Genomic DNA, 56,463 nt, shown 5'->3' with positions numbered 1-56,463 from the left:
AGTACTCGCACTGAATGGGGATGAGCACTTCTCGAGCGGCGACGAACGCGTTGACGGTAAGCAGCCCCAAGCTTGGGGGACAATCCACAAAAACGTAATCCAGCCGGGGCAGGTCGTTTTCTTCGCGGTACTTGGCGTACTGGTCCAGGGCGCGCCGCAACCGCTGCTCGCGGGCAACGAGTGAAACCAACTCGATCTCCGCGCCTGCCAAATGGATGGTGGCCGGCGCAACGACCAAGTTGTCAACGTCCGGACAAGCCGCCACTACTTCGGCTAGGGGAACGTCGTTGATGAGCACATCGTAGATGCTGTCGACCTCGGCGTGGTGTTCGATCCCCAACGCGGTTGACGCATTGCCCTGCGGGTCGATATCAACGACGAGAACATTCAGACCAGCGGAGGCAAGGGCCGCGGCGATGTTCACCGTGGTGGTTGTTTTGCCGACCCCGCCCTTCTGGTTACTGACCGTGAAGTAGCGTGTTTCATCCGGGCTGGGCAGCGTACGGCCGCTCAGGCGTTCGCGTCGCTTGTTTTCGCTAGCCAGTTCACTGGCCAGCGGTGTGCTGTCGTCAATGGTGTCCATAACGTTCTGAACCGGTGCCTCTGCTCGAGCCTGAACTGCTTCTTGCGACCGTACGGGGTCTTCGTGCGCGACGACTGTCGCCGACTGCGTGGTCTCCTGACCAGTCGTTTCACGTGAAACGGTGTCTTCACCAGCATTTGCAACCTTTTCGGGTTGTACCGAAGTCCTGACGGTCGTCGACGAACGAAAGAGTGCTGCAAACGGCGGGATCTTGCTTCCCGAGCTCTTCACTACTCCTCCTCCTCGACGCACTGCATGGCGCATCGGCCACCAGTACAGACTATCGGTTCGACGTCAACCGACGCGGATGCGGACAACCGTCGTTGGTTCCTCGAGCACGTTCTCGCCGACAGTCACCACCTCGGTTCCCCGTCCGCCGAGCTTCCGAATGGCTTTCGATGCCTTGTCGATTTCCTCGGCCGCGCTGCGACCCTTGATCGCTAAGACCTCGCCGGAACCGCCCAACAACGGGATCGTCAGTCCGGCGAGATTGCCCAGGGCGGAAACGGCTCGTGCGGTCACCACATCGGCAACGACGTGCCCCACGGCCTGTTCGGCACGGGACCGGTAAACGGTCACGTTGTCCAACCCAAGATCTTCCGTCACCTCGCTGAGCCAAATGCATCGACGCTCCAACGGCTCGATCAACGTCACCGAAAGATCCGGCCGCGCAATGGCGAACGTGAGCCCCGGCAGCCCCGCCCCGCTGCCCACGTCCGCGACCTCGGAGCCCTGGGCGATCAGGTCCGCCACGACAGCACAGTTAAGAACGTGACGGCCCCAGAGCCGGGGAACCTCGCGTGGACCCAACAGCCCGCGTTCCATACCGGATGTTGCCAGGTGCTCGACGTACCTTTCGGCTAGGGGGAGTCGATCTCCAAAAACAAGCTCGGCGGCGCGGCGTTCCTCCGCCGTAGGTTCATGCTCCATGCTCACGTGGTTCCGCTCTCCTCTGGTGCCTGTCCTAGGCCTCGTTGGCCGAGACGACGATGTGCCGGCGCGGTCCTTCGCCATCGGACTCGCTGTGAGATCCAAGGGCGGCAACGGCGTCGTGCACGAGCTTGCGCTCGTAGGCGCTCATGGGAGGCAGTGCCACTGGCTCTCCAGACTCACGTGCCTTGGCGACGGCGTCCTCCGCGATGCCCTGCAATTCGCTGGCACGACCCTCCCGGTAGCCGACGATGTCCAACACCAGCCTCGACCGGTTCCCCGTGGACGACAGGACGGCCAGTCGGGTGAGCTCCTGAAGGGCCTCCAGCGTCTCGCCCTCATGCCCGACCAGGCCGCGCAACTGCTCGTCGCCCCCTTCCTCGTTGACGATCGAGATGTACGTCCGTCCGCTACGGATCTCGATGTCGATGTCCCCATCGATGTCGGCGATGTCCAAAAGTTCCTCGAGATAGTCCGCGGCGACGTCGCCCTCTTCCTCCAACCTGCTCGGCGAGGACTCGTCGTCGGCGTCCTGCGTGGCGGGGTCAAGCGGCGTAGAGGTCTCGTCAACGTTGCTCATGGACTACTTCTTCTTCCTGTTCTTGCGCTGCGGCTGCGTCCGCTGCACCTTGGGTTCAACGACCTCGGGAACGGTGTCCTCAATCTTCTTCTGTCCCCGCGGCGGAAGTCCCTTCGCAGCCCGACGCTCGTTGAGCTCGCGCTCCGCCTGGGAACCGGGAGTGGGATTGTTGTGAATGACGTAGAACTGCTGTCCAAGGGTCCAGACGTTGGAAGCGGTCCAGTAGATCAGAACACCGATCGGGAAGTTGATGCCGCCGATCCCAAACACCAGGGGAAGGATGTAGAGCATCATCTTCTGCTGCTGCATGAACGGGCCCTCGAGGGCCTCCTTGGTCATGTTCTTGGACATGATCTGCTTCTGCGTGATGAACTGCGACGCCGTCATCGCGATGATCATGACGAGGGCGGTGACGATCACGGACATGCTGGGGGAGCCGGAATTCAAGGTGCCGAGGAAGGTGTCGGAGAGCTTGGCGCCGAAAATCGACGACTGGTCGAAACTCCGGATATGCGCGGCCGACAGCGCACCGATGGGATCGCCCGAAGCGCTCGCCTTCGCCGCGTTGTTCAGCACGGTGAACAGCGCGAAGAAGAACGGCATCTGCACGAGGATCGGAAGGCACGAAGACAGCGGATTGGTCTTGTGCTTCTTGAATAGCTCCCGCTGTTCGGCGATCATCGCCTGCTGCGAGAGCTGGTCCTTCTTGCCCTTGTACTTGGCCTGCAGCTTGCGCAGGTCCGGTTGCAGCGCCTGCATGGCGCGTTGCGCCTTGATCTGCTTGACGAAGACGGGAATCAGGGCGGTCCGGATAAGAAGCACCAGGAAAACGATGGAAAGCGTCCAGGTCCAACCTGAATCCGGGTCCATGCCCACCCAGGTGAACAATTCATGGAACGCCCAAAGGATCCACGAAACCACCTGGCGGAACGGCCACAGCAGCGTGTCAAAGAATTCCATTAAAGGTCATGCTCCTCGAGCCGCGTCTGCGGCATCATCGTCGGCGGGAATCGGCGGATGATTCAACACCATGATCTTTGGGGTGTGGCCGTTCGGCCAAATCCTGCGGCCGGCTGGCACGTGGTCGATGCCACCGTGGCTCCACGGATTACAGCGAAGAACCCTGTAGGCGGCCAATCCGGAGCCCTTAACCGCGCCGTGGACTGTGACGGATTCCAGCGCGTAGGCGGAACAACTCGGGAAGTAGCGGCAGACATCGCCATAGAGCGGGGAAACGACCACGCGGTATCCCTTGAGCAACGCCACGGCAATCTGACGGGGCACATCGACAAGACGGCGAATGACGCCGGTTGCCGGGTTTTCCTCAGGCAATGCCATGGTTGTCCCTCCCCGACCTCTGGGTCGTCGCCTTACGGTCCGCCGCGCGGCAGGCGGCCGTGATCGCCTCGAATACCTCGACTGAAAGTTCGGCCCAGGTCGCCTGAGCGGCGGATGGCAGGGCACGCACGACGACGTCGTAGGTGTGGCCCTGATTAGCCAAGGCCTCGGCGGCAACCGCCCTTAACCTCCTCTTAACGAGGTTCCGGGCAACAGCGTTCCCCACCGCTTTAGACACAATAAACCCGAACCGCGAACGCGCCTCGGCGCCCTCGTCGATTCGGGAACGTGCGTATAGCACTACGTTCCGGCGCCCAGAGCGGGCGCCGGAACGTACGGTGTTCGAGAATTCCCCGGCGGTCCGCATCCGGTGCTCCTTCGGCAGCACGGCGTCAGACGCCGATGCCGCGGGAGAAGGCACTCATGGAAGAATGCGGCCGATCCGTGCGGATCCGCTCGATGCTATGCGGAGAGTTCGGTGCGGCCCTTGCCGCGGCGCGCAGCCAGGATGGCACGACCCGCACGGGTGCGCATACGAAGACGGAAGCCGTGCTTCTTGGCACGACGGCGGTTATTCGGCTGAAAAGTCCGCTTGCTCACAGTAGTAACTCCAAGACGATCATTTGATGCGCCTTAACCCGTTGCTACAAGGTGGGAAGAACAGGCTGACGCTCGAATCAAAAAGTGGCGGTTCCGCAGGTGCCCTGTCCTCTGTCTGGCTCGACCAAGGACGTAAGGCATCACTGAAAACACACACACAGGACTAAATAACGGTAGGGGAAAGAAGCCCTCCCCGTCAAACCGGGGATGGGGCTTCCTGGGGCCACCTGTGGCCACCGTCTACTTCTCCCAACCCTACAGCGAGTTCCCACACCCTGTGTGTAGCGAATCCACAGTTGTGGACAAGCTGGATCCGGGGCGGTCAGCCGGCGGCGAAGGATTTCGTCGGCTTCCCCGTCATTCCGGGAGCGGAGGCATCTGCGTGTCCGCTAGCGGGAGGTTCGCGCCAACGATCGAGTTATCCACCGTCTGTGAACAACATTGTGGATGACGGCTAGAATCGGAACTCCCGTCGCCGTCCGGTGCACTCGGCCGGGCCGGGAACCTCCGCCTTTCGAGCGGCAACACCTTTGAGGGGACTGCGATAGTGAGCACGGAAGAATCGAACACGGTAGGCAGCGCGTGGCGTCAGGTGGTGCGCAACCTGGAGCAGGACGATCGCGTCACCCCGCGTCAGCGCGGCTTCGTGGTGCTTGCCCAGCCGCAGGGGCTGATCGGCACCACACTCCTGTTGGCCGTCCCAAACGAACTCACCCGGGAAGTCCTGCAGACCCAGCTCAAGGGGCCCCTTGACGTCGCCCTCCGCCAAGTATTCCAGGACGACATCCTCTGTGCCTTCAGTATCGACTCCGATCTGGTGCCCGAAGCTAGCCCGGAGCCGGCCGAATCCGAGCAGCCGCCCGTCCCCAAGGAACGGATCAGCGATAACCGCCCGCAGCCGTCCCCCCCCTCGACGTCCCAGGAATTCGGCCGACTCAATCCCAAGTACATTTTCGACACCTTCGTGATCGGATCGTCCAACCGCTTCGCGCATGCCGCAGCGGTGGCCGTGGCCGAGGCACCCGCCAAGGCATATAACCCGTTGTTCATATACGGAGATTCCGGTCTGGGTAAGACCCACTTGCTGCACGCCATCGGCCACTATGCGCGCCATCTCTACAACGGCATCCGGGTCAGGTATGTGAACTCCGAGGAATTCACGAACGACTTCATCAACTCGATCCGCGACGACGAGGGGGCCAGCTTCAAGCAGACCTACCGCAACGTGGACATCCTCCTGATCGACGACATCCAGTTCCTGGCCAACAAGGACGCCACGCAGGAGGAGTTCTTCCACACCTTCAACGCGCTTCACAACCACAACAAGCAGGTCGTCATCACGTCCGATCTGCCGCCGAAGCAGCTGGCCGGCTTCGAGGACCGCATGAGATCGCGCTTCGAGTGGGGCCTGCTGACGGACATCCAACCGCCGGAACTCGAAACCAGGATCGCCATCCTGCGCAAGAAGGCGACCGCGGAAGGACTCTCGGCGCCGGACGACGTCATGGAGTACATCGCCTCGAAGATCTCCACCAACATCCGCGAGTTGGAGGGTGCCCTCATCCGCGTCACCGCGTTCGCGTCCCTCAACAGCCAGGGCGTCGACATGGCCCTCGCCGAAACCGTGTTGAAGGACCTCATCACCGACGAGGGGGCCCAGGAGATCACGCCGGCGGCGATCGTCGCCCAGACAGCCGAGTACTTCAACCTCAGCATCGAGGAACTCAACAGCAAGTCCCGGACCCGGACGCTCGTGACCGCCCGACAGATCGCCATGTATCTGCTACGGGAGCTCACCGACATGTCCCTCCCCAAGATCGGGCAGGAAATGGGTGGGCGCGACCACACAACCGTGATCCACGCCGACCGAAAGATCCGCGAACTGATGGCCGAACGCCGTGCGATCTTCAATCAGGTGACGGAACTGACCAACCGGATCAAGCAACAACAGCGCGAAGGCTGACCGGCCCCGATCCCTGCCAATGCGGCGAAAACCACAGCTGTGGATAAACCTGTGGATGGTTAAGTGGACGAAGCCGCTTACCTGCGCATAACTCCGCCCTCCCCTGTGGATCCCTTAAACGGCGCGGATCTTTGTCCACCGCCGACCGGCACTTAGCCATGGCGAACCAACATGTTGTGCACATGCATAATCGGCCTTGCCGTACGGTCTGCGCCTGTTATCCACAGAATCCACAGGACTTATTAACACTACGAATCCCACCTTTTATGAGATTCCAGATAACAAGTTCCCATTCCATCCGCTGGTTCCCACGACCAGTCCACCGCTCCCTGCGCTGGTATTCCCCGTTCGGGCCTTCCGGCTAAGCTTGCAACGGAAAGTTGTCACCCCATGTGCTGTGAAAGGCGGAATACGTGAAGTTCAGTGTCGAAAGGGACGTCCTGGCGGAAGCCGTGTCCTGGACTGCCCGCTCACTGTCCCAGCGCCCGCCATCGCCGGTTTTATCGGGGATCCTCATCACAGCGGAAAACAGCGTCGTTTCCCTCGCCGGTTTCGACTACGAGATTTCGGCGCACCTGGAGATTCCCGCGGAAACACCCCAGGAGGGGACGATCCTGGTCTCCGGAAAGCTTCTTGCCGAGATCTGCCGGAGCCTCCCGCAGGCGAAGGTCACGATCGAGACGGAAGGTAACAAAGTCACAGTCACCTGTGGACGCAGCCGCTTCCATCTGGCCACCATGCCGGTCGCTGACTACCCGGCACTGCCGGCACTTCCGGACATCGCCGGCGTCGTTGATGGAGAGGCTTTTGCCCAGGCCATCAGCCAAGTCATCGTTGCGGCGTCGAAGGACGACACGCTCCCCATCCTCACCGGCGTCAAGATGGAGATCGAAGACGACCTCATCACATTCCTGGCGACCGACCGCTATCGACTGGCTCTCCGCGAGGTTTCCTGGCGTCCCGCTAACCCGGGCATCTCGACATCCGCGCTCGTCAAAGCCCGCACACTGAATGAGGTCGCCAAAACCCTTGGAGGGGCGGGCGACATCAAGATCGCACTCGGCCAGAGCAACGACCTCATTGGGTTCGAGAGCGGCAGCCGCCGCACCACGTCCCTCCTCGTGGACGGCGACTATCCGAAGATCCGTTCACTCTTCCCGGAAAACACGCCCATCCATGCGACCGTGCGCACCACCGATCTCGTCGAGGCCGTCCGTCGCGTGGCCGTGGTTGCCGAGCGGAACACGCCCGTGCGGCTGGCCTTCACCGAAGGACAGCTTTCCCTCGACGCCGGAACCGGCGAGGACGCGCAGGCCGAGGAAGCCATCGAGGCACAGCTCGACGGCGAGGACATCACCGTGGCGTTCAACCCCGCCTACCTCGGCGAGGGACTAAACGCCTTCAACAACGAGTTCGTCCGCTTCTCCTTCACCACCGCGCCGAAGCCGGCCATGATGACGGCACAGAAGTCGCTCGACGGAGACGATGAGGACGACTACCGGTACCTGGTCATGCCCGTGAGGCTTCCCAGCTAGAGCGGGGCCGTCCGGGTCCACATCGACGACAAGGAGAAACCCATGCACATAGGTTTGATCGGTCTCGGGAAGATGGGCTTCAACATGCGCGCCCGCCTGCGCCAGGGCGGCGTCGAAGTCACCGGATACGACCGCGATGCGGAGCTCACTGACGTGGACACCGTCGAGGCAATGCTGGAAGCGTTGCCGACGCCCCGCATCGTGTGGCTGATGGTTCCCTCGGGAGCGATCACCGACTCCGTCATCGCGGATCTCAAGGACCGGCTTTCCCCGGACGACCTGGTGATCGACGGCGGCAACACCCGCTTCAGCGACGACAGGCGCCACGCCGCCGAACTCGCGGAGAAACAGATCCGTTTCGTCGACTGCGGCGTCTCCGGCGGAGTATGGGGGTTGGAAAACGGCTACGGCCTGATGGCCGGCGGATCCGACGCGGACATCGCCGAAATCATGCCGGTCTTTGATGCGCTCCGCCCGGAAGGCGATGCCGCCAGAAGCTTCGTGCACGTCGGGGAGGTCGGCGCCGGCCATTACGCCAAGATGGTCCACAACGGCATCGAGTACGGCATCATGCAGTCCTATGCGGAGGGATATGAACTCCTTGCCGCGAAGGACATCATCAAGGATGTTCCGGGCACCTTCGCCGCCTGGCAGGAGGGAACGGTTATCCGCTCCTGGCTGCTGGATCTGCTGGTCGTGGCCCTGCGCGAAGATCCGGAGCTCGCCAACGTTGTCGGCTACGTCGAGGACTCGGGCGAGGGACGCTGGACCGTGGAGGAGGCAATCTCCAACGCGGTCCCGGCACCTGCGATCACCGCTTCCGTCTTCGCCCGGTTCGCGTCGCGCCAGGACGACGCACCAGCAATGAAGATGGTGGCGGCGCTGCGCAACCAGTTCGGCGGCCACGCGGTCAAGCGCCCCGGCGAATAGGGACATACCCCCGGGTGTTCGTTTCTCACATATCCCTGACCGATTTCCGCAGTTACGCCCAGGTGGACATCCAGTTGGCGGCAGGCACCAGCGTCCTGGTCGGACCCAACGGAGTCGGGAAGACCAATGTCGCCGAGGCTTTGGGCTACCTGGCCACGCTGTCATCGCACCGCGTCTCAGGAGACACGGCGCTCATCCGGTTCGGCACTGACCGGGCGCTGGTTCGGGCCCGCATCCAACGCGGTGCCCAGGCGACGTCGATCGAACTGGAGATCACCGCCGGCAAGGCCAACCGTGCGCGGATCAACCGGGCCAACCCGGTACGCGCCCGTGACGTCCTCGGCATTGTCCGAACCGTCCTTTTCGCCCCGGAGGACCTCGCGCTGGTGAAGGGAGACCCCTCCAACCGGCGTCGGTTCTTGGATGATCTGCTGGTGACGCTGCAGCCGCACCATGCCGCCACCCGTGGCGACTACGAACGTGTCCTGAGGCAACGCAATGCCCTCCTCAAATCCGGGCGCGCGGCCGGGAGGTTCACTTCCTCCCACGAGGCGACGCTGGACGTCTGGGACCAGCACCTCGCCCAAGCGGGCGCCCGGCTCCTCCGCGGTAGGCTGGATGTTCTGGCGCTCTTGACGCCGCACCTCGAAGCGTCCTATGCGGGGCTCACGGATGGATCGAAGGCGGCGACCGCGGTCTATCGGTCGACCGTGGTGGAGGAACTCGACGACGACGGCACACCCGGACCGTCGCCGGGAGCGGAGGAGAACGCTCTTGCCGACGCCGGCACGGAGGAGTTGGAAAAGCTCCTGTTGACGGCACTGGCTGCCCGGCGGAAGAAGGAACTCGAGCGCGGGCTCACGCTGGTGGGCCCGCACCGCGACGAGTTGCTCCTGGGTCTCGGGGCCGTGCCGGCGAAGGGGTACGCGTCCCACGGCGAGACCTGGTCGCTGGCGCTTTCCCTGCGGCTGGCCGCCTACCGGGCCATGTGTGAGGACGATCCGCGCGAGGGTGCCCGGCCGATCCTCATCCTCGACGACGTGTTCGCCGAGTTGGACACCGGGCGCCGGCGGAAACTCGCGGCCGTGGTGGCGGACGCCGAACAGGTCATCGTCACCGCCGCGGTGCCGGAGGATGTCCCGGAGGAGTTGGGCGGGACGGTCCTGCGTGTTGGCCCCGGAATGGTGGAGTCGTGACCGATCGGCGGGAACCCGCCCCGACGGGCAAACAGCCCGTCGAATTCGACGCGGCGCGGGCCATGCTGAACAGGATGCGCGAGTCCGCGGCGGCGCGCGGGGAAATCCGCGTCAACGCGGCCCAGGCGCAGCGGGCCGGGGAGCGCGCCGCGGAGGTGCGCGCCAAGCGGCGCAAGTCGCCGGCGGGAATCCAATACGACGACGGACGCGACCCCCAGGGCATCGGGAACGTGTTCTCGCGCATGGTGCGGGACCGGGGCTGGACCTCTCCCGTCGCCGTCGGATCGGTGATTTCCCGATGGGCGGAGCTCGTGGGCCCCCAAATCTCCGCGCACTGCACGCCGGAGAGTTTCGAGGAGACGACGGTGGTCGTCAGGTGCGATTCCACCGCTTGGGCCACCCAGCTGCGGCTCCTGAGCCACAGCCTGCTGAAGACCTTCGACGAGAAGCTCGGTCCCGGCGTCGTGATCGTCATCCGGGTGATCGGTCCTTCGGCGCCAAGCTGGCGCAAGGGGATGCGCCGCGTACAGGGCAGGGGCCCCCGAGACACCTACGGATAGCGGTGTGGGGGCCATTCGGGGAACGGGGCCGAGTCGCCTGCGTTGCCTTGCCTGCTCACGCCCCGCAAGCCCGGGAGCCATACAGGCCCACATGCGAGGGTCCATCAGTGGCTTCTATGGCACTTTTTTGGCCAATGGGGGCCTATTGGCCGTGGATCGGCGCGATTCCAGAGACGATTCGCGGTAGAATTTAGGGCGTGGCGTCCCCCAGCTTTGTGGGACGCCGGTTCATGAGTGGCGGCCTGACGGGCGCCGCCCGCCGGAATTGCACAAGGAGTCTGTAGCGCCTGTGGATATAGAGAACACCGCACCCGAGGAAAACCCGGACGAGGAACCCCGGGATTCCGGCGTCGGGGAAGACCGGCAGGAGACGGCGGAAGCCTCTTCCGAAGGCGCTCAGGACCTCTCGAACGGCGGGCGCGTGACGCACGAATACGGCGCAAGCGACATCACGGTCCTCGAGGGACTCGAGGCCGTGCGCAAGCGGCCCGGCATGTACATCGGTTCCACGGGTCCCCGCGGCTTGCACCACCTCGTCTACGAGGTCGTCGACAACTCCGTCGACGAGGCCCTGGCCGGCTACTGCGACCACATCAAGATCACCCTCCAGGCCGACGGCGGAGTGCGGGTCGTGGACAACGGCCGCGGCATCCCGGTGGACATCCACCCCACCGAGGGCAAGCCGACCGTCGAGGTCGTGATGACCATCCTGCACGCGGGAGGAAAGTTCGGCGGCGGCGGCTACGCGGTATCGGGGGGTCTGCACGGCGTCGGAATCTCCGTTGTCAACGCCCTCTCGCGGCGTGTCGACACGGAGGTCCGCCGCCAGGGCAGCGTCTGGCGCATGTCCTTCGCGGAAGGCGGCAAGCCACAGGGCGAACTCGTCAAGGGCGAGGACGCGAACGGCACGGGAACGACCCAGACCTTCTACGCGGACCCGGACATTTTCGACACCGTCGAGTTCGATTTCGAGACCCTGCGGGCGCGGCTGCAGCAGATGGCGTTCCTGAACAAGGGCCTGCGCATCACGATGACCGACGAGCGCGCACTCGAGGACTCCGCCGACGAAATCGCGGAGGAGGACGACGAGCGCGCCGCCGAGGCCGCCGAGCCGAAGCACCGTAGCGTCGACTATCTCTACAAGGACGGGCTGCTGGACTACGTCAAGCACCTCAACGCGTCCAAGAAGGTGGAGCTGGTCCACGACGACGTCATCGCGTTCGAGAGCGAGGACAAGGACAAGCAGATCTCCGTTGAGATCGCGATGCAGTGGACCACCGCCTACTCGGAATCCGTCCACACCTACGCGAACACGATCAACACCCACGAGGGCGGCACCCACGAGGAGGGTTTCCGGGCGGCGATGACCTCGCTCATCAACCGGTACGCCAGGGAAAAGACCCTGCTCAAGGGCAACGACGAGAACCTCACGGGCGACGACATCCGCGAGGGACTGACCGCCGTCGTCTCCGTGAAGCTCGGCGAGCCGCAGTTCGAGGGCCAGACCAAGACGAAGCTGGGCAACTCGATCGCCAAGGGCTACGTCCAGGGCGTCGTGAACGAGGAGCTGGGCGACTGGCTGGAGCGCAATCCGAACACCGCCAGGGACATCATCCGCAAGTCCCTCTTCGCGGCCCAGGCCCGCCTGGCGGCCCGCAAGGCGCGCGACAACGCGCGCCGCAAGAGCCCGCTGGAGACATTCGGCATGCCGGGCAAGCTGTCCGACTGCTCGTCCAAGAACCCGGTCGAGTGCGAGGTCTACATCGTGGAGGGAGACTCCGCCGGCGGCTCGGCCAAGCGTGGGCGCGATCCGCGCACCCAGGCGATCCTCCCGCTGCGCGGAAAGATCCTGAACGTGGAGCGCGCCCGGCTGGACAAGGCCCTGGGCAACTCCGAGGTCCAGTCCATGATCACGGCCTTCGGCACGGGCATCGGCGAGGAGTTCGACGCCACCAAACTCAGGTACCACAAGGTCGTTTTGATGGCCGACGCCGACGTCGACGGGCAGCACATCACGACGCTGCTGTTGACGCTGCTGTTCCGCTACATGCGTCCGCTGATCGAACAGGGCTACGTCTACCTGGCCATGCCGCCGCTGTACCGAATCAAGTGGTCCAACTCGGCTCACGACTACGTGTTCACGGACAAGGAGCGCGACGACGCCCTCAAGGCCGGAGCGGCGTCGAACAAGCGCCTCCCCAAGGAGAACGGCATCCAGCGCTACAAGGGCCTCGGCGAGATGGACTACACCGAGCTGTGGGACACCACCATGGACCCCGACCACCGGACGCTGCGCCAGATCACCATGGACGACGCCGCTGCCGCCGACCAGATCTTCTCCGTGCTCATGGGCGAGGACGTCGAATCGCGACGCAACTTCATCCAGCAGAACGCCAAGGACGTGCGCTTCCTGGACATCTAGTCCCGCGCACCTCCCCACACGTTCCCCAGATGTGACTAAAGGAAGAATCCGATGAGCGACGAGACGCCCGAAAACCCCGACGGACCCGAGATCGAGGGCCGGATCATGCCGGAGACACAGACCTTCGTGGACCGCATCGACCAGATCGACCTGCAGACCGAGATGCAGCGGTCCTACCTCGACTACGCGATGGCCGTCATCGTCGGCCGCGCCCTCCCGGACGTGCGCGACGGGCTGAAGCCCGTCCACCGCCGCGTGCTCTACGCGATGTTCGACGGCGGCTACCGTCCCGAGCGCTCGTACAACAAGTGCGCCCGCGTGGTCGGCGAAGTCATGGGCCAGTACCACCCGCACGGCGACTCCGCGATCTACGACGCCCTCGTCCGCCTCATCCAGGATTGGACCATGCGCTACCCCCTGGCGCTGGGCCAGGGCAACTTCGGATCGCCGGGCAACGACGGCGCAGCCGCCCCGCGTTACACCGAGACCAAGATGGCCCCGCTGGCCATGGAAATGGTCCGCGACATCGACGAGGAAACCGTCGACTTCCAGGACAACTACGACGGAAAGAACCAGGAGCCGACCATCCTGCCGGCCAGGTTCCCCAACCTGCTCGTCAACGGGTCCTCCGGAATCGCCGTCGGCATGGCCACCAACATCCCGCCGCACAACCTGCGCGAGGTCGCCGACGGCGTGCAGTGGTATCTGGAGAACCACGACGCGACCAAGGATGAGCTCCTCGAGGAGCTCCTGAAGCGCATCAAGGGACCCGACTTCCCCACCGGCGCGACCATCCTCGGCCACAAGGGGATCGAGGACGCCTACCGCACGGGTCGCGGTTCGATCACCATGCGCGCCGTCGTCAGTGTCGAGGAGCTCCAGGGCCGCACGTGCCTGGTGGTCACGGAACTGCCGTACCAGGCCAACCCGGACAACCTCTCCATCAAGATCGCCGACCTGGTCAAGGACGGCAAGGTGCAGGGCATCGCCGACCTGCGCGACGAAACCTCCGGACGCACCGGCCAGCGCCTGGTGATCGTGCTCAAGCGCGACGCCGTCGCCAAGGTGGTCCTCAACAACCTCTACAAGCACACGCAGCTGCAGGACAACTTCTCCGCCAACATGCTGGCCATCGTTGACGGCGTCCCGCGGACGCTTTCGCTCGACGCGTTCATCCGGCACTGGGTGACGCACCAGATCGACGTCATCGTGCGCCGCACGCAGTTCCGCCTGCGCAAGGCCGAAGAGGCGGCCCACATCCTGCGCGGCCTGCTCAAGGCGCTCGACGCGCTGGACGAGGTCATCGCGCTGATCCGCCGTTCCCCCACGGTCGACGACGCGCGCCAGGGCCTCAAGTCCCTGTTGGACATCGACGACCTGCAGGCCCAGGCCATCCTGGATATGCAGCTGCGCCGACTCGCCGCGCTGGAGCGCCAGAAGATCCAGGACCAGCACGCCAAGCTGGAAATCGAGATCGCGGAGTACAAGGTGATCCTCGGGGATCCAGAACGCCAGCGCACCATCATCTCCGAGGAGCTCAAGGAGATCGTCGACAAGCACGGCGACGATCGTCGCACCGCGGTCCTGATGGGCTACGACGGGGACATGTCCATCGAGGACCTGATCCCCGAGGAGGAGATGGTCGTCACCATCACGCGCGGGGGCTACGTCAAGCGCACGCGCAGCGATAACTACCGCCAGCAGAACCGTGGTGGCAAGGGCATCCGGGGCGCTCAACTGCGCGGGGACGACGTTGTCCAGCACTTCTTCGTGACCACCACCCACAACTGGCTGCTCTTCTTCACGAACCACGGTCGCGTCTACCGGGCCAAGTGCTACGAGCTCGCCGAGGCCGGGCGCGACGCCAAGGGCCAGCACGTGGCCAATCTCATGGCGTTCCAGCCCGACGAGCGGATCGCGCAGGTGTTGGACCTCCGCGACTACGCGCAGGCCCCGTATCTGGTGCTGGCCACCAGGAACGGCCTCGTCAAGAAGACTCGGCTGGTCGACTACGACACCAACCGGTCCGCCGGCGTGATCGCCATCAACCTGCGCGACGGGGACGAGTTGGTCTCCGCGCGGTTGGTGTCCGAGACCGACGATCTCATGCTGGTATCGCGGAAGGGGCAGTCGGTGCGCTTCACCGCCACGGATGAGGCGCTGCGGCCGATGGGGCGCAACACCTCGGGCGTGACCGGGATGAAGTTCCGCGACACCGACGAATTGTTGGCCGCCGACGTCGTCCGTGATGATTCGTATGTCTTCGTGGTGACCGAGGGCGGCTACGCGAAGCGGACTTCGGTGGGGGAATACCGCGTTCAGTCCCGCGGCGGCATCGGCATCAAGGTGGCCAAGCTCGCCGAGGACCGCGGCGACCTGGTGGGCGCGTTGATCGTCCAGGAGGAGGACGAGGTCCTCGTGGTGATGGGCGGTGGCAAGGTGGTTCGTTCCCGGGTGGAACAGGTCCCCGCCAAGGGCCGCGACACGATGGGTGTGATCTTCGCGAAGCCGGACAAGAAGGACCGGATCATTGCCGTGGCGAAGAACGCCGAGCGTGGGCTGGGAGCCGACGCGGAAGACGATGCAGTACCGTTGGATCCAGACCAAATCCAGGCCGCCGAAGACGGAACCCCGTCCGGCGACGCCCTGACCGATGCCGGCGCACAGCCGGAATCGGCTGAGGCCGCCCCGGAGCCAGACACCGATGGAGGTAACGCGTGAGCACCCCCAACAACCCCCGACCGGGGACCCCCCGCCCCGCGGGGCAGGCCGGTACCCGTCCGGCCGCGCCGCGCCAGACTCCGTCTGCGCAGCAGCGCGCCGGGGGCACCGCCCAGCGCCCCGCCGGGGCCGCGCAGCAGCGTCCGGGGCAGCGTCCCGCCGGTTCCGGGCAGCAGCGTCCGGGCCAGCGTCCGCAGCAGTTGGTGCGTCCCGCACCCAAAGCGAAGGTCCGCAAGGCCCGCCTGCTGGTAAGCAAGGTGGATCCCTGGTCCGTCCTGAAGATGGCGTTCCTCCTGTCCGTCGCGCTGGGCATCGTCACCGTGGTGGCGTCGGTTGTCCTGTGGTCGGTGCTCGACCTGACCGGCATCTTCGACCGGGTCAACGAGCTCTTGCTCGAGGTCGCGGGCAGCGAGAGCAGCTTCGACCTGAAGGAACTGGCCTCGCTGGGGCAGGTGGCCTCCTTCGCGACGATCATCGCCGTCGTGAACGTGGTGTTGCTGACCGCCCTGTCCATGTTGGCGGCGGTGCTGTACAACATCTCCTCCACCTTGGTCGGTGGCATCGGAATCACGCTAACCGACGACTAAACGACCCGCCGCAGGCCGTTCGATCGGTTCCCGGGACGTGGTTCGCACCGCGGCCCGGGAACCGATTTGTTTATGGGCCAAATGTTCGGGTAAAGTCATATCTCGTCCTCAAGGGACACTGAGGGCGTATAGCTCAGGCGGTTAGAGCGCTTCGCTGATAACGAAGAGGTCCCAGGTTCAAGTCCTGGTACGCCCACGGAATCCCTCCCTCCGGAATGAACGAGGTCCCGATGCGGAAACTGCTGGTCTTGGCGGCCGCCATCGCGGGAATCGCCACGTATCGGAAGTGGAAGGAAACCGAGGCGGAGAAATCCGTCTGGAGCGAGTCGACGGACACGATCGACTAGTTCCAACCCCACGGGGGCATGGCGCAATTGGTAGCGCACCTGCTTTGCAAGCAGGGGGTTAGGGGTTCGAGTCCCCTTGCCTCCACCGTGGAAACGAAGGTCCCGGGCCACTGGTCCGGGACCTTCGCCATCTGTCCACACTGCGCCCACGGATCGCCGTTGGATGTTCGCCCCCTGCGCCTAGAGTGGTGCGGTGATCATCCTTCTGGCCGCCATCGGCGTCCTGGGCGTCTCGGCGTCCGGTCCCATCATCGCGGCGACGCCCAGCGTTCCTCCCATGGCCATGGCGTTCTGGCGCAACGCGATCGGGGCCGCGGCCACGGCCGTGCCGGTGCTGGCTGGCAACCCGAAGAGCCTGCGTTCCGCCGGACGGCGCGAATGGGGATGGAGCGCCGTCGCCGCGGTGTCCCTGGCCCTGCACTTCGTCTGCTTCACCACCTCGATCCGCCTGACCTCGGTCGCGGCGGCCACCGCGCTGGTCTGCCTCCAATCGGCCTGGATCGTCCTGTTCCAACGCCTGCGCGGCATCAAGCTGCCGGCCCAGGCCGCCGTGGGAATGCTGCTCGCCCTCGCCGGCGTCGTCGTGATCACGGGGTTCGACATCGGGACCTCGCCGGAGGCGTTGCGCGGGGACGTGCTGGCGATCGCCGGGGGCGCGCTGGCGGGCGCCTACACCCTGGCGGGCAGCAAGGCGCGCGAGACCATGGACACCGGTTCGTACACCACGCTCTGCTACTCGATGACGGCGCTTGTGCTGCTGGGGCTGTGCCTCGTCTTCGGGGAACCCCTGTGGGGTTTCCCGCCCGAGGGGTGGATCGGCATCGTGGCACTGGCCGTCTGCGCCCAGCTCCTGGGACACAGCATCTTCAACCACCTCCTCTCCACGCTTGGCGCGCTCACCGTCTCCACGATCATCCTGCTGGAGATCCCCGGCGCGGCCATCCTGGCGGCCGTGTTCCTCGCCGAGCAGTTGCCGGCGGGGACCTACGTCGGCCTCGGACTGATCGTGCTGGGACTGATCGCCGTCGTGCGCGGGCAGGGGCGGGCGGCCGCGTTGCGCAGGACCGCCGAGCTGGGCGCCGACTAGGGCGGCTCAGATCCCGCCGCGTCGCACCGGCTGCGAGCTGCGCACCGTGTGGATGTACCGCAGCATTTTCGCCGGGTAGTAGATGGACATGAAGATCAGCATCGGGATCTTCAGGACCGTCCGGTTGATCTGGTGCGCCTTGTACGTGCGGTCGAACCGGGTGACGTAGTAGCGGTAGTCCTTCGGCGAATCCTCCAGGCGGCGCGCGGACATGCCGGACACCATGCCAGGGACATACCGGATGAGGAGATCGTGGTCCGCGAGATGGACCGAGATGTCGATGTCCTCGTGCATTTCGTCCGCCTCGTCGCGGCACACCTCGGAGGCAATGGTCTTCCACGCCGTGCGGCGCAGCGCCATGTTGGACCCGAAGAGGAAGTGGTACTGCTTGTAGGCGACCTTCAGCACCAGTTGGCGCATCTTGTCGTCCGCCTTGAGACCCCAGCGCCGCATGGGCATGTCGTAGTACACGACGGGCCCCGTGGCCGCCATGACCTCCGGGTCGGAGAAGGTGCGGGAGACCTGCTCCACCCAATCGGGTTCCAGCACCGAATCGGCGTCGATGCGACCCAGGACGTCGCCGGTGGCCGCGCCGAGCCCGTAGTTGCGCGTGGGAATGAGCCCCTGCTCGCGATCCTGGCTCATCAGCCGGATGGGAGCCTCGGGATACTCGGCCTGCATCTGCCGCACGATCTCCGCGGTGGTGTCCCGGGACATGTTGTCGACGACGATGATCTCATGTGCCGGCTCGGTTTGGTAGATCGCGGCGACCAGGCACTGGCGGATCACGCTTTCCTCGTTGTACGCCGGAACGACGATCGAGACCCTGGGTTTGACGTTATCCACATGTCCAATCTATCAGCGACCGGACATGCGGAAGGGGAGGTCCGCCGTAGCGAACCTCCCCCCATTCCGCGCCGTGGGGCGTTAGCCCTCCGTCGTGGAAGTGCCTGTCGCGGGCGCGCGGTGTGCGGCGCCGCGCGGGCCCGGCTTCGGGGAAGCGTCGGAGTCGCCATCCGTCGCGTCCTCTGTGGCCAAATCGGCGTCGACCCCGGCCGCGGATCCCTGGGCGGTTTCCGCGAACAGGGGCTCGGGCGAGTCGACCGACGGCGTCTCGGCGGTGGCGAGATGCTCGCGGACCTCTTCGGTCGAGGCCTCGGTCTCCGTCGCGGGCACCGCGACGGGCACAGGGGTGGGTTCCACAGGCGCCGGTGACTTCCATGGATCCTCGACGGGCTTGGACGCCTTCCAAGCGGCGACGCCGGCCGTGACCACCGCGGCGATGATCCCGAAGATCAGGAATCCGCGCTTGCGGCCTTGGTGAGCCTGTTCCCTACGGAGCTGCTTACCGGCCTGGCGCACGGCGACGACGGCGGACTTCTGTGCGTTCTTCAGCGCTTTCTTGTCTCCGGAGAACGAGGCGACCGCCTCGTGCACCGGCTGCGGGAAGGTGGCCCCGTCCAAACGGCGCGCGGTGTAGTCGGCGGCCTCGCCCAGCTTGGCGCTGGCCGTGGGGATGTACTGGTTCACCACGAGGTCACGCGCTCGGTGGATCGCCGGCGTCGCCTTGTCCAGCGTTTGCTGGATACGCGGGGAAGCCTCGTCGACCACCTGGGAGATGCGTGGCGCGACACGGTCCAAGCCGTCCTGGATCCGCGGCGTCACCTTCGCGACACCCCCGGCAAGCTCGCTGGCCGCGCGATGCAGCCCCTCTTGGATCCTGGGGGAAGCCGTCTCGATTCCCTTCTCGAGGCGTGGCACCGCCCAGCCCACGGCCGCCTCCACCCGGGGCGTGGCCCAATCGCGGGCACCTTCCACACCGGTGGTGACCGAATCACCAAGGTCACGGGCAATGCGTTCTGTCTTCTTCACACGTTCCTCCCGAATTGTTGGAGCATCCGCGCCTAGCCTACGCGTTGCACTTCGGGCGGGCCATCCACGCGGGCGTGGCACGGGCGGTCGAGCGCCGTGTTCACTGTCCGCGTACATGGGGGGCCGGGGCCCCCCGGGGCCATGGAAGAATAGGCGCATGACTGCCATTCCCACACACAAGGCCACCATCCACACCAACCACGGTGACATCGTGGTCAACCTGTTCGGCAACCACGCGCCCAAGACCGTCAAGAACTTCATTGGCCTCGCCACCGGCGAGCAGGCTTGGGTCCACCCGGAATCCGGCCAGGAACTGACGGACACCCCGCTCTACAGCGGAACCATCTTCCACCGCATCATCAGCGACTTCATGATCCAGGGCGGGGACCCGCTGGGCCAGGGCGTCGGCGGACCGGGCTACCGCTTCGACGATGAGATCAACCCGGACCTCGACTTCACCGAGCCGTACAAGTTCGCGATGGCCAACGCCGGAATCCAGATGGGACGCGGAACCAACGGTTCCCAGTTCTTCATCACGGCGGCTCCGACCACTTGGCTGCAGGGCAAGCACACCATCTTCGGCGACGTCACCGACGAGGCCTCCCGCCAGGTCGTCGACAAGCTCAACGCGATTCCGACGGACGGCCGCGACAAGCCGCTCGAGGACGTCGTCATCAACACCATCGACGTCGAAGCCGTCTAGGCACCCGGCACTCCGTACTTTCGCGGCATTCGCGGCACGGCGGGTTCCGTCTCGGTTCTTTCGAATCCGTGACGGGACCCGTTCGCGTTTAAGCGTCCGCCAACCCACCTATCAGGAGAGACCCCCATGGCCTTCGGCGTTCCCGCGCAGCAACCCGAGATGCAGGTCCCCGTTTGCCCTCGGCATCCGGACCGCACCTCATACGTCCGCTGTCAGCGCTGCGGACGACCGGCCTGCCCCGAGTGCCAGCGCACCGCGGCGGTCGGTGTTCAGTGCGTCGACTGCGTGAAGGCGACCGGTTCCCAGGTCCGTGCCACCCGTACCGCCTTCGGGGGAAAAGAGCGAGGGGGGAAGCCCGTGGTGACCTACGCGATCATCGCCGCGTGCTTGGCGGTCTTCGTGGGCCAGTTCGCGGTGCCCCCGCTCGAGGGCCTGCTGCTCTACGCAGGCCTGTACACGGGCAGCGAGCCGTGGCGGATGCTCACGGCGACGTTCCTCCACTCCACGGGTTTCCTCATGCACATCGCCTTCAACATGTATGCGCTGTATGTGATTGGCCAGGCGTTGGAGCCGCTGTTGGGCAGGCTCCGGTTTCTGATGCTGTACCTCATTGCGGGTTTCGGTGGTTCGGTTGCCGTGTTGCTGTTGGAATCGCCCCGGGTCGGGGTGGTCGGAGCGTCCGGCGCGGTGTTCGGCCTCTTTGGCGCGTTGCTCGTGGTGATGAAGGCCAGGGGCGGCAACTACCGGCCTATTCTGATCCTCATAGGCATCAACCTGGTCCTCGGCTTCCTCCCGGGGGTGAACATCTCCTGGCAGGCGCACCTGGGCGGACTCCTCACCGGGGCCGCGCTCGCAGCGGTGTTCGCGTACGCGCCGCGCGGCCCGCGGCGCTCCCTGGTGCAGTGGACGGGTGTGGGGCTGGTTTCGGCCATCCTGCTGGGCCTGACCTGGTATGGCTGGCAATTGGTTCCCGTTCGGCTCTTCGGCGTCGCATAGGCCCCAACACGGTCTCCGCCCGACGACCAGACGCAAGGTCTTCACCAGGCACGTTCCCGTCTTCCGCCGGGGACGTGCCTGTCTGGTTTCCACAGGACTTATCCACAGTGTTAATAAGTGACAGCCGTGTAGTTCACCGCCCCCCGAGGCACCCGATGCCCGCAGGGAGCGTCCACGAACTGGAAACCAAGGGAATTCCCTTGATGATTCACATAGTCATCCACACCTGTGGATAAGTTCTGTGCACATCCTGTGCGCAGTGAATGACCACGTATCCCCGACGTCGCCAAAGCCGGACACACAGTTCCCACGCAGCCGTTCCTTGGTTTGGCGCGGAAAATAGCGCCCCCGAACACCTATCCACAGCCTCTATCCACAGTGTTCACAACTTACATCGATGTAGTTCATGCCCTTCGCGGGTAGCGCATCCCGCCGGTGACGGCGAATAGAACATACTTACCAACAGTTCTATCCCCATGTGTGGATAACCATGTTCACAGCATGTGTACTTCTTGGTTCACGGGAACGGCGCCTCGGGGCGTGACATTCGCCGGCCCGAGGGATAGATTCCACATACCGCATTGGGAAATACCAATCACGGGACCGGTAGAAACGACCGGCCGCATCGAGACGGGAGTTGCCCATGGCACTGGTTTGGCGAAGCATCCAGGTGGAAGACACCCCGGCATGGAGTGTGTTGTCGAACCTTCTGGCGCGGCAGGACGACACGGATGAGGTCTATGGGCCCGAGGACCTTGCCGAGGAGATCGCGGAACCGGGGTTCGATGCCTCCGTGGACAGCCTCGCCGTCTGGGACGGCGACACCATGGTTGGTTTCGGGCAGTTGCGGGTCAGCCATACGCTCAGGGACGGCCGCGCCAAGGCCCACATCGGCGGTGGTGTCGTCGGGGACCACCGTGGGCGTGGCATCGGCCGCGAGATCATGGACAGGATGGAGGAACGCGGCAGGGAACTTTCCGGGCAGCGTCATCCCGGCATTCCAACCACGGTCGACGTGTGGTCGGGTAAACCGGGGTCTTCGGCCGCGCGGATGGTCGCCGCCAGGGGCTACGAACCAGTCCGCTACTTTCAGGACATGCGCGTCTACCTCGCCCGGTGGGAAGCCCCGGCCGCCCCCACGATGGCGGAAGCCCCGGACTCCCCGGCCGTGGCGTTCGCACCCGAGTACGCAGAGGCCACCCGGGTGGCGCACAACGAGGCGTTCGCCGACCACTGGGGATCCACGGAACGGTCGGCCGAAAAGTGGCTCGACCAACTTAACTCGCGCAGCTTCCGTCCCGGGTACAGCAGGCTGGTTCTCAACCCCGGACCGACCGCGAGCCAGGAAGACGCCGTGGACTCCTACCTGCTGAGCGGCGAATGGGCCCCCGGGGAGCTCTACGTCAGTCTGGTGGGCACCCGCCGTCGTGCCCGGGGACGTGGACACGCTGGGCGCATGCTGACCGACGTCGTCCGGGCGGCGAAGGAGGACGGCTATCGGATCGTGGACCTCGGCGTGGATTCGGACAGTCCCACGGGAGCGGTGGGCCTGTACGAGCGTGTCGGTTTCCGCAAGATTCGCACCAACGTCGTTTTTTCCCGCCCGCTTCGGCCGTAGCCGTCGACCCCGCGGGCACCCGGTCCTAGGCTGGGGCCATGGACCAGCGGGATGCACGCGCAAGCCGGAGGACGGTGCTCGCGGCCGGCGCCGCCACACTGTGCGGCGGGTTGCTCGCGGCGTGCTCCGACGCCGGCGGCAGTCGTGGTGGTGGTGCGGTCTCGACCGGCGTCGCTCCGGCGTCGCCCTCCGGAACGACGGCGGCCGGCGATCCGCCGCCCGAACCGCGCGTCGTCGGCACTGTGGCCGAAAACCTGGACACGCCGTGGTCCATCGTCTTCCTCCCGGACGGGACCGCCCTGGTCTCCGAGCGCGACACCGGTGCCGTCCACCGGGTCAAGCCCGACGGCGGCACCGACGTCCTCGGGGTGGTCCCCGGCGTCGTGCATGGGGGAGAAGGGGGCCTACTCGGACTGGAGCCGTCCCCCGGATTTGGGAACGACGCCCTGCTCTATGCCTACTTCACGGCCGACGACGGCAACCGGGTGTCCCGGTTCGAGGTCGGCGCAACCGGGCTCGGCACGGAACAACCCGTGCTGACCGGCATGCCCTCCGCCGGGAACCACAACGGCGGCCGCATCAAGTTCGGCCCCGACGGTCTCCTGTATGTGGGAACAGGCGACGCGGGCCGCCGCGAGGCCTCCCAGAATCCGCAATCCCCGTCCGGCAAGATTCTGCGCCTGGACGTGGCCGCGGGTCGGGACCTGCCCCTGCGGGCGCCGGCGCCGTTCGTGTCGCTGGGCCACCGGAACGTCCAGGGCATCGGGTGGGATGCGGAGGGACGAATGTGGTCCACGGAGTTCGGGCCCGATCGCGACGACGAGCTCAATTTCATACGCGACGGCGGGAACTACGGGTGGCCGGAGGTCACGGGCGCGGCCGACGACGGCCGGTTCGTGCCCGCCGTCCATGTCTGGAGATCCACCGCGGAGGCCTCGCCAAGCGCCCTGGCGATCGCCGGCGGATACGCCTACGCGGCCTGCCTGCGCGGGGAACGTTTGTGGCAACTGCCGCTGCCCCAAGCCGGCTCGGAGACCGGGGCCGGCGGAGCCCTGCCCGGCGCACGGGAATTCCTGCGCGGCGAGTACGGGCGGCTACGGGACGTGGTGTCCGTGCCGCGGAGCGCCGCGGGGGCCGCGGCGGGCGAAGCGGGGAAGTCCACCGGCGGCCAGCTGTGGGTGGCCACGAACGAGGGCGCGTCCTCCAGGATTCTGCGGCTGGCCCTTGCCCCCGCGGGATAGGCGGGGGGAAACTAAAGCATCCGGGGCGACCGCACCGGCCGAACCCGCGGGACGGAGGTGCGCACATGCCGGTTGATCCGACTGGTCGCGTCCTCCCCACGGACACGGGAATCGACCTGGTGGTGGAACGCTACCTGCAGGCGCCCGTGGCCGACGTCTGGGGCAGCCTGACCGAGAGCACGCGCACGGCCCTGTGGTTCGGCCCGTGGGAGGGCGAGGGGCGGCCCGGCGGCCGCGTGGTGGTGACGATGACGGCGGAGGACGGCGCACCGACATCGCGCCTGGACGTGGTCGCCTGCGAGCCGCCGCACCGGCTGGAGGTTTCCATGCACGACGAGCATGGCGTCTGGGACCTGGAGTTCCGGTTGGAGCGGACCGGACCGGGAACGCTGGTCCGGCTCATCCAACATCTGGCGTCCCGCGCGGGACTGGGGCAGATCGGAGCCGGGTGGGAGTTCTACCTCGACCGGCTGGCCGCGAGCCGTGTCAACGGGCCGATGCCCGATTTCGAGTCCTACTATCCCGGGATGCGCGACTACTACGAGTCCCTGTAGACCGCGCGCCGCCTGCGCCGCCCACGGTAGGCGAGGAGCGCCGGGCTATCAGCCCTTGGGAACGGGTGGTCCGACGACCAGCAGGACCGCCGTCGCGAGCGCCACGAAGGTGATCCCCGCGATGCCGGCGGCCACCGGGTGGCGCAGGCACAGGGCCTGGATCCGCTCGACCGGCCCGCGCGGCTCGTCGCCGCCCTCGGCCAGGCGCCAGCCGCCCTCCAGCAGGCCGCGGCGTTCCGCGGACTTTTCGAACGGGATGGTGCAGAACGGAACGACGGCGGACGCGAGCCCGGCGACGCCGCGCCCGAAGCTCCAGCGCTGGTTGACCCACACGAAGCAGGTCACGACGCAGTAGGCGATGAAGACCACCCCGTGGATCGGGCCGAACACGGGAACGAATGCCTCGCTGGTGCCCGAGTACTTCAGCACCATGCCGATGGTCAGCAGTGCCCACGTCACCATCTCGGCGAATGCGAGCGCTCCGTAGAGCCGCTTCGGCGACAAGGTGTTCCGCGGCGGGGCGGTGGGGGTCCGGGTGTCGGTCATGGTGTCCTCTCGTCCACCCTCCAGCATGCCACGCCCGGCCGTAGGGTGGTGCCATGAATGATGCGAATCACGACACCACGGAGGCGCCGGCGGCGGAAGCCGGCCACCGGCCGGTGGCCCTGGTCACCGGAGTTGGCCGCGCCGCCGGACTCGGCGCGGCCGTCGCCCGCTCACTGGCGGCGGCCGGATGGGATCTGGCCCTGGCCTACTGGGGTCCCTACGACGACCGCATGCCCTGGGGACGCCAGCCGGACGACGCCGACGGGCTCGCGTCCGAGCTCGAGGTGACCGGGGCGCGCGTGGTGCTTCTGGAGGCGGACCTGGCGGACGCGTCCGTCCCGTCCCGGCTACTCGACTCCGCGTCCGCCGAGTTGGGTCACGTCTCGGCGCTGGTGATGTCCCACTGCGAGTCCGTCGATTCGGGGATCATGGACACCGGCGTGGAGGCCTTCGAACGCCACTTCGCGGTGAACACGCGGGCCTCGTGGCTTCTGGTGCGCGAATTCGCGGCACGCTTCCCGTCGGCGCTTCACGGGAGCGGTCGGATTCTCGCCCTCACGAGCGACCACACGGTGGGGAACATGCCCTACGGGGCAAGCAAGGGTGCGATGGACCGGATCGTGCTGGCGGCGGCCCGCGAGCTTTCCCGTCAGGGCATCACCGCGAACGTCCTCAATCCCGGCCCCGTGGACACCGGGTGGATGACGCCGGAGGTCCGCGCGGCGCTCACCGAACGCCAACCGGGCGGGCGCCTCGGCACCCCCGCGGACGTGGCCGCCGTCGTCGCGTTCCTGCTCTCCGGTCCCGGGGGCTGGATCAACGGGCAACTGGTCAAGGCCGACGGTGGCTTTTCGGCCTGATCCCGCAGTTCACCCCCCGCGTTTCGACAAAGTTAGATGCTTGAATTAGGCCGAAAAGGAGCATCTACCTCAGTCGAAACGAGAGGGGCGGGCGGGGAACTCAGTCGAAACGAGAGACAAGGGCTAGCGCCAGCGGGTCGTCATGACGAAGCCGACCATGGCGAACCCGAAGCCGATCACGATGTTCCAACCGCCGGCGACCACGATGGGCAACAGGCCCTCGGAAATGTAGTAGACGATGATCCACAGCAGGCCCAGGATCATGAGGCCGAACATCACCGGCTTGTACCAAACGGGCAGCGGCTTGTAATCGCCGGACGCCGCGGGGGTCCGGTCTGGACGGCGGTCCTTGCGGCGCATCCTTGACTCTGGCACTGCGTCTCCTGACCTCGGTCGGCGGAACAATCCCCGGTTCCGGCCGACGGACGATATTCTGGCTGTGGACCCGCCGATTCGAGGGAAGGACGGGCGACCGTGGTGCCCCCATCCTATCCGTTGCAGGGACCTCGACCATTGGACCGCGGGGCGCGCCACCGAACCGAAGGAGAACCGTGCCCGCAGAGCCCACGCGCGGTCGGACCGGCATCGCCCGGCGGGCCATCGGCGTCGTCGGCGAGCTCCTGATCACGGCGGGGCTATTGCTCCTGCTATTCGTCGCCTGGCAACTGTGGTGGACGAATCTGGAGGCGGACCGGAAACAGGAGGCGGCCACCACGGCCCTGGCACGGGAGTTCGGCGACGTGGCGGTGGCCGGACTGGTTCCGGAGACGCGGGAAGGGGACGACCCGGAAGCGGCTGCATGGTCGGACCGCGCCGAGTTCGGCGAACCGCCCAAAGCACGGCGCGCGCTGGACGGCTCCACCTTTGCGATCATGTACATCCCACGCTTTGGCGAGGATTTCGCCCGGCCGGTGACCCGCGGCGTTGGGCCGGATGTCCTGGATAGTCTCGGAATTGGCCACTATCCCTCCACACAAATGCCGGGCGAACCGGGAAATTTCGCGGTTGCCGCTCACCGGCAGACGCATGGCGGGGTCTTCCGAGGCATCGACCGGTTGCGCGTCGGCGACCGGATCCACGTGCAGACGTCCGAGGGCTACTACACCTATGCGTACCGCAGCACCGAGATCGTCCATCCGACGCAAACGGAGGTCCTGCTTCCCGTTCCGCACCGTCCGGACGCCGTGCCGGAGGCCCCGCTCCTGACGCTGACCAGCTGCGATCCGCCCTTCAGCACGGCCATGCGGATCGTCTCCTACGCGGAGTTGGAATCGTGGCGGCCTTCGTCGGCCGGTCCACCGGCAGCCATAGCCGACGCCGTCGCGGCCACCGTGGCCGGGAAGTAGGGGACGCCATGTACGCCTGGATCTTCCGGCACCTGCCCGGCCGGCTCTGGACACGGGTTCTCATTTCGCTGTTGCTGATTGTCGCCGTCATACTTGTCCTGATGGAATACGTCTTCCCGTGGGCCAACCAATTCAGCCCATGGACCGATTCGACGATTGGCCTGGTGCTCCCGCGATGACCGCCCCCGCACGGATCCTCGTGATCGACAACTACGACAGCTTCGTCTACACCCTGGTGGGCTACCTCCAGGAACTCGGCGCGGAAACCACGGTCGTCCGGAACGACGACGTGACGCTCGCCGAGGCGATCGAGCTGGCAGCCAGCCGCGACGGTGTCCTCGTGTCGCCCGGACCGGGCACTCCCGCGGACGCCGGAGTGTGCGTGGAGATGATCAAGTGGTGCGGCGTCGAATCGAAACCGATGCTCGGCGTGTGCCTGGGGCACCAGGCCCTGGCCGAGGCGTATGGCGGCGTCGTGACGCATGCCGAGGAACTGATGCACGGCAAGACGTCGCTGATCCACCACGGCGGCCACCCGGTCTTCCACGACGTGGCGGACCCGTTCACGGCCACTCGCTACCACTCGTTGGCCGCCGTGCGGGACACCGTCCCGGACGTGCTGGAGATTATCGCGGAGACCGGCGAGGGCGTGGTGATGGGGCTCGCGCACCGGGACGCGCCGCTGTGGGGCGTGCAATTCCACCCCGAATCCGTGCTCACGGAGGGCGGGTACCAGATGCTGGGGAACTGGCTCGAGTCCCTGGGCGTCCGCGGGGCAGCGGCCAAGGCGGCCACCCTGAGCCCGCTCATCAAGGAGTAGCCGACCCACGAACGCCCCGCCTCGCGGCTACGGCTGCTGGCCGGGCGCCTCGCTGGCGTTTCCGCGGCCGGAGTTCCCTGGTCCCCCTGCGTTGTCGGGTCCCCCCGCATTGCCTGCGTTGCCGTTGCCCTCGTTGTCCGGTTCGTCGGAGCCCGCCGGCGGGCTGGAGTCGGCGGGGGCGCTGGACGCGGGGGCGCTGGGCGGGGGGGGTTCGCTCGGAGCGGGTTCCACCGGTGCGTCGGGCTCTTTTGTGACGGTGATGACGACCGTTCCGCCCTGTTCGAGAGAGGTCCCGGCCTCCGGCTGCTGCTTCGTGATCGTACCGGGCTCCAACACCGTGTTCTCCACCTCGACGACGTTTGGGGAAAGTCCCACGGCCTCGTCGGCCAGGGCCTTGCGCGCCTGTTCCAGCGTGAGGTCCAGGAGGTTGGGCACAAACACCTCGCCGGTGGACAACACCAGATCCACGCTGCTGCCCGCCTTGACCTGCTCCCCGAGCTTCGGATTGGTGGCGATGAGCCGGTCGGCGCGCACGCTCGCGCTGTTCTCCTGTGTCACGTCGCCGACCCTCAGCCCCAGCTCCTCGAGGACGCGCGTCACGGACGCTTCCGTCTGCCCCGCGAGGTCCTGCGGCAACGTCGCCTGTTCCGGCCCCTTGGAGATCAACAACCGGACCCGGCTACCGACGGGGGCCTGCTGGGACGCCGCGGGGTCCGTGCCGACAGCCATGCCCTCGGGCGCGGAATCGTCGAAGACCTCCTCCGCTGCGGGCACCAAATTCACGGCCATCAGCGCGTTTTGGGCCCGCGTCTGGTCCATGGAGGCGACGCTGGGCACGGCGACTGAGGCGTTCCGTGCGAGTTCCTGTTGGTTCCAGTTCCAGAAAAGCCACGCTCCGACACCGATAACCAGCAGCGTAATCACCGAGAACACGGTGATCCAGGCCCGACGCCGGCTGGTTTCGTAGCGCCTTCGCTCCGCCAGCTCGCCGTTCGGGTGAGGGTGTCCGGGATCCTCCATGATCCCCAGCGCACCGGTTGCGGGGCCTCCCGCGGGCGCGTCGGCGGCGCCGCCCGCCGCCACCGACGGGGCGAAGGCGGAGGCGAGCGTCTGGGTGGGGTTGTCTTCGACGGTGTCGAGCGCCCGGGTGGAGGCAGCGGAGACGGCCAGGGCCGTGGTCGCGTCGCCGCGGTCCCCGGGAACCGGCGTTCCGGCAGCCGCGGCCGCAAGTGCCTTGGCGAACGCGTCGGCGTCCTGGTAGCGGTCGTCGCGGTCCTTGCGCAGGGCGAGCGCGACGATGCGGTCCAACTGAGGCCCGACGTCGGAATTCAGTTCGCTGGGCGGGGGCGCCTCTTCGCTGACGTGCTGGTAGGCCACGGAGACCGGACTGTCGCCGACAAAGGGCGGACGGCCGGTGAGGAGTTCGTAGAGCAGACAGCCGGCGGAGTAGAGGTCACTCCGGGCGTCGACGCTCTCGCCGCGCGCTTGTTCGGGGGAGAGGTACTGGGCCGTTCCCACGACGGCCTGCGTCTGCGTCATGGTCGCCGCCGAGTCGGCGAGGGCGCGGGCTATCCCGAAGTCCATGACCTTGATCGCACCGTCGGCCGTGACCATGACGTTGGCGGGCTTGATGTCCCGGTGGACGATCCCCTTGCGGTGGCTGTAGGCCAGCGCCGTCAGGACCCCGAGGGTGTGGCGAACCGACGATTCGACCGTGAGCTCGCCCGAGCGCACCAGATCGCGCAGGGTCCGCCCGTGCACGTATTCCATGACGATGAACGGCGCCCGGACATCGTGTTCCTGGGCGTTGGGTGACTCCTCCTCGCCCGTGTCGTACACGGCGACGATGGAGGGGTGGTTCAATCCGGCGACGGCCTTCGCCTCGCGGCGGAAACGGCTCTGGAACACCGGGTCCCGGGCGAGGTCCCGACGCAGCAACTTGATGGCCACCTCGCGGCCGAGACGAACGTCGGTGCCCTGGTGCACGTCGGCCATGCCGCCGCGGCCAATCAGGTCGCCGACGGCGTAACGGTCGTTGAGAATGCGGGGTTCAGTCACGTGGTTCCTCTGGATGCCGTTCCTAGCCGTCGGCCGGTGGGGACAGCTCGGGCAGGATGCTCGAGCTCGCCGGCGCGGCTGAAGGCTCCGTGCTGTCGGCCGCCGGCGGCGTGGGGGTGGGCGTTGGCGTGGGCGTCGGCGTGGGCGTCGGCGTGGGTGTCGGGCTTTCGGAGGGTCCCTCCGACAGGGTGAGTGCGACCTCCGAGCCCGGGTCCACGTCCTGGCCCTCACCGGGATCGACGGACACGACGGTTCCCTCCGGTTGGTCGCTGGCGGTCGTGCCGGAGGACACGGGGATCAGCCCGGCGTTGCGGATCGAGGCCGCGGCCTCCTGTTCGCTTTGACCGACGAGACCGGACGGCACGGTCGCCTGCTCTTCCTCCTCCGGCGGGACCGCGTAGACGAGGTTGATGGTCTCCCCGCGGGTGCGCTCTCCGGTGGGCGAGACCGCCAGAACGGTGTTCTCGGGTTGCTCGCTTTCCTGCGGTTCCGTGGTCACCTCGAAGCCGAGCGCCACGAGGTCCGCGCGGGCTTCCTCCAACATCCTGCCGAGGTAGGCGTTCTCGCTCACCGTGATGGTTTCCGGCGCGGCGGTGGTGGCCGGGGCGGAAGTCGCCGGCGCGCTGGTCGAGGACGGCGCCGAGGATGACGAAGACGAGGACGACGACGAGGAGCTGGCCGGCGACGAGGGTGCGGACGACGTCGGTTCATCGTCGCCCGCGGGGATCAACGGCAGCAGCAACGCGCCGAGGACGGCGAACAGGATCAGGGCCACAAGCGCGATCAAGGGCCAGGTCCAGGGGCTCCTACGCCGCTTGACGGGCTCTTCATCGGCGACTTCCGCGGCCTCGTCGTCGTTCGCGTCCGGGTTCCAGCGCCGACTGGCCCCGACGACGGAATCGAAATTTCCGCCCTGCGAGGCGGCTGCTGCACCGGCCGCCGCGCCGGCCGCACCCGCTGCCCCGGCCCCGGCCACGGTCGGCAAGGCGCTGGTGCTGGGGGCGCGGTTCGAGCCACCCGGCGTCGGATTGGCACGCGTGGCGATGTCGTCGGAGGAAACGGCTGCGGTGGGGGCCGTTTCCGCGTTGAACAGGAGCATCCCGGGGACCGCGGCCTCTGCGGCCCGGATGTTTCCGGCTCGGATGGCCTCCGCGGCCTCTGCCAGTTTCGTGGCGTTTGCGGGACGGTCCTCCGGGCTCTTGGAGAGCATGGACATGATGAGGGCGCGGACCGGCGCGGGGATGGACTCCGGTAGTGGCGGCGGCGAATCGTTCACCTGCGCGAGGGCGATCGCGATCTGGGATTCGCCGGAGAACGGACGCCTCCCGGCGAGGCATTCGTACCCGATGACGCCGAGCGAATAGATGTCCGAAGAGCCGGTGGCCTGCTGACCGGTGGCCTGTTCCGGGGCGAGGTACTGGGCGGTGCCCATGACCTGGCCGGTGGCGGTGAGCGGAACCTGGTCCGCGATGCGAGCGATGCCGAAGTCGGTGATCTTCACGCGGCCGTCCGGGAGGATCAGCAGGTTCCCGGGCTTCACGTCGCGGTGCACCAGCCCCTGGGCGTGGGCGGCCGCCAGGGCGCGCGCGGTCTGCCCGACGATGGACAGCGTACGGTCCGGCGACAGCACCTTCTCGCGTTCGATGACGGAGGAAAGGGGCGGCCCCGGGACCAGCTCCATCACGAGGTAGGCGGAACCGCCCTCCTCGCCGTAGTCGAAGACGTTGGCTATCCCGTTGTGGTTCAGCAGAGCGGTGTGGCGGGCCTCCGCACGGAAACGCTGGAGGAACCCGGGATCGCCCGTGTACTCCTCCTTGAGGACCTTGATGGCCACGATGCGTCCGAGGATCTGGTCCTTGGCCTTCCAGACTTCACCCATGCCACCGATGGCGATGCGGTCCGTCAGTTGGAACCGTCCGCCCAGGGTGATTCCTGATGTTGGCCTCACTTGTTGAACACCGCCTCTAGGATCTTTTTCATGTTGGGACTGGTGAGCGTGCTTCCGGTCGGGTATTCGACCTTCTCGATGACGATCGTGACCGCCACCTCTGGATTGTCGGCGGGAGCGAACCCGGTGATCCAGGAGTTCACGAGACCGGAGTCGCCGATCTCTGCGGTACCGGTCTTGGCTGCGATGTCCAGCCCGGGGATGTCCGCGGCGGCCGCCGTCCCGCCGTCGAGCGGACCGCGCATCAGCTCCGTGACCTGCTCGGCGACCTCCGGGGTGGTGGCCGTGCTGAACTCCTCGGGTGTGCTCTCGCTCAGGACCCGTAGATCCGGCGCGACCACCTTGCGCACCAGGTTGGGCTTCATGATGACACCGTCGTTCGCGATACCCATGGCAACCATGTTCATCTGCAGCGGAGTGACCTTGACGTCGAACTGGCCGATCGCCGATTGCGCCAGCTGGGCGTCGTTGAGGTCCGGAGGGAAGACGCTCGGGGTGACCCGGAGCGGCACCTGAAGCTGTTGGCCGAAACCGAAGCGTTCGGTGACGTCACGCAGGGCGTCCTGGCCAACCTTCTGGCTCATCTCCACGAAGGGCGTGTTGCAGCTCTGCGCCATGATGAAATCCAGCCTGGCCCGTGGCTGCTGGGTGCAGATGCCCTCGCCGAAGTTGCTCAGTTCCGCGGTGGTGCCCGGCAGGGTGACCTTGGATGGGTTGTCGATCACCGTGTCGAGGTCGTACTCCCCGGATTCGAGCGCGGCGACGACGTCGAGCACCTTGAACGTGGAGCCGGGGGCGATCAGGTGGCCGATGGCGGGGTTGATGTTCGGGCTCAGGCCCGGTGTTTTCAGGATCTCGTCCATGTTGGCCTGTGCCTGGCCGGTGCTGTGGATGGCGAGGTCGTTGGTGTCGTAGGACGGTTTGGAGACCATGGCCTTGATGTCGCCGCTGGACGGGTCGGACACGATCGCCGTGGCCTGGACGCCGTCGGGCAGGATGTCGTAGACGGCCTTCTGCAGCTCGGAGTCGATGGTCAGCTCCACGGAGGCGCCCTCGTTGGTCCCGCCGGACAGCAGCGCGATCATGCGGTCGTAGAACTGGCTGTCGCTCTGGCCCGACAGTTCCTCGTTCATGGCGAACTCGAGGTGGCGGGAACCGAACGCGAGCGAGTAGAACCCCGTGAGGTGCGAGTAGAGCTTCGGATCGTTGTAGACGCGCTGGTAGTCGAACTGACCGTCGGCGTCCACGGATTCGGCAATCGGTTCCCCGTCCACGAGGATCGCACCGCGCGGGAGGTCGAAGTCGCGGAAGAGCTGGCGGTTGTTCAGCGAGTTGGACGTGAGGTCCGCCGCGGCGAAGAACTGGATGTAGCTCAGCGCGCCGAGCACCAGCACGAACATCAGCATCACGGAGATCCATACGTTGCGAATGGCCTGGTTCATGCCGGTCCTCGCTTGCCGACCGGTTTGCCGGCCCTTTTCGTGTCGGGACCCTTTTTGCCCACGGAGGGAGCGGAAGTCGCCCGCTCCAGGTCGGTCATCGGCCCGCTGGCCGCTGGCCGCCGTGCGTTGTGTGAGACCAGGAGCAGCAGGGCGACGATGATCCAGTTGGAAAGCATCGCGGATCCTCCGGCGGACATGAACGGCGTGGTCAGCCCGGTCAGCGGGATCAGCCGGGTGACGCCGCCCATCACGACGAAGCACTGCAGGCCGATCGTGAAGGACAGGCCCGCGGCGAGCATCTTGCCGAAGGCGTCGCGGGTGCCCAACGCGGCGCGGATTCCGCGGCTGACCAGTAGCACGTAGAGCAGGATGACGGCGGTGAGCCCGATCAGGCCGAGTTCCTCGCCCAGCGCCGCGACGATCATGTCCGAGTTGGCGAGGGGCACGAAGTCGGGGCGGCCGTTCCCGATTCCGGTGCCGGCCAGCCCTCCGTTGGCGAGGCCGAACAACCCTTGTACGATCTGCCGGCTGCCTCCGAACTGGCGGTCGTAGATTTCGGGGTCGAATGCGTTGATCCAGGAGTCCATGCGCAGTGAGACGTGCGACATGAAACGGGCCGCCAGGACGCCGGCCACGGCGATCATGCCCAGGCCGATCACGATCCAGCTGATGCGAGCGGTGGCGACGTAGATCATCACCATGAACAGGCCGAAGAACAGGATCGAAGAACCCAGGTCGCGCTGGAACACCAGCACGCCGATGCTCACCAGCCAGGCCACGACCATCGGTCCGAGGTCGCGGGCGCGGGGAAACTGCATGGGTCCGAACTTGCGGCCGGCCAAAAGGATCAGGTCCCTGTTGCTGGAGAGGTATCCCGCGAAGAAGATCGACAGCGTGATCTTCGCGAGTTCGCCGGGCTGGAAGGAGAACGGGCCGAGGCCCACCCAGATACGGGCGCCGTTGATCTCCAGCCCGAGCCCCGGAATCAGCGGCATGAGCAGGAGGATGGCGCTCACGGCCAGGAAGATATAGGTGGCCCGGCGCAGGACCCGGTGGTCGCGGATGGCCCACAGCGTGATCATGGCAGCGGTCATGGCCACGCCGGTCCACAGGAGCTGCCGGGTAGCCGCGTTGTCGTCGTTGACCAGGTCCAGGCGGTGGATCATGGCCAGTCCGATCCCGTTGAGCGCGACCACGCAGGGCAGGATGATCGGGTCCGCGTACTTGGCCCAGATGCGCAGCACGACGTGCATGGCGATGGCGAGGCCGGCGAGGATGCCGCCCTGGGTCGCGAAATCAGGGTCCAGCCCGTCGGGATTGCTCAGGCTCACCAGGTAGTTGGCGCCTACGGCCACGGCAAGTGCCAGAACGAGAAGGAAAAGCTCGGTGTTGCGGCGGGCGACCGGGGCTGTCTGGAGATCCGTCATGGTGCCACCTCCTCGCAGTAGCTGGGCAGGGTGGGCGGCGCGTCGCCGGACTCGGGCGCGCTGGGAACGATGACGGGACATGACTGCTTGGCGGTGATCGTCAATTCGCGGACGATGTCCTGGGCGTGGCCGAGGTCCTTGGCCGGCAGCGACGTCCGCAGGCGTTGCTGGGTGTAGGAGGGCAGGGCTTCGAGCGGTATCGGCGTCACCGTGTCCACGTGGGACAGCTTGATCGGCCCCAGATCCTGGGAGACGCCGTTGAAGATTGCGACGCGGCCACTGTCGTTGCCGACGTAGTACTGCGTCTGCGTCCAGAGGTAGCCCAGACCCAAGACAGACAACAGAATCAGGCCCATGATTGCCATGAAGGCCGGTATCAGCCAGCCGCGGGACGGGGGCCGCATCCGATCGTGGTCCTCCGCGGCGTACCCGTGCGGAGGCGTCGTGGTGGAAGCCTTGTGGGTGAGGATCGCCGCAGCGCGTTTCTCGGCGGAACGCTGCGTGACCACGGGGATCTGGCCCGTGCGGGTCGCCAGCTCGGCGGCGCCGACCAGTGCGTGGGGCCTATGGGATAGTTCGTGGCGGATGACGGCGGCGCTTGCCTCGACGTCGCCGTCGCGCGCGATCTGCAGCATCCCGGTGTCGGGTGCGGATTCGTTGCCCGCCGAGGGAGGCGCACCGGCGTCGTCGTCCTGCGAGACCTCGACGACAACGATCGTGACGTTATCCGGGGAACCGTTGGCGAGGGTGACCTCGACCAGGTCATCGACCGTCTCCTGCAGCGAGGAAGTGCCGCGCATGATCTGTTCTGTGATGGTGTCGGGCACGACGGCGTTGAGTCCGTCGGAGCAAAGCAGCCAACGTTCGCCCGGTTCGACCTCGTACTGCTCGATGTCCAGCTCGGGGCTGGCGTCGGAGTCGCCCAACACGCGCATCAACACGTTCTTGTGCGGGTGGGTTTCCGCCTCCTCCGGGCGCAATCGACCCTCGTCGACGAGTCGCTGGACGAACGTGTGGTCCTTGCTGACCTGTTCGAACACCCCGTTCTTCAGGCGGTAGGCCCGGGAGTCGCCGATATGGGCGTACTGGAAGCGGTCTTCCGTCAACAGCAGCGCCGTGACCGTGGTGCCCATCCCGGAAAGCTTCGGGTTGGCGTTGACCAATTCGTTGAGGATGGAGTTAGCGGTCTGGATTTCGTCCGGCAACACCGTTTCGGCGCCCACCTGGTTCGTGTGGTCCAGATGTACGAGGTCCAGCACGGTGGACGCGGACGCGACATCGCCACCGACGTGACCGCCCATGCCGTCGGCAACCACCGCGAGGTAGCGCCCGGCATAGCCGGAATCGTCGTTCTTGGCGCGGACCTTGCCTACATCGGACCGCGCCGCGAACCGCAACGTGAGGGCCATGCTACGGCCTCAACTCCATGACGGTTTTGCCGATCCGGATGCGCTGCCCCGGGTCAACCGGCTGCGCGCGGGTCAACTGATTCTCGCCCAGGTAGGTGCCATTCGTGGATCCGAGGTCCTCGATGAACCAGCGGCTGCCCTGCGGGAAGAGGCGGGCGTGCCGACCGGAGGCGTAGTCGTCCTCCAAGACCAGCGTTGCCTCTTGGGCACGGCCCAGCAGGATGGGGCTGGCAGCCAGGTCCAGGGTGGTTCCCGCCAGCGGTCCTTCGAGTACGGCCAGCGTCCGAAACGCCTGTTTGGCGGGTTGTTCCGGTTCCGCCGTCGCCTGGGGGTTGTTGCGGGCCTGTCGCGCGCTCGGGGCTCCGGTGCGTTCACGCTTGCCCACGACGAGGTCGCGCCGCAACGCGCCGACGATGCTGAGAATGAGGATCCAGAGAAGGATGAGGAAACCGAGGCGCAGCGCGGTGAGGACTAACTCGGTCACGGGCGGCCTCCAGTGCGTTGGGGCAAGAGTCGGAACGTGATGCGGGTACGGCCCATGGCGACAATCGAACCATCGAAGAGCTCGGCGCGGCCGTCGACCCGCTGGCCGTTGACGTAGCTTCCATTCGTGGATCCGAGGTCAACCGCGAAGACGGATCCGCCCTCCCGGAGGATTTCGACGTGTCGGCGTGAGACGCCCGGGTCGTCCACGGGAATGTCGGCGTCCGAGGCGCGCCCAAGGACGATCGAATCCGCGTTGAGGGCGTAGCGCTGCCCATTGAGATCCAGAACGGGTTGCAGGCCTGCGGGCTGGTGGGCGGGCGCGGCCGGTGTGGCGGGGGCGGCCTTGGCCGGTGCGGCCTCCTTGGAGATCGTTGCCTCCACGGCGAAATGGCCGACCTTCAGGGACCTGTCCTTCCTGAACGAAACGCGGACCGGTCCCTGCAGCGTGTACCGCTGGCTCCTGGCGTGTTCGATGGCCACGTCGCACAGCTCGCCCGCGAGGGGCTCGCCCCATTCGCGTGCCTTGGCGAAGTCGTCCTCGCCGAGCTGGACCGTGAAGACATTGGGCGCCAACGTGCGTCCCTGCGAGAGGGTAAGGGAGCGGGTGTCCATCTCGTGGCGGAGCCGGCTGGCGATCTCCACGGGTTGGACGTCCGCGGAACCGGAGCCCCGGAACACGCTGGTCACCAGCTTTTCCAAGCCGCGCTCAACGTTGTCTACCAAGCCCATGGGCGCCGCTCCTCTCGCTGTCGTTGGTGTTCGCTGTGGACCGCCGCGATGCGCGGCGGAACGGCGGACCGGTTGGCCCGTGCCTTTCCGATACTACTTGCCCCGCCTAGGAATAGGTCCGAGGGGTGCCGAATCACACCCATATGGAAACGTTCGGGATGCCCGTTTTGGTTCCATGCGGTGCGTCGCGGTGCGGGCGGTTGTGGCCCCGCGCACCGGTGGAGTGCCCCGATTAGGCAACCCGCCACGGTGCCGGTTATGATTGATCTCGCTGTTCGGGGGGAAACCTCCGATTCGGTGATTTGCGCGAGTGGCGGAATTGGCAGACGCGCTGGCTTCAGGTGCCAGTGCCCGCAAGGGCGTGGGGGTTCAAGTCCCCCCTCGCGCACAGAGGGATGTTTGTGAAACACGGTATGCCGTGGTTGCGAAACACCCCAAGTGCGAATGGAAAAGCCGGTCATCCCGAGAGGGTGGCCGGTTTTTTCGTGTTCGGGGTGTGGTTGCCGTGCTGCGAGGCGGGATCGGGACGGGGATGGCTCTTGTTGTCCGGACTCCGTCTGCTTTTCGGGCATAACTATGGCGTCAAGGGGTAGGTGTCCCTTGACGCCGTTGCTGGCTATTGAGTTCGGTGGTCGCCTGCCGGGCTACGCGGCGGTATCAGCGGGGGTGCCCGTGTCCGGTGGCGGATCGGTGCGTCCCGGCGCATAGGTGCGCAGGTCGTCGCGCGCGGCGGTGCGTGGTGCGCGACGCTTAGCAACGAGCTTGAGCGGGTTCGCCGGGTCCGGGGCGGGGATGGTGGTCTGCTCACCTCGTTGCCTGACGGATTGACTTTGACCCGGAAACCAAAGGCGGGTGTGAGTTTACAAGCCGGGCCGAACCCCGATGGTCCCAAGCCTGCGGCGATCCTGTCCACGGTCGGCCGCGGCCCTTCGACACCCGCGCCGGCACGCTGGAGGTGTCTATCCCGAAACCGCGCCAGGACTCCCAATTTCCCGATTGACTGCTTGTGCGCCGGCGCCGCGCAGAAGGCGCACTGACGACCGTGCGGCCCAGCCTCGAGGTGGGCCGCACCTCCAACGGATGAGAAGGAAGAGCATGCCGAACAGCTTCAATGAAGAGCGATCGCTTATCGCGGACGCATGCCGTGTACTTGCGAGCCGTGGACTCGCCGACGGGATCCTCGGACACATCAGCCTGCGCGTCGACGAAAAGAGTCTCCTCGTGCGTTGCCGGGGCCCGCGCGAACGAGGCCTCGGCTACACCGAGACCGAAGACATTCGCCTCGTCCGATTCGACGGAACCGAGGCCGCGCCCGGCGAGTTGGACGGTTGGTCCGTGCCGAACGAACTGCCGCTGCACACAGCGGTTCTCAAGGCCCGCGAAGACGTTGCGGCGGTCGTGCACGCACACCCGCCGCGCACCGTCGCAGCCGACCTCGCCGGCATCACGATCCGTCCGATCGTCGGCGCATTCGACATTCCCGGCACTCGGCTCGCGGCAGCGGGTGTGCCCGTATACCCACGGGGCGCGCTTGTGCGTAATCAGTCGCTCGCGGCCGAGATGGTTGCCGCAATGCATGGTCGTCCCGTTCTCGTGCTGAGGGCGCATGGGATCACTAGCGTGGCACCCACTGTCGAGCAGGCCGTGCTCCAGGCGATCAGTGTCGACACGATCGCCGGTCTCTCTATGGACATCCTTTCCGCAGGGGGCACGCTGAGGGATCTCGCCAACGAGGACATGGCCGAACTGCCCGACCTTGGAGCGGGCTTCAACACGGGCACGGCGTGGCGTCACGAGATGGCGCGAATCGACGGTGTCGTCGCGTCCCGCTGACACCCAAATCGTCACCGTCCTGGCGCAGATCTAGTGAGGTGGAAAGGTGCCTGGAACCGGACAGGCGCAAGGGCATGACCTAAACGCCCGGACCGAGTGTCCCTGGGTCCCTGCCTAGGAACCCAGCCTGGTTGACCATCGCGGGTCTTCTCCGGCGACTCTGCAGCGATGTTTAGTCCCGATGTTGCCGTTGTGCGAGGCTGGATCGGGACGGGAAGGCCCTTGTTGTCCGGACTCCGTCTGCTTTTGGTCACGGCTATGGCGTCAAGGGGCGGGTCCCTTGTAGCCGTTGTCCAGCCATGGGCCCGGCCTTTGGCGCTGTCAGGATCAGTTGCTGTTGAACTCGTCCGAGATGGCTTGGGCAGCCTCGCGGAGCAGCGGAACGGCGCGTTCGCCGAAGGATTGGTCCACGCGGGACACCGGTCCGGAGACGGAGATGGCGGAGGGAGTGGGCGCGTTCGGTATGGGCATCGCGAAGCACCGAACCCCCAGCTCTTGCTCCTCCTCATCTATCGAGTAACCCCGTTCCCGAACCAGCTCTAGGTCGGCTAGGAGGCTCTCGACGTCGCTAATGCTCTTCGGAGTGGGAGTTGGCATGCCCGATCGGGCCAGGATCCCGCGGACCACGTCGTCGTCAAGCTGGGCCAGGATAGCTTTGCCCACGCCCGTGTCGTGCGTGTGTGCGCGGCGGCCCACCTCCGTGAACATGCGCATCGAATGCAGGGAAGGGACCTGCGCCACGTAGATCACCATGTCCGAGTCGAGGACGGCCATATTCGAGGTCTCCCCCAGCCTGTCCACTAGTGTTTTCAGTTGCGGTCGGGCTACGGCGCCGAGCTGCTTGTTCGCTCCTTCGCCCAACCGGATCAACCGCGGACCCAAGGCGTACCGCCGGTTCGGCAACTGGCGGATATAGCCCAGTGATACCAAGGTGCGGAGAAGGCGGTGGATGGTCGGCAGTGGCAGATCTGTGGATGAAGCCAACTCGCTGAGTGTGGCGTCGCCTCCCGCGTCGGTGATCAGTTCCAAGAGTTCGAAGACCCGCTCAACGGACTGGACGCCTCTGCGGGCTTGCTCAGTCATCTAGCTGCTCCTGTGGCTCGGTTTCTGACAACACTTGTCCGCATCGTGAAAAGATGTTTGATCCTTCAAGATACCTCAAAGAGAAGCTTGCCAGCCGGTTGAGGACCGTCGCACTTCACCGCCGCCATCGACGTGGCCACGGCTGGCAGCGCCACCCGGGTGGCCGCAGCCGCGTCACCTTTTCACTCGACGGGATAGAGGGACCGCGGGTCCCGCTAGATGGCTTTACCCGGGTTCAAAATTCCCTGCGGATCGAACACATTGCGAATCGACCGCTGAAGTTCCAGCGAAACGCTGCCGAGCTCGTCCTCCAGCCAGTCTCGCTTGAGCAGACCGATGCCGTGTTCGCCCGTTAGTGTGCCGCCGAGGCGCTGGGCGAGGTAGAACATGTCGCCGAGGGCCTTCTTGGCGGGGCCTTCGGTGATGGATTCGTCGGGCTCTACGACGATCATCGGGTGAAGGTTGCCGTCTGCTGCGTGGGCAATGTTGAAAATTCGAACACCCGTTTTCCGTGAAATGTCTTCCAGTCCCGCGAACACTGCGGACAACTGGTTTCGAGGCACGCCGATATCGCAGATCGAGACCCGTCCAAGCCGCTCAAGCGACGGGATGGCTTCCCTTCGTGTGGCCACCAGCGCATCCGCGTCCGCGGGTTCAAGGGCCTTCTCGATGCAACTGGCGAAAGGCTCGATAGCTTGCAGCAGGACATCCTGCTCCAAGAAGGCGCCGTAACCGTCGGTTTGGGCCAACAGAAAGGCGCCGCCCTTGGAGCGATGATTGGTGCCGTGCGCCGCGTCTACTGCTTCCAGAGTTGGGCCGTCCATGAGTTCCAGCACCGAGGGCTGCAGCCGGGCCGCGATGATGGCGGACGCAGCGCGGGCGGCGGCAGCGACGTCCGGGAAATAGGCGGCAACGGTAGCGGTCTGGATGGGGCGGGGTCGCAGGCGCAACGTGGCTTCCACCACGACGCCGAGCGTACCTTCAGAGCCAATCATCAGGGCATTCAGGTCATACCCAGTAACCCCCTTGATCGTATTGCGTCCCGTCCGCAACACCCGGCCGTCGGGCAGGACGACTTTGAGGGCCAAGACGGATTCCCGCGTCACGCCGTACTTTGCGCACCACATTCCACCGGCGTTTGTGGCGATATTGCCACCGATGGAACAGATTGCCGTACTCGCGGGGTCCGGCGCATAGAAGAGGCCGTGAGCCCCCGCTGCGGCATTCACTTCGGCGTTTAGGACGCCGGGTTCCACCACCGCCAGCTGCTCCACCGGATCGATGTGGAGGATCTTGTTCATCCGGGCCAGGTCAAGAACCACTTCGCCCGCGTGGGCCGAAGCTCCCGCAGCCAATCCCGTGCCGGCGCCACGGGGAACCAACGGCACGTTGTGTGCCGCTGCCAGCTTCATGGTGGCAACCACTTCCTCCGTGCTCGTCGCGTACACGACGCCGTCCGGAAGGCTGGGCGGGACGTAACCAGACCGGTCCGTGCTGACCCGGACACGTTCGTCCAACTGGGTCGACGAGTGGGCGCTGGCGTTCAGGAGTGCAGTAGACGCTGTGGGAGCTGTTGTAGTGCTCATGCAAGGAAACCTCTTTGTTTTCTTGGGTGATACGGATGGAACGGTAGTCGTCTGAAGCGCAGACCACGGGGGCGCTTAGGCCACTTGCGCCATGAGACCGATCGCCTCGATCGCCGACACTGCCGCTGTTTCATCGTTGTCGGAGCTGTCTCCGCTAATGCCGACGGCGCCCTTGACCGTATTGTCTTCATCTCGGACGAGGACACCGCCGGGTACGGGTATCAAGCGGCCCGCAAGGGCGGCGGTTGCCGCGGCGATGAAGTAGGGCTGCTGCTCTGCGCGCTCCATGAGCGCGCGTGATCCCATCCCCAGTGCGAGGGCACCATAGGCTTTGCCTTGGGCGATTTCGAAGCGGTTATTCGATGCGCCATCCTGGCGAACGGAGGCAACGACGTGGCCTCCTGCGTCGAGGATGACGACGGTCAGCGGTTTGAAGTTGAGTTGGTCACCGGTGGCGAGGGCCTGGGAGATGATGGACTGGGCAGTAGCTAGATCTAGATTCATGAAGTGCTCCTGGCGAGGTTGTCGAGGCTTTTCTGTGCGGCTCTACGCCGGTGTAAAGCGGGCTCGGTGTATCCGGACGGTTGTGCGGCACCGTCAAGGACGAGCTCGCGGGCGGCAAGGAACGCCTCGGTTTCAAACGCGGGGGACATCGGCAAATAGCTTGGATCCGAGGCGTTCTGCTCATCGACGACCTTGGCCATGCGACGCAGCGATTCTTCGACCTCGTCCGTGCTCACGACGCCGTGCTGGAGCCAGTTGGAGACGTGCTGCGAGCTAATGCGGCAGGTGGCCCGATCCTCCATGAGTGACACTCCATTAATATCGGGGACTTTAGAGCATCCGATGCCCGCGTTTACCCAGCGCACTACGTAGCCCAAGGTGCTTTGGATATTGTTGTCCAGCTCGTTGCGCCGAGCGCTGGCGTCCCAGCCGGTCGGGTCCCCGACCGGGAGCGTGAGCAGCTGACGCAGCGTGGATCGACGCTCCCCAGCGAGGTCCGCCTGTCGAGCGTCCACGTCAACCTGGTGGTAATGGATGGCGTGCAGGGTTGCCGCGGTGGGCGAGGGAACCCAGGCGCAGTTGGCGCCAGCGAGCGGGTGCGCGATTTTTTGGGCGAGCATATCCGCTAGGTCGTCCGGTGCCGCCCACATTCCCTTGCCGATTTGCGCCCGGCCGCGGAAACCGCACTCAATCCCAATGTCGACGTTGGCGTCCTCGTATGCGGTAATCCAGCTGGAAGAGCGCATGTCCGCCTTGCGCACCATGGGCGCAGCGAGCATGGAGGTGTGGATCTCGTCGCCGGTGCGGTCCAGGAAGCCGGTGTTGATGAAAACTACGCGATCGCGGGCCTCCCAGATGCACGCCTTGAGATTCGCCGAGGTTCGGCGCTCTTCATCCATGATTCCGATTTTGAGCGTGAGCGGGTCAAGGCGCAGCACCGACTCGGTGCCCGCGAGCAAAGCGCAGGCCACAGCGACTTCATGCGGTCCGTGCATTTTCGGCTTCACAATGTACACCGATCCGGTCCGCGAGTTTTGGCGCGCGTTTTGCCCGCGAAGGTCATGTACGGATCCCAGCCCCGTGAACAGTGCGTCGAGGATTTCTTCCGGCACCGGCTGACCAGCCGTATCAAGAATGGCGTCACTCGTCATGAGGTGGCCGACTTGGCGGATGAGCAAAAGCGATCGGCCTATCAAGGCCAGTTCGGAGCCGTCAGGTGCTGTGTAGAGACGGTCAGCATTGAGCTTTCGGGTGTACGTGCCCCCACCCTTGGCGACCTCGGCTGTGAGCGTGCCCTGCATCAGCTGAAGCCAATTTCGGTAGCCGACCACCTTGTCCTCTGCGTCGACGGCCGCGACCGAGTCTTCGAGGTCCATGATGGTCGTGACTGCGGACTCGAGCACAATGTCCTTCACGCCAGCCGGGTCGCCCGAGCCGATGGCGTGGGTGGCATCGATCTGGATTTCCACATGCAGGCCGTTATGGACCAGTAGTACGGACTCTGGCGCATCCGCCGCTCCCCGATAGCCACGCAGCTGGTCGGCTTCGGCTAGCTCTGTAGTGCCGTCCGCGGTCTCGGCGACGAGGACGTTGCCGTCGATCCGGTAGGCGGTGACAGCCGCGTGCGAGCCGGCTTTCAAAGGCGCGTGCTCGTCGAGGAACTGACGCCCGCGGGCGACGACGGCGGCGCCCCGGACGGGGTTGTAGTCGCCCGTTCGGCCACGTCCCTCCGCCTCGTCGATGGCGTCGGTTCCGTATAGCGCGTCATACAGCGAGCCCCAGCGGGCGTTGGCCGCGTTGACCGCAAAGCGCGCGTTCAACAGCGGTACGACCAGCTGAGGTCCGGACAGCGTGGCGATTTCGGCGTCGACCTGATCCGTCGCGATAGTGAAATCTGCGGGTTCATCGGCCAGGTAGCCAATCGAACGCAGGAACTCCTCGTAGACCTCGGGATCCGCGGGACCGTTCGCGCGATGGAACTCGTCGATCTGCTGCTGTAGCCGCTCACGGACCCCCAACAGCTCGCGCACCTTTGGCGAGAACTCTTCGATGAGCGCCGCGGCGCCGCTCCAAAAGTCCTTCTCCTCGATGCCCGTGCCGGGCAACGCCTCGTCCCGCACAAAGGCGTAGAGCTCCTCGGCCACGTCAAGGCCGTTAACGTCAATTCGCTTCGACACGATCCTCACCAATCTCTGAATTCCACAAAGCGGAAACAACATTCCAACAAGTAAAATCTAACGACCGTGCCTACGTCCTGTCAATGCTGGCACGCACATGTCATTGCGTGGGCCGGTGGAGGCCAAGGCGCGTCCACCGGCCCACATAGAAGCCGGAGAGCAGCTGTCAGGACCGGGTTGCGAGTCCTGCAGCGTCACGGCGGGGCTTGTGCTTGAGCATCCACCGGGCCAGCAGTCCAAGCCCCGCGATCAGCAGGACCAGCATGATGGTTCCGACGTTCAGGCCCAGCCCGTGGATGAACAGGAATGCGACGATTCCCGCCGTCAGGCAGTAGTAGATGGTGACCAGGATGGTCTTGCGCAGTAGGTCCCCTTCCCTGCCCAACAAGCCCACGGTCGCGGACGCGGCGACGATGTTGTGGATCGCGATGGGGTTGCCACCGGCGCCGCCCACTGCTTGGGCCGCTACGACAGCCTCCGGGGGAACCCCGATCTGGGCGCCAGTGGAGAACTGGAACTGCGAGAAGGTCAGGTTTGACACCGTATTGGAGCCGGCGACAAACGCTCCTAGGGCACCGACCCACGGCGCAATGAGCGGCCATGATCCGCCGGAGATCGCTGCCGCGCCTTCGGCCAGCGTGACGGGCATGCTGGAGAGCCCGGAGGCGTTCAGTTCCGGACCGGACTGGATGAGGATACGGACCATGGGAACGGCAAAGAGCAGCGCCACCGCGGTGCCGACAAGCTGGCCGCCGGAGACCTTTACCGCCTGCAGGATCTGCCTGCCCTGCATCCGGTGCAGGGCGAATGCGAAGACCGATGCAAGAATGAGCACGAAGCCGGGCAGGTAGAACGGTTGAACACTGGTGGAGATGTCGGTGCCCAGAATGTTCGTGAAGGGGATCGCTAGGCCGGTGAGGAAGCCCTTGAGTTCCGGAATGACGCGGGTTGCCACGAGCAGCAGCCCCATCAGCACATAGGGTGCCCAAGCGCGCACAAGGCTCATGTTTGCCGTCATGTCGGCGGCCTTGGCAGGCTCGAGGGTGCCCATCCAGCGGTCCGACCAGCTGGAGCGGGGGCCGAAGTCGAAAGTTTCCTTTGGCATCAGGAAGCCGCGGCTGGAGGTGAACATGACGATCACAAGCCCGATCAGTCCGCCAAAGAGTGACGGGAATTCCGGACCCAGGAGCCGGGCGGTCAGGACGTAGGGAACGGTCATGGCCACGGACGCGTAGATGGCGAATGGCCAAACCGACAGGCCGTCCCGGAAGCGCTTTTCTTGGCCGAAGAATCCTGTGAGCATGCAAACCAAGATCAGAGGTATGAGCAGGCCGACGATGGCGTGGATCGCGGCAACTTGAAATCCGATGGAGCTCACGAATTCCGGCATGGTCAGGCCCAGAACGTTGATACGTTCGGCCACGGCGGGATCGCCGCCGAGCCCCTGGCCAACGCCGACGAGGATCGGCGTACCGACGGCGCCGAAGCTTACCGGTGTGCTCTGGATGATGAGTCCCACCATGACTGCAGCCATGGCAGGGAAACCGAGCGCCAGCAGCAGCGGCGCAACGACGGCCGCGGGGGTGCCGAAGCCTGAGGCGCCTTCGATGAAACTCCCGAACAGCCAACCGATGATGATGGCCTGAATGCGACGGTCGGGGGAAATATTGTTGAATCCGGCACGGATCGCGGACATAGCGCCGCTCACCGTAAGGGTGGAAAGCAATAGGAGTGCGCCGAACACTATGTAGAGCAAGGTACCGGCAGTAATGAGGCCTTCAAGGGTGGCGGCGAGCACCCCTGTGAAGTCCATTTGCCACACGAACAGCGCCACGAGCACTACGGCAACGTAGCCGACCGGCATGGCATATTTGGCTGGCCAGCGAAAGCCAGCAAGGAGGACACCGACCAAGAGGATCGGCGCTAATGCTAAGAGAGCCAGTACGGCTAGGTTGTCCACGTAAATCCTCCACGTTGAGGGGGTGACAGAGTGTTGGTCTGACCACAGACCATAGCGCGTTTTTTGGGCAATGAGAGCCGGGTCACGTTTTATTACATGGCCGCGGCTGACCTAGTTAGCCTTCCTTGCCGCCCCGCGCGCCCCAATAACTCGTGGACGGGGTGGCGGCACCGCGGAGATCATGAGTCGCGAAGGGATCGCCGTGGAATTCCACTACGGATACGTCTCGGGCCAGACGAACAACGGCTACCGGGCGAAACGGACCATAATGAAGCTGGACGCGGCCCTGCGCTCGATTTCCGACGGTTCCATCCAAGACGCGGACACAGCGTTCTGGGACGACCCCTCCGAACACAATTCTGGCGGCAAATAGCCTTAGTCGAGTACGACGCCGGTTCCCGCCCGGATGGGTGGCGCACCGCCGTTGTCATGTCAGTAGCCTCGAGGAATGGAGTACGAAACACGTTTTGCGCGACCGGATCAAGCTGCCATGGACGCCTTGGTATCCCGCGTTCTGGCAGAGGTGGGTGACCGGACCGCGTCGGCCGACTGGGAATGGGTGGAGAGCGGTACCAGCCACATAGTGGTGCTCACGGAATCGGTGCCTGCGGAGTTGCGCGGGATCAGGCGGCGCATGCTGAGCGACGCGATTCACGAGATCGATGTGGACGATGTGTTTGTGTATGCTGCTCAACCGTGCGCCTTTTGTGGCGGTGAGGCGTGGGAATCCGCCACCTCACAAAGTGCTCAACCACGGCGATCTGGCCGGAACCAGCGTCTTGTGGAGCGGAGGCGCCGTGGTGGGCGTCCTCGATTGGGACCTCGCGAGCCGCGACAATCCGGCCGGTGGTATAGCCAGTCTCGCCGACTGGCAAGGCTGGCAGGTGGCGTCCCACCTCGCAGACAAGCCGACGGTCCAACGCGCGAAGGTCATGAGTCAATCCTTTCCGCTCCAATCCATCGGCTTCGCCCTGACGAGAAATCGCCCGGCGGAGGAGGTGGAGCGGACCATCGGACGCGCGGCCGAGAGGATACGCCGCCGATCCGTATGCATAGACTGGTGATGTACGCGACATTCTACGACGAGGAGTGCTCAGTGGCAGAGAAGACCCCGCACCAGAACACGACGTTCGAGTCCGCCGGAGAACAGGCACACGGGTACCTGGCGCTGCCGGAATCCGGCACCGGTCCGGGAGTGATCGTCATCCAGGAGTGGTGGGGCCTGACCGACCACATCCGCGACGTGGCGGACCGTCTCGCGGCTGCCGGCTTCGTGGCCTTGGCGCCGGACCTCTACGGCGGCCGGATCACGCACGACGGCGACGAGGCGGGCGAGATGATGTCCAAGCTCCCGGCCGAGGAGGGCGCCCGCCTGCTGTCGGGGGCCGTGGACCACCTGCTGTCCCTGGACGCCGTCACAGGTGACGCCGTCGGGGCCATCGGCTTCTGCATGGGCGGGGGATTCGTCCTGTCGCTGGCCGCCCAACAGGGCGACCGCATCGCCGCCGCGGTGCCCTTCTACGGCGTCGGGCAGGGCGTCCCCGACACCTACACCGGCGTCACGGCCTCGATCCAGGGCCACTACGCGGAGCAGGACGGGTTCTACCCCGTCGAAAAGGCCCGCGAGCAGGAGGCGCAGATCCGGCGCGAATCCGCCGCCGACGTCGTCTTCCACTACTACGACGCCCCCCACGCCTTCCACAACGACGGCAACCCGCAGGGCAACTACCGCTCGGAGGCCGCCAACCTGGCCTGGGGGCGAGCTGTGGAATTCCTCTCCCAGCGCCTCGCGTAGCGCACACCAACCCACCGCGCGGGCCGTTCGGCGCGCACCCCCCATAAGGAGCAAACATGTCAGGAACAGTCATCGTCGGCGTCGACGGAAGCGACACGTCCTTCAAGGCCGCGACGCGGGCCGCCACCATCGCGGCCGGTCTCGGCGCGGACCTGTCCGTCGTCACGGCACACGCCAAGGACAACACCGAGGTGGTCAAGATCGGCAGCGACACTTGGGTCCTGGACGACGCCGAGCAGGCCAAGAAGCTCGCCGAGAAGGCGGCCTCGCAGCTTCGCGAGGTGGTGCCCGGGGCCACGATCAGCTCGGTCGCCGTGAAGGGCAAGCCGCAGGACGCGCTCGTCGAGGAGGCCACCCGCTCCAACGCCCAGCTGATCGTGGTCGGCAACGTGGGGATGAAAGGCCTCGGACGCGTGCTCGGCAGCGTCGCCAGCAGCGTGGCCCACGCGGCGCCCTGCGACGTCTACATCGTCAAGACCGCCGGATAGCTTCCGCGGTTCTCACCCGAAAAACCGAATAGCCCGCCGACTCCTGTGGATGTCGGCGGGCTTTCCCGTATGCGTTTGTGGCCGTGGGAACCCGTTAGGCGTCCTTCTGGGCCTTCGCCGCCTTCTCGGCCTTGGCCGCCGCGGCCTCGCGGACGCGTGTCTCCTCGGCGCGGACGGCCGCCATGTTGGAGCGCTCCTCCTGGAGCCATTCGGGACGGTCGGCCAGCAACGCCTCGATCTCGGTGGTGGTCAGCGCCTCCGTGACACCGCCGCGCGCCAGTCCCGAGATGGTGACGTTGAGCTTCTGCGCGACGACCGGCCGCGGGTGCGGACCGTTCTGGCGCAGGTCAACAAGCCACTGTGGCGGCTCGTTCATCATCTCGTTGAGCGCGTCCCGGCTCACGGGATTCTCCTGGAACTCCGCAGGCGCACCCGGGAGGTAGATGCCGAGCTTCTTCGCGGCGGTCGCCGGCTTCATGGTCTGCGGGGTCTTCTGCGTCATCCCCCCAGACTACCGGTAACGGTAGGCTGGGCCGGGTGTCAGAACTGAAGATCGCGTACGTTCCCGGAGTCACCCCCGGTAAATGGCTGGACCGCTGGCAGGAGCGCTACCCGGACGCCCCCGTTCAGGCCGCGCTGCACGACGCAGATGCCCCCCTCGCCCTGCTGTCGGACGGGGCGGCGGACCTGGTGTTCGTCCGGTTCCCGGACGGCCAGTCGCCGGCTGACTCCCGCACCCATGTCATTTCCCTCTACGAGGAGCTCCCGGTGGTCTGCGCCCCGCGCGAGCACGAAGTCGAGCTCTACGACGACGCCGTGCCCTTGGCCGACCTCTCCAACGAGACCTTCCTCGACCTCGCCGACTACCCGAACGACGTCGGCGGGACGGCCATGGCCATGGAGGTCGTCGGGACCGGGGCCGGCCTGCTGGTGCTCCCGATGTCCCTCGCACGGATGTATCAGCGCAAGGACGTGGTCAGCCGCGAGGTGCTGGGCGTCGAATCGACCCGGATCGGCCTCGCCTGGAGCCGGCCGCAGGGCGACGATCCGGAGAACCCGTTGATCGAGGAGTTCGTGGGGATTGTCCGCGGACGGGCCGCCCACTCCTCCCGCCAGCCGTCCGTGCAGGAACGCCAGCAGCAGGACGCCGCCAAGGCGCTGAAGAAGCGCCAGTCCGGACCCTCGCGTGCCGGAGCGGCGGCGGGTTCGGGCAAGGGCGGCAAGACTTCGAAGACCGGCAAGTCCGGCGGCGGCAAGGGTGCGCCCAAGTCCGGGGGACGCGGAGGCCGCGGCGGGAAGTCCGGCGGGGCGGGCCGCGGAAAGCGCTAGCCCCGACCCCGGAAAGCAGTACGACGCCGGAGGCCCGCCCCCACGGGACGGGCCTCCGGCGTCGTACTGCCGCTTGAAATGCGGGAACTAGCCGATCGAGGCGACCGCGAAGATGCCCGCGGCGAGGACGAACGCCATGACGCCGATGAGCGTCTCCAGGACGGTCCACGTCTTCAGGGTGGTCTTGACGTCCATGTCGAAGAAGCGGCCGACCAACCAGAAGCCGGAGTCGTTCACGTGGGAGACGATGACCGAGCCCGCGGCGACCGCGATGACCATGGTGGCCAGCTGGATGTCGTTGAGGCCGGCGGAGGCAACGGCGGTCGACAGCAGGCCCGCGGCGGTGGTGAGCGCGACGGTGGCCGAACCCTGGGCGATGCGGAGGATGCCGGAGATCAGGAACCCGGCGACGATGAGCGGCACGCCAAGGTCGCCCAGGACGTCGGCCAGCGCATCGCCGATGCCGGAGGTGCGCAGGACGCCGCCGAACATTCCGCCGGCGCCGGTGATCAGGATGACCGAGCAGACCGGGCCGAGCGCCTTCTCCATGATCTGTTCGATCGCGGAGGACTCCATCCCGCGACGCCGGCCGAGGACGAACGCTGCGACGAACAGGGAGATCAACAGCGCGACGGGCGTCTCGCCGATGGCGCGGAGGAACTGGAACCACGTGGCTTCGGACGTACCCTCGGCGAGGGCGCCCGAGGAAGCGAGGGTGTTCAGGCCGGTGTTCAGGAAAATCAGGACCAGCGGGAGCAGGAGGACGGAGGCCACGGCGCCGAACTTCGGCGGGTTCGCCTCGTGCTCGGCGTCGGCCTGGCCGAGGAGCGACGGGATGGGAAGGTCCCACTTCTTGCCGGCCCAGATGCCGAAGAGGTAGCTGGTGACGTACCAGGTGGGAATCGCGACGACGAGTCCGATGAGCAGGACGAAACCCACGTTGGCGCCGAAGAACTCGCTGGCCGCGACGGGCCCGGGGTGCGGCGGAACGAAGATGTGCATCACCGAGAACGCGCCGGCGGCCGGGAGCCCGTAGAGGAGCACCGACCCGCCCAGGCGCCGTCCGACGGCGAAGATGACCGGCAGCATGACCACGAGGCCGGCGTCGAAGAAGATCGGGAAGCCGAAGATCAGGGACGCGACACCAAGCGCGAACGGTGCGCGTTTTTCGCCGAAGATGCCGATCAGGCGGTCGGCGAGCACCTTGGCGCCGCCGGACGTCTCGACGAGGCGGCCGAGCATGGCGCCGAGGCCCACGAGGAGCGCGACGCTGGCCAGGGTCGAGCCGAACCCGCCGGTCAGCACGGAGACGACGTTGCCTGCGGGGATGCCGGTGGCGAACGCGGTCAGCAGACTGACCAGGATCAGCGCGAGGAACGCGTGCATGTGCATTTTGATGATGAGGAACAGCAGAAGCAGGATGGCTGCGGCGGCGATGCCGAGCAGGGGTCCTGCGCCCAGGGTCTGGGTCCAGCCTTCGATGGTCATGTTTTCTCCGGGGTTGGGGGTTAAGGGTGGCCGATGCCCGCGAGCGCGCGGGCGGCCAAATTGTCGGGCGTGGTGTCGTTGACGAGCGTCAGCCCGCCCTCGTCCGGCTCCAGGGGTTCGAGCGTCTGGAGCTGGCTGGGCAGGAGCGAAGCGGGCATGAAGTGCCCCGCACGCTGACCCATGCGGTCAGCCAAGGTGGTCGGATCCGCCGTGACATGGACGAAGAGCACGACGCCGGATGCCTGGCGCAGCAGGTCGCGGTACTCGCGCTTCAGGGCCGAGCAGGTGACGACGCTGCCGTGTCCGGCATTCGCGCTGGTTTCCATCCAGCCGCGGATGGTTTCCAGCCACGGCCAGCGGTCGGCGTCCGTGAGGGGGATTCCGGCGGCCATTTTGCGGACGTTGGCCTCGGGGTGGAATTCGTCGGCCTCCGCCACCGGGCAGCCGAGGCTGCCACCAAGAAGTTGCGCCAGGGTCGTTTTCCCCGATCCGGACACGCCCATCACCACCACGTGGGTGCTGGGCGTGCGCGCTTGTTCGGTGTCCATATTTGCTCCTGGAAGGACGTCGCTGGCCTCGTGCATGTGTGCTGCGCTACAAAAGATAGCACCTTTGATTCCGTAAAGGTAGTATCTTATTGAGGCTTTTTCGCTCCGCGTTGCCTACGATGTGGATTATGAACAGGCCAACCGGGGCAAAGGTGCTTCAGGAACCCATCATCGAGACCCTTGGGCGCGAGATTGTCGGCGGCGAGCTGCCGGCGGGTGAACGCCTGACACTGGAACGCCTCCAGGAGCGGTTCGGGGTGTCGCGCACGGTGATGCGGGACTGCATGCGGGTGCTTGAGTCCCTCCGCCTGGTCTATCCCAAGCGCCGGTTGGGCCTTGTGGTGCAGGAGTCTCGCTTCTGGAATCCGATGGACCCGCGCATCATCCGGTGGCGGCTGGCCGGCCCCGGGCGCGACCGCCAGTACGCCGAACTGACCGAATTGCGCATAGCGGTGGAGCCGATCGCCGCCGCGGGGGCCGCCGAACGGGCGTCCGAGGGGGCGCGGGCGGAGATGGTGGCCCTTGCCGCGGACCTGCGCCGGCATGGTGAGGCCGGCGAACTCGAGGCCTTCCTCGCGGCGGACATCGCCTTCCACTCGCTCCTGTTGGAGTCCAGCGGCAACGCGATGTTCGCCTCGCTGCGGTCCGTGGTCGCGGAGGTCCTCTCGGGCCGCACGCAACAGGGGCTCATGCCCTTCCGGCCACATTCCGAGGCGTTGGACGAGCACGAGGCCGTGGCGGCTTCCATCGCCGCGGGAGACCGCGCCGCCGCCGAAGCGCATATGCAGGTCCTGGTGGACGAGGTCCGCCATGCGCTGGAGAAGGACCTCGACGGGGGAGCGCGTTAACTCCGCCCCGGGAAGGACCAAGGAGGGCCCATCAATAAGGCGGCCGTCCGGGCGCCGGGGCGCACCGAACGGCCGGGCCTCATGGAGCGGTTGGTGCTACTGGAACAGTTGGGCCACCCGCGTGAGTGTCTGGACGATGCCGTAGAGAAGGGGAACTCCGACCAGCAGCCATCCGACGGCGAGTCTGCCGACCGCCGGTTTGGTCCGGACGTCGTGTGCTTGCGGTTGCCTGGCCGTGGCCATGTCAGGACTCCTTCGCGTAATCGTGGGTGGTGTTCTTGTCCGGTTCATGGTGTTTCGAATCCACCGGCTTGATCAGCAGGTTGGCCACGAAACCGACAGCCAGGAGCGCCACCATGGTCAGCAAGACCGGCTGATAGTTCTGCGCCATCAGGGTTCCCGGTTTGCCCTGGGCGTCCAGCATTCCGTTGACGATCATGGGACCTGCGATGCCGGCGGCGGACCAGGCGGTCAACAGTCGGCCGTGGATGGCGCCGACCTGGAACGTGCCGAACAGGTCCTTGAGGTAGGCGGGCGCGGTGGCGAATCCGCCGCCGTAGAAGCTGATGATGACAAAGGCGAACAGGATGAACAGGAGCGTCGAGCTGCCGCCGAACAGCGATAGCACCAGGTAGAGCACGGCTCCAACGCCGAGGTAGACCATGTAGATGTTCTTCCGCCCGATTAGGTCGGACGTGCTGGACCAGATGAAACGGCCAGCCATGTTGCCGATGGACAGCAGGCCCACGAAACCGCCGGCGACCGCAGCGTTCAGCGCGGAATTGCCGTCAGAAGTGCGGAAGAAGTCTTGGATCATCGGGGACGCCTGCTCCAGGATGCCGATACCCGCTGTCACGTTCAGGAAGAGTACGGTCCACAACAGCCAGAATTGCCGCGTCTTGATGGCGTTTGAGGCAGAGACGTGCTTCTTCGTCACGAGTTCGGAGTGCTTGGTCATCGACGGGTCCCAGCCGTTCGGGCGCCAGCCCTCCGCCGGAACACGGATGCTGAAGACGCCGTACATCATGACCACGAAGTAGGCGATGCCTAGCGTCAGGAACAACCGCCCGACGGCGTCGCCGCTGGCGATCCAGCCTTCCGCGCCGGAGTTCGGGTCGAACGTCCGCAGAAGCTGTGTGGACAGCGGGGAAGCGATCAACGCACCGCCACCGAAGCCCATGATCGCCATGCCGGTGGCCATACCGGGGCGGTCGGGAAACCACTTGATGAGGGTGGATACCGGCGAGATGTAGCCGATGCCGAGGCCGATTCCTCCAAGGAATCCATATCCGAGGTACACCAGCCAGAGTTGTTCAGTGAAGATTCCGGCGGCACCTACGAGGAAGCCAGCGGTCCAGAAGGAGGCGGCCGTGAACATCGCCATGCGCGGTCCGCTCCGTTCGACCCAGGTGCCCATGATGGCGGCGGACAGTCCCAGCATCACGATGGCGATCGAGAAGATGACCCCGATCGCCGTCTGGCTGGTCTCAAAGTGCTCCACGAGCGAGATCTTGTAGACGCTGGTCGCATAGGCCTGGCCGATGCACAGGTGGACGGCCAGCGCGGCCGGGGGAATCAGCCAGCGGTTGAACCCCGGGGGTGCGATGGAATGCGATCTGTCGAGCCAGCGCATGGTGCCTCCTGCTGCGTTTGCGCGAAGACGGCCGCGCTGATGCGCGGCCGTTGGTTGCCTCTAGCCATTGTGTTACGGATCATGCCGCTTGCATAGCTTTAAGTTGGCGGCGCCAAATCGTCCGGCGATGGCCGCGCCGAAATCGCTCCCCGTGCGCGACGCCCATTAGGTTTGTTCTCATGCGCATTCCGGATTCACAGCCCTTTGTCCCGGTGATTCTGGGCGGTGACATCGGTACGTATTCGCTGGCCAGGGAGTTCCACGAGGCCTACGGTGCCGTCAGCGTTGCCGTTCCCGCCGGTTCCAACGGCGTCCTGGACCATTCCGTCGCCATCGATGTCCGTCCGGCCGGGACGATGGTGGACGACGCCGTCGTCGTGGCGCACCTCCTGGACGTTGCCCGGGAGCTGACCGGCGACGGCTCGCGGCCACGCCCTCTCTTGCTCTGCGGCTCGCTAGACCTGCAGGTCATGCTTATCACGCGGCATCGCGGGGCGCTCGGTGAGTTCTACACGATTCCCTACGTGTCGCTGGAGACGATGGAGCGTGCGGCGCTGAAGCAGAACTTCTACGCAATGTGCGCCGAGCTGGGTGTTCCGCATCCGCGAACGGTCTCCTACGACACCGCCTCGCACCCGCAGCCGCTGCCTGACGACCTGCCTTTCCCCCTGATCGGGAAGCCGGCGGACTCGTCGGCGTGGGTGCGCGCCAAGTTCGAGGGAAAGCAGAAGGTCCACACGATCAACAGCCGTCTGGAGCTGGAAGACCTGTTGGCGCGGATTGCGGTGTCCGGTTATGCCGAGTCGTTCATACTTCAGGAGCTTGTTCCGGGCGGTGACACGAATATGCGTCTTTGCACATACTTCAGCGACCGGTCCGGGGCTGTCCGCTTCGCCGGCTACGGAGAGGTGGTCGTGGAGGAACACGCGCCGATCGTGCTCGGAAACTCCGCTGGCATCGTCACCGCCGTCGACAACGAGGTCATAGATCACGGGCGGCGCATTTTGGAGCACCTTGGGTGGACCGGGTTCGCGATGTTCGATGCCAAGCTGGACCCGCGCGACGGAGAAGTGAAATTCTTCGAGCTCAATCCCCGGCTGGGAAGAAACCATTATTACTTGACCGCCGCCGGTCATAACGCGTCACGGTTCTACGTTCGCGAATACCTTGGAGTGGAGTACGACACCGCCGCTCGCGACACTGACTCCGCCGTGACGCCGGAAGGCTCGACGCAGGGGAGTGCCAGCATGGCGATCGTCCGCGAGGAGGTGCTGTGTACCGTGCTTCCGTTGGCGCTGCTTCGGCGTCATCTGCGCGGCCCGGTGGGGGAAAAGGCAGACCGACTGATGAAGAACGGTCGAGTTGCCAACCCCCTGCGCTACAAGGCCGAGCGGCATCCGCGCCGGTTGCTCTACATAGCGCTGAGCGCCGTCAACCAGTTTCGCAAGTTTCGCCAGTACCCGCCGCGCGAAGGATAGGCGGCATCCCCTTCTTGGTTCGACGTACCTCCGCATTGACTCCCGCCTCGTCTCACGCTGCCCCGTGCCTATGCGGTTTTGCGTGGTTTGAGGTGTTGGAGGAGTCGTGTTCTGCGGCGTTGGCCGCGGTATTCGATGAGTTCGCCGGAGGGTTGTCCCGGTGCCGGTGTGCCCGGGAGGGCCGGTGCTGTGGAGGTGTAGGTGTGGCCGGTGGGCGTGGTGGTTTGGACGGTGTGCCGGATGCCGGGGACGGGGATCACGGACCAGCCGGGGGCTTCC

55 protein-coding genes, 3 tRNA genes and 1 pseudogene (1 of these 59 only partly in view) are annotated in these 56,463 nt (G+C 65.9%); 30 read left to right on the top strand and 29 right to left on the bottom strand.

Annotated elements, in window-relative coordinates; translation table 11 throughout:
* The 7 genes from ACHAAJ_RS10110 to rpmH form a co-directional block, all read right to left on the bottom strand.
* Positions 1-814, bottom strand: the 5' portion of a protein-coding gene (locus tag ACHAAJ_RS10110; RefSeq protein WP_435728011.1) for a ParA family protein. The gene continues 305 nt to the left of window position 1, outside the view; the window shows 814 of its 1,119 coding nt (coding positions 1-814); the start codon lies at positions 812-814; the stop codon falls past the left edge of the window.
* A 63-nt stretch (positions 815-877) separates the two neighbouring features.
* Positions 878-1,513, bottom strand: coding sequence for a 16S rRNA (guanine(527)-N(7))-methyltransferase RsmG (rsmG, locus tag ACHAAJ_RS10105; RefSeq protein WP_435728009.1), 636 nt, complete (start codon positions 1,511-1,513; stop codon positions 878-880).
* Positions 1,514-1,547: 34 nt separating this feature from the next.
* The gene (locus ACHAAJ_RS10100; protein WP_435728008.1) at positions 1,548-2,093 is read right to left on the bottom strand and encodes a Jag family protein; all 546 of its coding nucleotides are present in this window, start codon (positions 2,091-2,093) and stop codon (positions 1,548-1,550) included.
* A 3-nt stretch (positions 2,094-2,096) separates the two neighbouring features.
* On the bottom strand, positions 2,097-3,053 hold the full coding sequence (yidC, locus tag ACHAAJ_RS10095) for a membrane protein insertase YidC (protein ID WP_435728007.1): 957 nt from the start codon (positions 3,051-3,053) through the stop codon (positions 2,097-2,099).
* Positions 3,054-3,059: 6 nt separating this feature from the next.
* Positions 3,060-3,431, bottom strand: coding sequence for a membrane protein insertion efficiency factor YidD (yidD, locus tag ACHAAJ_RS10090; protein WP_435728006.1), 372 nt, complete (start codon positions 3,429-3,431; stop codon positions 3,060-3,062).
* Positions 3,418-3,798, bottom strand: coding sequence for a ribonuclease P protein component (gene rnpA / locus ACHAAJ_RS10085; protein WP_435728004.1), 381 nt, complete (start codon positions 3,796-3,798; stop codon positions 3,418-3,420). The genes yidD and rnpA overlap by 14 nt, the downstream gene beginning before the upstream one ends.
* A 95-nt stretch (positions 3,799-3,893) precedes the next feature.
* Positions 3,894-4,031 carry a 50S ribosomal protein L34 gene (gene rpmH / locus ACHAAJ_RS10080; protein ID WP_003800212.1) on the bottom strand — a complete coding sequence of 46 codons (138 nt, stop codon included), beginning with the start codon at positions 4,029-4,031 and terminating at the stop codon, positions 3,894-3,896.
* A gap of 547 nt (positions 4,032-4,578) precedes the next feature.
* Between rpmH and dnaA the strand changes: the two genes are divergently transcribed.
* The 12 genes from dnaA (at position 4,579) to ACHAAJ_RS10020 (ending at position 17,379) form a co-directional block, all read left to right on the top strand.
* A complete protein-coding gene (dnaA, locus tag ACHAAJ_RS10075; protein WP_435728001.1) occupies positions 4,579-5,994 on the top strand; it encodes a chromosomal replication initiator protein DnaA in 1,416 nt (471 codons plus the stop codon).
* A 413-nt stretch (positions 5,995-6,407) separates the two neighbouring features.
* Positions 6,408-7,529 (top strand): DNA polymerase III subunit beta, encoded by a 1,122-nt coding sequence (dnaN, locus tag ACHAAJ_RS10070; protein ID WP_435727999.1) that lies wholly within the window; start codon positions 6,408-6,410, stop codon positions 7,527-7,529.
* Between the two features lie 42 nt (positions 7,530-7,571).
* On the top strand, positions 7,572-8,459 hold the full coding sequence (gene gnd / locus ACHAAJ_RS10065) for a phosphogluconate dehydrogenase (NAD(+)-dependent, decarboxylating) (RefSeq protein ID WP_435727997.1): 888 nt from the start codon (positions 7,572-7,574) through the stop codon (positions 8,457-8,459).
* Between the two features lie 14 nt (positions 8,460-8,473).
* Positions 8,474-9,655, top strand: coding sequence for a DNA replication/repair protein RecF (gene recF, locus ACHAAJ_RS10060; RefSeq protein ID WP_435727995.1), 1,182 nt, complete (start codon positions 8,474-8,476; stop codon positions 9,653-9,655).
* Positions 9,656-9,717: 62 nt separating this feature from the next.
* On the top strand, positions 9,718-10,215 hold the full coding sequence (locus ACHAAJ_RS10055) for a DciA family protein (protein WP_435728073.1): 498 nt from the start codon (positions 9,718-9,720) through the stop codon (positions 10,213-10,215).
* Between the two features lie 421 nt (positions 10,216-10,636).
* A complete protein-coding gene (gene gyrB / locus ACHAAJ_RS10050; RefSeq protein ID WP_435728072.1) occupies positions 10,637-12,637 on the top strand; it encodes a DNA topoisomerase (ATP-hydrolyzing) subunit B in 2,001 nt (666 codons plus the stop codon).
* A gap of 51 nt (positions 12,638-12,688) precedes the next feature.
* On the top strand, positions 12,689-15,358 hold the full coding sequence (gyrA, locus tag ACHAAJ_RS10045; RefSeq protein WP_435727993.1) for a DNA gyrase subunit A: 2,670 nt from the start codon (positions 12,689-12,691) through the stop codon (positions 15,356-15,358).
* A complete protein-coding gene (locus tag ACHAAJ_RS10040; protein ID WP_435727991.1) occupies positions 15,355-15,945 on the top strand; it encodes a DUF3566 domain-containing protein in 591 nt (196 codons plus the stop codon). Before gyrA ends, ACHAAJ_RS10040 begins: the two co-directional genes overlap by 4 nt.
* 122 nt (positions 15,946-16,067) lie before the next feature.
* Positions 16,068-16,141, top strand: a tRNA-Ile gene (locus tag ACHAAJ_RS10035).
* A gap of 19 nt (positions 16,142-16,160) precedes the next feature.
* Positions 16,161-16,292, top strand: a complete 132-nt coding sequence (locus tag ACHAAJ_RS10030) for a DLW-39 family protein (RefSeq protein WP_435727989.1) — start codon at positions 16,161-16,163, stop codon at positions 16,290-16,292.
* 12 nt (positions 16,293-16,304) lie between these two features.
* Positions 16,305-16,377 (top strand) — tRNA-Ala (locus ACHAAJ_RS10025).
* A 108-nt stretch (positions 16,378-16,485) separates the two neighbouring features.
* Complete coding sequence (locus ACHAAJ_RS10020) at positions 16,486-17,379, top strand: DMT family transporter (protein ID WP_435727988.1); 894 nt, start codon at positions 16,486-16,488, stop codon at positions 17,377-17,379.
* A gap of 6 nt (positions 17,380-17,385) precedes the next feature.
* Here ACHAAJ_RS10020 and ACHAAJ_RS10015 read toward each other — a convergent pair whose 3' ends face one another.
* Together ACHAAJ_RS10015 and ACHAAJ_RS10010 are read right to left on the bottom strand one after the other, a co-directional pair.
* Positions 17,386-18,225, bottom strand: a complete 840-nt coding sequence (locus tag ACHAAJ_RS10015) for a glycosyltransferase family 2 protein (RefSeq protein WP_435727987.1) — start codon at positions 18,223-18,225, stop codon at positions 17,386-17,388.
* An 81-nt stretch (positions 18,226-18,306) separates the two neighbouring features.
* Positions 18,307-19,251 carry a hypothetical protein gene (locus ACHAAJ_RS10010; RefSeq protein WP_435727985.1) on the bottom strand — a complete coding sequence of 315 codons (945 nt, stop codon included), beginning with the start codon at positions 19,249-19,251 and terminating at the stop codon, positions 18,307-18,309.
* Positions 19,252-19,408: 157 nt separating this feature from the next.
* On the opposite strand from ACHAAJ_RS10010, the gene ACHAAJ_RS10005 reads away from it, so the two are divergent.
* From ACHAAJ_RS10005 to ACHAAJ_RS09985, 5 genes are all read left to right on the top strand, one after another.
* On the top strand, positions 19,409-19,954 hold the full coding sequence (locus tag ACHAAJ_RS10005; protein ID WP_435727984.1) for a peptidylprolyl isomerase: 546 nt from the start codon (positions 19,409-19,411) through the stop codon (positions 19,952-19,954).
* Between the two features lie 357 nt (positions 19,955-20,311).
* The gene (locus ACHAAJ_RS10000) at positions 20,312-20,950 is read left to right on the top strand and encodes a rhomboid family intramembrane serine protease (RefSeq protein ID WP_435727982.1); all 639 of its coding nucleotides are present in this window, start codon (positions 20,312-20,314) and stop codon (positions 20,948-20,950) included.
* 643 nt (positions 20,951-21,593) lie between these two features.
* Positions 21,594-22,568, top strand: a complete 975-nt coding sequence (locus ACHAAJ_RS09995) for a GNAT family N-acetyltransferase (protein ID WP_435727980.1) — start codon at positions 21,594-21,596, stop codon at positions 22,566-22,568.
* A 38-nt stretch (positions 22,569-22,606) separates the two neighbouring features.
* Complete coding sequence (locus ACHAAJ_RS09990) at positions 22,607-23,809, top strand: PQQ-dependent sugar dehydrogenase (RefSeq protein WP_435727978.1); 1,203 nt, start codon at positions 22,607-22,609, stop codon at positions 23,807-23,809.
* Positions 23,810-23,874: 65 nt separating this feature from the next.
* Positions 23,875-24,363, top strand: coding sequence for an SRPBCC family protein (locus ACHAAJ_RS09985; protein ID WP_435727976.1), 489 nt, complete (start codon positions 23,875-23,877; stop codon positions 24,361-24,363).
* Between the two features lie 48 nt (positions 24,364-24,411).
* On the opposite strand, the gene ACHAAJ_RS09980 is transcribed toward ACHAAJ_RS09985, so the two are convergent.
* On the bottom strand, positions 24,412-24,909 hold the full coding sequence (locus tag ACHAAJ_RS09980; protein ID WP_435727975.1) for a DUF3817 domain-containing protein: 498 nt from the start codon (positions 24,907-24,909) through the stop codon (positions 24,412-24,414).
* Between the two features lie 53 nt (positions 24,910-24,962).
* On the opposite strand from ACHAAJ_RS09980, the gene ACHAAJ_RS09975 reads away from it, so the two are divergent.
* Complete coding sequence (locus ACHAAJ_RS09975; RefSeq protein WP_435727973.1) at positions 24,963-25,769, top strand: SDR family oxidoreductase; 807 nt, start codon at positions 24,963-24,965, stop codon at positions 25,767-25,769.
* Between the two features lie 123 nt (positions 25,770-25,892).
* Here ACHAAJ_RS09975 and ACHAAJ_RS09970 read toward each other — a convergent pair whose 3' ends face one another.
* Positions 25,893-26,144, bottom strand: a complete 252-nt coding sequence (locus ACHAAJ_RS09970) for a cell division protein CrgA (protein ID WP_435727971.1) — start codon at positions 26,142-26,144, stop codon at positions 25,893-25,895.
* Positions 26,145-26,320: 176 nt separating this feature from the next.
* Between ACHAAJ_RS09970 and ACHAAJ_RS09965 the strand changes: the two genes are divergently transcribed.
* The 3 genes from ACHAAJ_RS09965 to ACHAAJ_RS09955 are packed head-to-tail and all read left to right on the top strand — an operon-like array spanning position 26,321 to position 27,935.
* Positions 26,321-27,115 carry a class E sortase gene (locus ACHAAJ_RS09965; RefSeq protein ID WP_435727969.1) on the top strand — a complete coding sequence of 265 codons (795 nt, stop codon included), beginning with the start codon at positions 26,321-26,323 and terminating at the stop codon, positions 27,113-27,115.
* Between the two features lie 8 nt (positions 27,116-27,123).
* A complete protein-coding gene (locus ACHAAJ_RS09960; RefSeq protein ID WP_435727968.1) occupies positions 27,124-27,294 on the top strand; it encodes a hypothetical protein in 171 nt (56 codons plus the stop codon).
* Positions 27,291-27,935, top strand: coding sequence for an anthranilate synthase component II (locus ACHAAJ_RS09955; RefSeq protein ID WP_435727966.1), 645 nt, complete (start codon positions 27,291-27,293; stop codon positions 27,933-27,935). The genes ACHAAJ_RS09960 and ACHAAJ_RS09955 overlap by 4 nt, the downstream gene beginning before the upstream one ends.
* Positions 27,936-27,962: 27 nt before the next feature.
* On the opposite strand, the gene pknB is transcribed toward ACHAAJ_RS09955, so the two are convergent.
* From pknB to ACHAAJ_RS09920, 7 genes are read right to left on the bottom strand one after another with little or no spacing between them, the layout of a single operon-like run.
* Complete coding sequence (gene pknB, locus ACHAAJ_RS09950; RefSeq protein WP_435727964.1) at positions 27,963-29,993, bottom strand: Stk1 family PASTA domain-containing Ser/Thr kinase; 2,031 nt, start codon at positions 29,991-29,993, stop codon at positions 27,963-27,965.
* 22 nt (positions 29,994-30,015) lie between these two features.
* Complete coding sequence (locus ACHAAJ_RS09945; RefSeq protein WP_435727962.1) at positions 30,016-31,941, bottom strand: protein kinase domain-containing protein; 1,926 nt, start codon at positions 31,939-31,941, stop codon at positions 30,016-30,018.
* On the bottom strand, positions 31,938-33,383 hold the full coding sequence (locus ACHAAJ_RS09940; protein ID WP_435727960.1) for a peptidoglycan D,D-transpeptidase FtsI family protein: 1,446 nt from the start codon (positions 33,381-33,383) through the stop codon (positions 31,938-31,940). Before ACHAAJ_RS09940 ends, ACHAAJ_RS09945 begins: the two co-directional genes overlap by 4 nt.
* Positions 33,380-34,810 (bottom strand): FtsW/RodA/SpoVE family cell cycle protein, encoded by a 1,431-nt coding sequence (locus ACHAAJ_RS09935; protein ID WP_435727958.1) that lies wholly within the window; start codon positions 34,808-34,810, stop codon positions 33,380-33,382. Before ACHAAJ_RS09935 ends, ACHAAJ_RS09940 begins: the two co-directional genes overlap by 4 nt.
* Entirely contained in the window at positions 34,807-36,219 is a 1,413-nt protein-coding gene (locus ACHAAJ_RS09930; protein WP_435727956.1) for a PP2C family protein-serine/threonine phosphatase, read from the bottom strand. The genes ACHAAJ_RS09935 and ACHAAJ_RS09930 overlap by 4 nt, the downstream gene beginning before the upstream one ends.
* A 1-nt stretch (position 36,220) precedes the next feature.
* Positions 36,221-36,703 carry an FHA domain-containing protein FhaB/FipA gene (locus ACHAAJ_RS09925; RefSeq protein ID WP_435727955.1) on the bottom strand — a complete coding sequence of 161 codons (483 nt, stop codon included), beginning with the start codon at positions 36,701-36,703 and terminating at the stop codon, positions 36,221-36,223.
* Positions 36,700-37,434: an FHA domain-containing protein gene (locus tag ACHAAJ_RS09920; protein ID WP_435727954.1), complete on the bottom strand. Its 735-nt coding sequence runs from the start codon at positions 37,432-37,434 to the stop codon at positions 36,700-36,702. The genes ACHAAJ_RS09925 and ACHAAJ_RS09920 overlap by 4 nt, the downstream gene beginning before the upstream one ends.
* 304 nt (positions 37,435-37,738) lie before the next feature.
* Between ACHAAJ_RS09920 and ACHAAJ_RS09915 the strand changes: the two genes are divergently transcribed.
* A tRNA-Leu gene (locus ACHAAJ_RS09915) sits at positions 37,739-37,822 on the top strand.
* A gap of 707 nt (positions 37,823-38,529) precedes the next feature.
* Positions 38,530-39,267 carry a 3,4-dihydroxyphthalate decarboxylase gene (gene phtC / locus ACHAAJ_RS09910; protein ID WP_435727953.1) on the top strand — a complete coding sequence of 246 codons (738 nt, stop codon included), beginning with the start codon at positions 38,530-38,532 and terminating at the stop codon, positions 39,265-39,267.
* 327 nt (positions 39,268-39,594) lie between these two features.
* Here the strand turns inward: phtC and ACHAAJ_RS09905 are convergent, their stop codons facing one another.
* From ACHAAJ_RS09905 to ACHAAJ_RS09885, 5 genes are all read right to left on the bottom strand, one after another.
* Positions 39,595-40,350 (bottom strand): IclR family transcriptional regulator, encoded by a 756-nt coding sequence (locus ACHAAJ_RS09905; RefSeq protein ID WP_435727951.1) that lies wholly within the window; start codon positions 40,348-40,350, stop codon positions 39,595-39,597.
* A gap of 215 nt (positions 40,351-40,565) precedes the next feature.
* Positions 40,566-41,936 (bottom strand): FAD-binding oxidoreductase, encoded by a 1,371-nt coding sequence (locus ACHAAJ_RS09900; RefSeq protein WP_435727949.1) that lies wholly within the window; start codon positions 41,934-41,936, stop codon positions 40,566-40,568.
* Between the two features lie 75 nt (positions 41,937-42,011).
* On the bottom strand, positions 42,012-42,440 hold the full coding sequence (locus ACHAAJ_RS09895; RefSeq protein WP_435727947.1) for a GlcG/HbpS family heme-binding protein: 429 nt from the start codon (positions 42,438-42,440) through the stop codon (positions 42,012-42,014).
* Positions 42,437-44,659, bottom strand: a complete 2,223-nt coding sequence (locus tag ACHAAJ_RS09890) for a malate synthase G (RefSeq protein WP_435727945.1) — start codon at positions 44,657-44,659, stop codon at positions 42,437-42,439. The genes ACHAAJ_RS09895 and ACHAAJ_RS09890 overlap by 4 nt, the downstream gene beginning before the upstream one ends.
* Positions 44,660-44,783: 124 nt before the next feature.
* Positions 44,784-46,577, bottom strand: coding sequence for an L-lactate permease (locus ACHAAJ_RS09885; RefSeq protein WP_435727944.1), 1,794 nt, complete (start codon positions 46,575-46,577; stop codon positions 44,784-44,786).
* A gap of 181 nt (positions 46,578-46,758) precedes the next feature.
* Between ACHAAJ_RS09885 and ACHAAJ_RS09880 the strand changes: the two genes are divergently transcribed.
* The 4 genes from ACHAAJ_RS09880 to ACHAAJ_RS09865 all read left to right on the top strand — a co-directional run bounded on the left by ACHAAJ_RS09880 (position 46,759) and on the right by ACHAAJ_RS09865 (position 48,860).
* Entirely contained in the window at positions 46,759-46,950 is a 192-nt protein-coding gene (locus tag ACHAAJ_RS09880; RefSeq protein WP_435727942.1) for a hypothetical protein, read from the top strand.
* Positions 46,951-47,260: 310 nt separating this feature from the next.
* Positions 47,261-47,641: a phosphotransferase gene (locus tag ACHAAJ_RS09875; RefSeq protein WP_435727941.1), complete on the top strand. Its 381-nt coding sequence runs from the start codon at positions 47,261-47,263 to the stop codon at positions 47,639-47,641.
* 32 nt (positions 47,642-47,673) lie between these two features.
* Positions 47,674-48,372 carry a dienelactone hydrolase family protein gene (locus ACHAAJ_RS09870; RefSeq protein WP_435727939.1) on the top strand — a complete coding sequence of 233 codons (699 nt, stop codon included), beginning with the start codon at positions 47,674-47,676 and terminating at the stop codon, positions 48,370-48,372.
* A 56-nt stretch (positions 48,373-48,428) separates the two neighbouring features.
* Entirely contained in the window at positions 48,429-48,860 is a 432-nt protein-coding gene (locus tag ACHAAJ_RS09865; RefSeq protein ID WP_435727937.1) for a universal stress protein, read from the top strand.
* A gap of 94 nt (positions 48,861-48,954) precedes the next feature.
* Here ACHAAJ_RS09865 and ACHAAJ_RS09860 read toward each other — a convergent pair whose 3' ends face one another.
* Positions 48,955-49,362 carry a DUF5997 family protein gene (locus ACHAAJ_RS09860; protein WP_435727936.1) on the bottom strand — a complete coding sequence of 136 codons (408 nt, stop codon included), beginning with the start codon at positions 49,360-49,362 and terminating at the stop codon, positions 48,955-48,957.
* A 35-nt stretch (positions 49,363-49,397) separates the two neighbouring features.
* On the opposite strand from ACHAAJ_RS09860, the gene ACHAAJ_RS09855 reads away from it, so the two are divergent.
* Positions 49,398-50,189, top strand: a complete 792-nt coding sequence (locus ACHAAJ_RS09855; protein WP_435727934.1) for a substrate-binding domain-containing protein — start codon at positions 49,398-49,400, stop codon at positions 50,187-50,189.
* 87 nt (positions 50,190-50,276) lie between these two features.
* Here ACHAAJ_RS09855 and ACHAAJ_RS09850 read toward each other — a convergent pair whose 3' ends face one another.
* Both ACHAAJ_RS09850 and ACHAAJ_RS09845 read right to left on the bottom strand, forming a co-directional pair.
* Positions 50,277-51,677 carry a GntP family permease gene (locus ACHAAJ_RS09850; protein WP_435727933.1) on the bottom strand — a complete coding sequence of 467 codons (1,401 nt, stop codon included), beginning with the start codon at positions 51,675-51,677 and terminating at the stop codon, positions 50,277-50,279.
* A gap of 20 nt (positions 51,678-51,697) precedes the next feature.
* On the bottom strand, positions 51,698-52,225 hold the full coding sequence (locus tag ACHAAJ_RS09845) for a gluconokinase (protein ID WP_435727931.1): 528 nt from the start codon (positions 52,223-52,225) through the stop codon (positions 51,698-51,700).
* A gap of 128 nt (positions 52,226-52,353) precedes the next feature.
* Here ACHAAJ_RS09845 and ACHAAJ_RS09840 point away from each other — a divergent pair, with 128 nt between their 5' ends.
* Complete coding sequence (locus ACHAAJ_RS09840) at positions 52,354-53,073, top strand: FadR/GntR family transcriptional regulator (protein WP_435727929.1); 720 nt, start codon at positions 52,354-52,356, stop codon at positions 53,071-53,073.
* 96 nt (positions 53,074-53,169) lie between these two features.
* Here ACHAAJ_RS09840 and ACHAAJ_RS09835 read toward each other — a convergent pair whose 3' ends face one another.
* On the bottom strand, positions 53,170-53,316 hold the full coding sequence (locus ACHAAJ_RS09835) for an MFS transporter small subunit (protein ID WP_435727927.1): 147 nt from the start codon (positions 53,314-53,316) through the stop codon (positions 53,170-53,172).
* Between the two features lies 1 nt (position 53,317).
* Positions 53,318-54,706 (bottom strand): OFA family MFS transporter, encoded by a 1,389-nt coding sequence (locus ACHAAJ_RS09830; RefSeq protein WP_435727925.1) that lies wholly within the window; start codon positions 54,704-54,706, stop codon positions 53,318-53,320.
* Between the two features lie 179 nt (positions 54,707-54,885).
* Between ACHAAJ_RS09830 and ACHAAJ_RS09825 the strand changes: the two genes are divergently transcribed.
* A complete protein-coding gene (locus ACHAAJ_RS09825; RefSeq protein WP_435727923.1) occupies positions 54,886-56,184 on the top strand; it encodes a carboxylate--amine ligase in 1,299 nt (432 codons plus the stop codon).
* 68 nt (positions 56,185-56,252) lie between these two features.
* On the opposite strand, the pseudogene ACHAAJ_RS09820 reads toward ACHAAJ_RS09825, so the two are convergent.
* Positions 56,253-56,463, bottom strand: a pseudogene (locus tag ACHAAJ_RS09820) (HNH endonuclease); the annotation flags it as partial.

Source organism: Arthrobacter arnarulunnguaqae, from assembly GCF_051262515.1.
Lineage (GTDB): Bacteria > Actinomycetota > Actinomycetes > Actinomycetales > Micrococcaceae > Arthrobacter_N.
The sequence above is the reverse complement of the archived record's forward strand: the minus strand, read 5'-3'. Positions and strand labels throughout refer to the sequence as shown.

Coding starts and splice junctions, on each gene's coding strand:
- ACHAAJ_RS09905 (WP_435727951.1), bottom strand. CDS start 40,350: ATGACTGAGCAAGCCCGCAGAGGCGTCCAGTCCGTTGAGCGGGTCTTC.
- yidC (WP_435728007.1), bottom strand. CDS start 3,053: ATGGAATTCTTTGACACGCTGCTGTGGCCGTTCCGCCAGGTGGTTTCG.
- ACHAAJ_RS09890 (WP_435727945.1), bottom strand. CDS start 44,659: ATGTTGTTTCCGCTTTGTGGAATTCAGAGATTGGTGAGGATCGTGTCG.
- ACHAAJ_RS09930 (WP_435727956.1), bottom strand. CDS start 36,219: ATGGCCCTCACGTTGCGGTTCGCGGCGCGGTCCGATGTAGGCAAGGTC.
- ACHAAJ_RS09955 (WP_435727966.1), top strand. CDS start 27,291: ATGACCGCCCCCGCACGGATCCTCGTGATCGACAACTACGACAGCTTC.
- ACHAAJ_RS09900 (WP_435727949.1), bottom strand. CDS start 41,936: ATGAGCACTACAACAGCTCCCACAGCGTCTACTGCACTCCTGAACGCC.
- ACHAAJ_RS09960 (WP_435727968.1), top strand. CDS start 27,124: ATGTACGCCTGGATCTTCCGGCACCTGCCCGGCCGGCTCTGGACACGG.
- ACHAAJ_RS10030 (WP_435727989.1), top strand. CDS start 16,161: ATGAACGAGGTCCCGATGCGGAAACTGCTGGTCTTGGCGGCCGCCATC.
- ACHAAJ_RS10005 (WP_435727984.1), top strand. CDS start 19,409: ATGACTGCCATTCCCACACACAAGGCCACCATCCACACCAACCACGGT.
- ACHAAJ_RS09935 (WP_435727958.1), bottom strand. CDS start 34,810: ATGACGGATCTCCAGACAGCCCCGGTCGCCCGCCGCAACACCGAGCTT.
- rsmG (WP_435728009.1), bottom strand. CDS start 1,513: ATGGAGCATGAACCTACGGCGGAGGAACGCCGCGCCGCCGAGCTTGTT.
- ACHAAJ_RS09895 (WP_435727947.1), bottom strand. CDS start 42,440: ATGAATCTAGATCTAGCTACTGCCCAGTCCATCATCTCCCAGGCCCTC.
- ACHAAJ_RS09835 (WP_435727927.1), bottom strand. CDS start 53,316: ATGGCCACGGCCAGGCAACCGCAAGCACACGACGTCCGGACCAAACCG.
- ACHAAJ_RS09990 (WP_435727978.1), top strand. CDS start 22,607: ATGGACCAGCGGGATGCACGCGCAAGCCGGAGGACGGTGCTCGCGGCC.
- gyrA (WP_435727993.1), top strand. CDS start 12,689: ATGAGCGACGAGACGCCCGAAAACCCCGACGGACCCGAGATCGAGGGC.
- ACHAAJ_RS09825 (WP_435727923.1), top strand. CDS start 54,886: ATGCGCATTCCGGATTCACAGCCCTTTGTCCCGGTGATTCTGGGCGGT.
- yidD (WP_435728006.1), bottom strand. CDS start 3,431: ATGGCATTGCCTGAGGAAAACCCGGCAACCGGCGTCATTCGCCGTCTT.
- ACHAAJ_RS09875 (WP_435727941.1), top strand. CDS start 47,261: ATGCTGCTCAACCGTGCGCCTTTTGTGGCGGTGAGGCGTGGGAATCCG.
- ACHAAJ_RS09995 (WP_435727980.1), top strand. CDS start 21,594: ATGGCACTGGTTTGGCGAAGCATCCAGGTGGAAGACACCCCGGCATGG.
- ACHAAJ_RS09860 (WP_435727936.1), bottom strand. CDS start 49,362: ATGACGCAGAAGACCCCGCAGACCATGAAGCCGGCGACCGCCGCGAAG.
- ACHAAJ_RS09920 (WP_435727954.1), bottom strand. CDS start 37,434: ATGGGCTTGGTAGACAACGTTGAGCGCGGCTTGGAAAAGCTGGTGACC.
- phtC (WP_435727953.1), top strand. CDS start 38,530: ATGCCGAACAGCTTCAATGAAGAGCGATCGCTTATCGCGGACGCATGC.
- ACHAAJ_RS09975 (WP_435727973.1), top strand. CDS start 24,963: ATGAATGATGCGAATCACGACACCACGGAGGCGCCGGCGGCGGAAGCC.
- ACHAAJ_RS09830 (WP_435727925.1), bottom strand. CDS start 54,706: ATGCGCTGGCTCGACAGATCGCATTCCATCGCACCCCCGGGGTTCAAC.
- ACHAAJ_RS09845 (WP_435727931.1), bottom strand. CDS start 52,225: ATGGACACCGAACAAGCGCGCACGCCCAGCACCCACGTGGTGGTGATG.
- ACHAAJ_RS09865 (WP_435727937.1), top strand. CDS start 48,429: ATGTCAGGAACAGTCATCGTCGGCGTCGACGGAAGCGACACGTCCTTC.
- ACHAAJ_RS09940 (WP_435727960.1), bottom strand. CDS start 33,383: ATGAACCAGGCCATTCGCAACGTATGGATCTCCGTGATGCTGATGTTC.
- ACHAAJ_RS09850 (WP_435727933.1), bottom strand. CDS start 51,677: ATGACCATCGAAGGCTGGACCCAGACCCTGGGCGCAGGACCCCTGCTC.
- rnpA (WP_435728004.1), bottom strand. CDS start 3,798: ATGCGGACCGCCGGGGAATTCTCGAACACCGTACGTTCCGGCGCCCGC.
- ACHAAJ_RS10055 (WP_435728073.1), top strand. CDS start 9,718: ATGCTGAACAGGATGCGCGAGTCCGCGGCGGCGCGCGGGGAAATCCGC.
- ACHAAJ_RS10100 (WP_435728008.1), bottom strand. CDS start 2,093: ATGAGCAACGTTGACGAGACCTCTACGCCGCTTGACCCCGCCACGCAG.
- ACHAAJ_RS09880 (WP_435727942.1), top strand. CDS start 46,759: ATGAGTCGCGAAGGGATCGCCGTGGAATTCCACTACGGATACGTCTCG.
- ACHAAJ_RS09985 (WP_435727976.1), top strand. CDS start 23,875: ATGCCGGTTGATCCGACTGGTCGCGTCCTCCCCACGGACACGGGAATC.
- gnd (WP_435727997.1), top strand. CDS start 7,572: ATGCACATAGGTTTGATCGGTCTCGGGAAGATGGGCTTCAACATGCGC.
- ACHAAJ_RS09980 (WP_435727975.1), bottom strand. CDS start 24,909: ATGACCGACACCCGGACCCCCACCGCCCCGCCGCGGAACACCTTGTCG.
- ACHAAJ_RS09840 (WP_435727929.1), top strand. CDS start 52,354: ATGAACAGGCCAACCGGGGCAAAGGTGCTTCAGGAACCCATCATCGAG.